This window comes from Stenotrophomonas sp. 21LCFQ19 (genome assembly GCF_056861425.1).
In genome coordinates, this window is record NZ_JBSPUF010000009.1 from 1 (window position 1) to 54,709 (window position 54,709).

Sequence of the window (54,709 nt, forward strand, 5' to 3'; positions counted from 1 at the left end):
ACCCTCCCCTGCACTGCGTGCAAGGGAGGGGGCAGAAACGGTAGTGCCGAGCCATGCTCGGCAGGGGCTCTACCGGTACTGCCTCAGCCGAGCAGGGCTCGGCTCTACATCTGAAGCAGAGCTCGGCTCTACCGATGCACGCTGCCGATGCTCGCCGCTGGGTAACGCAGCCCCGCCGCGGCATCCACCGGGAACACGGCGTCAATCCGCGCCAGGTCCTCGGCACTCAACACCACATCCAGCGCACCCAGGTTCTCTTCCAGATACGGCAAGCGCTTGGTGCCCGGAATCGGCACCAGATCATCGCCCTGCGCCAGCACCCATGCCAAGGCCAACTGCCCTGGCGTCACGCCCTTGTCGGCGGCAATCGCATTGACCTGCTCCACCAGCGCCAGATTGCGGTCGAAGTTCTCGCCCTGGAAGCGCGGTGAATTGCGCCGGTAATCACCGTCCTCGAAATCGGCCGGGCTGCGGATCGCACCAGTCAGGAAGCCACGGCCCAACGGCGAGTACGGCACGAAGCCAATGCCCAGCTCACGTACCGTCGCCAGCACATCGTTCTGCTCCGGCTCGCGCGACCACAACGAATATTCGGTCTGCAGCGCGGTGATCGGATACACCGCATGCGCGCGGCGGATCGTCTCCGGTGCTGCCTCGGACAAGCCCAGGTAGCGCACCTTGCCCTGCTCGACCAGCCGCGCCATCGCACCCACCGTGTCCTCGATCGGCACCTGCGGATCAACACGGTGCTGGTAGTACAGGTCGATGTGATCCACGCCAAGCCGCTGCAGGCTGGCCTCGCAGGCCGCCTGCACGTATTCCGGGCGACCGTCGACACCGCGCGCCTGCGGATCATTGGCATCCAGCCGCACACCGAACTTGGTGGCCAGGAACACCTGCGCGCGACGGTCGGCAATCGCCTTGCCAACCAGCACTTCATTGGTATGCGGGCCGTACATGTCGGCGGTATCCAGCAGCGTCACGCCACGCTCCAGCGCGCGGTGGATCACCGCAATCGAGGCGGCATCATCACCACGGCCGCCGTAGAACGCACTCATGCCCATGCAGCCCAGGCCAAGTGCGGAAACAACAGGACCATTGCGGCCCAGAACTCGGGTTTTCATCGGCGACTCCAACGGGGGAAAGGACGGAGGCAACTGTAGGCCCTCGCCACTATGTCGATAAAGGCGGATACTCCGCATTGACCATGAAGCCTGACTTCACAGTAGATCCAGCCCTGTTGCCGGCCCTGGCGGCCTTCGCCTGCGTGGCCAGGCATGCCAGCTTCCGCCAGGCGGCCATCGAACTGGCGGTTTCGCCGTCGGCCTTGTCGCAGACCATCCGCAACCTTGAACGCAGGCTCGGTACCCGCCTGCTGCAGCGGACCACCCGCCGGGTTGGCCTGACCGAGGCCGGCCAGCGCCTGCTGCTGGACACCGCCCCGGCGCTGGCCCGGATCGGCGAGGCGCTGCATGCGGTGGAGGCCAGCCGCGATGTCGCCACCGGCCAGCTGCGCATCACCGCGCCACGCTTCGCCATCGAATATCTGCTGCTGCCACACCTGCCCGCCTTCCACGCCGCCTACCCGCAGGTTGAAGTGGAACTTTCGATGCAGGCGGCACTGGTCGATGTGGTCGGCGAAGGCTTCGATGCCGGCATCCGCCTGGGCGAGGCGCTGGCCGACGGCATGATCGCAGTGCCGCTGGGGCCGCCAATGCGCTGGACGGTGGTCGCCGCGCCGGAATACCTGCAGCGGCATGGCACGCCGCAAACGCCTGAAGCGTTGATCGGCCATGCCTGCATCCGTCACCGCAACAGCAATGGCCGGGTGATGCCCTGGGAGTTCAGCCGTGATCACCGCGACTTCACCCTCGATGTCAGCGGGCCACTGCTGCTCAACGACAGCACCTTGGCCTTGCAGGCAGCGCGCGACGGGCTTGGCCTGCTGCAGATATTCGAAGCCATCGCCCGTGCAGACATCGACGCGGGTCGCGTACATGGACTGCTCGATGACTGGCAACCGCCCTATCCCGGCTTCCATCTCTATTACCCATCGCGCGAACAGCTGGCACCCAAGCTGCGCGTCTTCCTCGATTTCATGCGTGCGGCCAATGCCGCAGGCTGATCACCGCACACTTGCAGACGGATCGCGCTTGCCTGCATCGCCACGGCGACGCAAGCTGGCAACCTGATCCCCCCGAGTCCACGCTTCCGGCATGCGCCGCATCGACCGTCACCTCGGCCAACTCTGGGCCCACGAAAAAGCCAGCTACGGGTTGCGCGTGTTCATCGCGCTCACTGCCGCCATCGCCTATGGCTGGTACGACGGCCACCTTGAAGCCATCCCCGGCCTGTTCCTGGGCATCATCGCCAGCGCCATCGCCGAGACCGACGACAACTGGTGGGGCCGCACAAAATCCGTGCTGTTGTCGCTGCTGTGTTTCGTCGCTGCCGCGGCGGCGGTCATCGCGCTGTTCCCCTACCCCGTCCCCTTCATCAGCGCGTTGGCGTTGACCGCCTTCGGCCTGACCCTGCTCGGTGCGCTGGGCGAGCGTTACGCCTCCATCGGCCAGGCCACGGTGACGCTGGCGATCTACGCGATGATCGCGATGGACCAGCACCACAACGTCAGCCAGCAGCAGGCACTGCGCGAGGTGATCCCGCTGCTGGTCGGCGCCAGCTGGTATGGGCTGCTGTCGATCCTGTGGACGGCGATGTTCGCCAACCGCCCCGTGCGCGAACGGCTGGCACGGCTGTTCTTCGAACTTGGCCACTACCTGCAGCTCAAGGCCGACCTGTTCGAACCGGTGCGGCAAGGCAACCTGGAGGCACGGCGGTTGGCCCTGGCCGAGCAGAACGTGCGTGTGGTGCAGGCGCTGAACATCGCCAAGACCGCCATCCTCAGCCGCTTCGGCCGCTCCGGCCGGCCCGGCGTGCAGTCGGGCCTGTACTTCCGCCTGTACTACATGGCGCAGGATTTCCACGAGCGCGCCAGTTCCTCGCACTACCCGTATGAAGCACTGGCCGATGCCTTCTTCCACAGCGACGTGCTGTACCGCTGCCGGCGCCTGTTGTCGCTGCAGGGCAAGGCCTGCCAGTCGCTGGGAGAGGCCATCCGCCTGCGCCAGCCGTTCGACTATGGCGAACGCACCCGCGTCGCCGGCCAGGACCTGCAGTCCTCGTTGCAGTACCTGCGCGAGCAACGCAATCCGCAGTGGACGCGCCTGCTTGGCTCGCTGCAACTGCTGGCCGCCAACCTGACCAGCATCGAGCGGCAGCTGTCCGAAGCCGCATTGGCCGATACCCCGCTGGAAGGCATCGATACCCGCCTGCGTGATTCCTCGCCGCACACCCTGCGCGAGATGGGCACCCGCCTGCGCCAGGCGCTGACGCCGGGCTCGCTGCTGTTCCGCCATGGCGTGCGCATCGCACTGGCCCTTATCGCCGGTTACGCGCTGCTGAAGGTGGTGCACCCGGAGAACGGCTACTGGATCCTGCTGACCATTGTCTTCGTGTGCCGGCCGAACTTCGGCGCCACCCGCCTGCGGCTGGTGCAGCGTATCGCCGGCACCCTGCTCGGCCTTGGCGCGACCTGGGCGCTGATGCAGTTGTTCCCCGGCACCGGCCTGCAACTGTTGCTGGCGCTGGCAGCGGCCCTGCTGTTCTTCATCACCCGCACCGACCGTTACCTGCTGGCCACGGCCGCAATCACGGTGATGGCGCTGCTGTGCTTCAACCTGATCGGCAACGGTTTCGTGCTGATCTGGCCGCGCTTCCTCGACACCTTGATCGGCTGCGTCATCGCCGCCATCGCCTCGCTGCTGATCCTGCCCGACTGGGAAGGCCGACGCCTGCACAAGGTGATGGCGCAGGTGATCGCCACCAGCACCGCCTATCTGGATGAAGTGCTTGGCCAGTACCGCAGTGGCATGCGCGACGACCTGCCCTACCGCATCGCCCGCCGCGACATGCACAACGCCGACGTCGCGCTGTCGGTGGCCCTGGCCAACATGCTGCGCGAGCCTGGCTATGCCCGCGGCAACCTGGATGCGGGCTTCCGTTTCCTCGCCCTGTCCAACACCTTGCTGGGCTATCTGTCGGCACTGGGCGCGCATCGCGCGCAGGCGGATGCGGTCAATGAAGATGTGTTGGTTGCGGGCGGGCACCAGCAACTGCAGCAGTCGCTGGCAGCATTGGCTGCAGCCTTGGGCAGGCGCCAGCCGGCGGAACCGCAGGAAGACGAGGTCGCACTGGCCGATGTGCTGGAGCAGATGCCTGACGAGATCGATGAGAAGTCGCGGCTGGTGCGCACCCAGCTGGCCTTGATGCTGAGGCTGTTGCCGAAGCTGAGGGCAGCGGCGGAAGAGGCGATGCTGCCAACGTAGCGGCTGTGGCTGTGGCAGTTGGCGTTGCTTCTACCCCCTCTCTTGCGCGGAGCGCAGGGGAGGGTTGGGGAGGGGTGCCGTTGATTTTGCGCTTTGCCTTTGCCACAAGGCATAAAACTCAGCCGCTCAGATCGCAGGCGACCCAATAACGTCACCATCGCCAGCTTCGCGGCTTACGCCGCTCCTACAAAGGCCTGGCATGCACGCCCTTCGGCGACGGGGGCTCTATCAGCTTCGCGGCTTACGCCGCTCCCACATTCTTTGCGGCTTGCTTGCGGGCTGGCATGAAGTACACCAGCAGACCGATAACCGCGAACACGCCGCCCAGCGCGCAGACGCCGTTCCAGCCATAGCGCGTCCAGGCCATCGTGCTCAGCACCGAACCACTGGCGCCGCCGATGAAATAGCAGGTCATGTAAGCCGAGGTGATGCGGCTGCGAGCGCTCTCATCCAGCTGATAGATCACGCTCTGGTTGTTGATGTGCACCGCCTGCACGGCGATATCCAGCAACAGCACGCCCACGATCAGCGCCGACAGCGACACCGGTGCGAAGGCCAGCAGGAACCACGACAACAGCATCATCAGCAGGCCACCTACCGCCACCGCGCGACCATGCCCACGGTCACTGAGCTTGCCTGCGCTGCTGGCGGCCAATGCACCGGCCGCACCAATCAAGCCAAACAAGCCGATGGTGGCAATCGAGTAACCGTACGCCGGGCCTGACAACAGGAAGGCCAGCGGTGTCCAGAACACGCTGAAGCCGGCAAACAACAGGCCACCCAGCACGGAGCGCTGGCGCAGCAAGGGCTCATCACGCAGCAAGGCCAGCACTGAACCGATCAGGCGCGGGTAGGACAGGCTGGCACTGGGCTGATGCGCCGGCAGCAGGCGCGCCAGCACCACCGCCAGTACCAGCAGGGCAACGCAGGCCACCCAGTAGATGCTGTGCCAGGAACCCAATCCGGCCAGCACGCCGGAAGCGGTGCGCGCCAACAGGATGCCGAGCAGCAGGCCGGCCATGATGGTGCCGACCACCCGCCCGCGATGTTCGGGCTCGGCCAGCCCTGCCGCATGCGCCACGATCACCTGCGCCGCCACCGCACTGAGGCCGGACAGCGCCGTGCCCGCCAGCAGCTGCACGAAGTGGGTGGCGGTGGCGCTGATCGCCAGACCTACCGCTGCCAGTACGAACAGGGCGACGATCAGGCGGCGGCGCTCCACGCGGTCGCCCAGCGGCACGATCAGCAGCAGGCCGGCGGCATAAGCCAGCTGCGCCACCGTCACCACCCAGCCCGCCTCATCGGCGCCGATCCGGAACGCTTCGGCCAGGATCTGCAGCAGGGGCTGTGCGTAGTAGTTGCCGGCCACGATCAGGCCGGTGGCGGCGGCCAGCAGCAGGACCTGGGCCTGACTCAAGGGGCGATGGAGGGCGTGGGAAGCGGGGGTATTCATGGGGGAGGCCACGGCGGGAACTGCGGCAAGTCTGGGCCGCAGTCATCAATGACACCAATGTATTGTTTTCATCCCATCCATCTGTTTCAGTGATGGCATGTTCACCCTGCGCCAGCTCGAATTCGCCGTCGCCGTCGCCGAGGAAGGCGGCTTCACCGCTGCGGCCACCCGCTGCCACACCGTGCAGTCGGCGCTGAGCCACCAGATCGCGCGGCTGGAGGATGCCTTCGGCACCCGTCTGTTCGAGCGCAGCCACCGGCGGGTACGGCCCACCGCTGCCGGCGAGGTGTTCCTGCACAACGCCCGGCTGACCCTGCAGACGGCCGCCCGCCTGCAGGAGGAAATGGCACTGACCCTGGGCACGGTGCGCGGCCGCATCAACATCGGCCAGATCACCTCGCTCAATGTGGTGGATGTGCCCGCCCTGCTGGCTGCATTCCGGGCCGCACACCCGGCCGTCGAGGTCCACCTGAAGGCCGGGATGAGCGATGTGCTGCTGGCCGAGCTGGAACAGGGCAGCCTGGACGTGGCCCTGGTCGGGGTTGGCCCGCAGATAACCCTGCCGCCGCAGCACCGCCTGTTGCATGAGGAAGGCCTGTCGCTGGTGATGCCCATCGACCATCCCTTGGCCGGTCTCGCGGCAATCCCGCTGCAGGCACTGCAAGGTCTGCCCTTGGCAGCACTGGTTCCCGGTGCCGGGGTGCGGCGCATGCTGGATGACGCCCTGCGCGAACGCGGCATCCAGGCCCAGCTGCAATACGAGGTCACCCACAGCGAACTGCAGCAGCAGCTGGTCGCCGCCGGTCTGGCGGTGGCGGTGGTGCCGGACAGCATGGCCGCACGCATGCAGCGCACCGTCGTGCGGCCACTGGCAGAGCTGTTCCGTTTCCGCACCTGCGCGGTGTGGCGCGCCGATCCAACCCCGGCGGCCCGCGCACTGCTCGGGCTGTTACCCGCAAACGCCGCCTGAGAAACATCTGCACTGCACGCCCGGCTTGACCAATCCGATCATGCCGTTCTGCTAATGTGCCGCGCAGCACCGAGGAGTCACGATGTCCGGCCACAACCAGTTCGCCCTGCTCAAGCAGCGCCGCTTCCTCCCGTTCTTCATCGTCCAGGCGCTGGGTGCGTTCAACGACAACATCTATCGCCAGGCGATCATCGGCCTGCTGTTCTACCTGGGCGTCAGCAGCGAAGAACGCACGCTGTATACCAATCTGGCACCGGCACTGTTCATCCTGCCCTACTTCCTGTTCTCGGCACTTGCCGGGCAGATCGCCGAGAAGCTGGAGAAGCAGAAGCTCATCGTCATCACCACGACGATCGAGATCGTGGTGATGTCGCTGGCCGCGATCGGCTTCCTCACCCAGAACATGCCGGTGCTGCTGGTGGCGCTGTTCTGCACCGGCCTGCAATCCACCTTGTTCGGCCCGGTCAAATACTCGGTACTGCCCTCCATCCTCAAGCCTGAGGAACTGACTGGCGGCAACGGGCTGGTGGAAATGGGCACCTCCATCTCCATCCTCACCGGCATGATTGCCGGCGGCATGATCTTCGCACTGGCCGGCGCGTACGGCCCCATCGTCGCCGCAGTCGCGATCATTGCGCTTGCGCTGATCGGCAACATCACTGCTCGCATGATTCCACGCGTGGACGCCGGTGCGCCCGAGCTGAAAATCAACTGGAACCCGATCAGCGAATCGCTGGTGGTGCTGCGCCTGGCCAAGAAACAGAAGGCGGTACGCAACGCCATCCTCGGCGTGTCCTGGTTCTGGTTCTTCGGCACCGTGCTCACCTCGCAGCTGCCGACCTACGCGGTGGTGAACCTGGGCGGCGACGAGGTGCTGTACATCTTCGCGCTGGCGCTGTTCTCGCTAGGCACCGGCGTCGGCTCGCTGCTGTGCGAGAAGCTGTCCGGGCGCATCGTCGAAATCGGCCTGGTGCCGTTGGGCGCCTTCGGCATGAGCGCGTTCCTGCTGGATCTGTATTTCGCGCGTACCGGCGCAGTGACGGCGGCAGGCCTGGATGTTGCTGGCTTCATCCAGCAGCCGGGCAGCTGGCGCATCATCATCGACCTGCTCGGCATCGGCCTGTTCACCGGCTTCTTCGTGGTGCCGCTGTTCGCGCTGATCCAGAGCCGCACACCGAAGTCCGAAATGTCGCGCGTGTTCGCCGCGCTCAACATCCAGAATTCCGGCTTCATCGTGCTGGCGGCGGTGCTGGGCCTGATCACCCAGAGCCTGCTCAAGTGGAGCATCCCGCAGCTGTTCCTGGCGCTGGCCATTGCCAATATCGTGGTCGCGGTCTACATCTTCAGTATCGTCCCCGAGTTCCTGATGCGCTTCCTCAGCTGGGTGATGGTGCGCACCCTGTACCGGCTGCGGGTCAAGGGCGTTGAGGACAATGTGCCGGACGAAGGTGCCGCGCTGATCGTCTGCAACCACGTCAGCTACATGGATGCGCTGATCCTGTCGGCGGTGATTCCGCGGCCGGCACGCTTCGTCATGTATTACCGGATCTTCAACGTGCCGGTGATGCGCTGGATCTTCAAGACCGCCAAGGCCATCCCGATCGCCAGCCCCAAGGAAGATGCCGCGCTGATGCAGCGCGCGTTCGACGAGGTGGATGCGGCGCTTGCCGAAGGCGAGCTGGTCTGCATCTTCCCCGAGGGCGCCTTGACCAAGGACGGCGAGATTGCCGCCTTCAAGTCCGGGGTGGAGAAGATCCTGGCCCGGCGCCCCGTACCTGTCGTGCCGATGGCGCTGAAGGGCATGTGGTCCAGCATGTGGAGCCGCCGCGATTCCCGGCTGGGGCAGATGCGGGTGCCGCGCCGCTTCCGTGCACATATCGAGGTAGTCGCCGGGCCGCCGGTGGATGGCGCCCAGACCAATGCCCCGCAGCTCGAGATCCTGGTCCGCAAGTTGCGTGGCGATGAGGCCTGAGTAGGGGAAACCACTTTCCAGAAATAGGACAAGTGGCTAGGCTACCCCCCTATGTGCCTGCCGGAGATCGCAGCACAGCCAAGGAGCAAGGGGATACATGGACAACACCACGCCATCACTGCCAGCCGTACCACCTGCGCCGCCAACCGCGCCGCAGCAGGTACACCACTACTACCACCCGCAGAAATCCGGCGGGATAGCAGCATTGCTGGAAGTACTGCCGGGGTTTTTCCAGGTTTTCGGCATTGGCCACCTGTACGCCGGCAATGTCGCCACCGGACTGATCATCATGTTCGGCTATTGGGCAATTGCCTTCGTCAACTTCCTGCTGTGCTTTGTCTTCATTGGCTTCATCACGTGGCCCCTGTGCTGGATCGCCACAATGATCATCTCGCCGCTGACTGCGGCGAATTCCTGCAAGTCAAAGTAACCCCCTGTTGTCCTATCGGAGAAATGGATGAACGCCGTCAACACCAACACCAGCATCCCCAACCACCTGGCGTGGTCGATCATCGCCACCGTTCTGGCTACCTGCCTGTGCTGCCCACTGGGCCTGGTAGGCATCGTTGCGATCGTGTTCTCCAGCAAGGTCAACACGCTGCTGAACCAGGGTGACCTGGAAGGCGCCCGTCGTGCGTCCAACAACGCCAAGACCTGGTGCTGGGTTGCTACCGGCATGGCCATCCTCGGCCTGCTGATCAACATCGGCTACTTCGCCATGGTCGGCAGTGCCGGTTACATGGAAATGCTGCAGCAATACCAGTAATACCTTGGCGCTGACGCTTAAAACCAGCCACAAGCTTGCACTGGCCGGGATGGCTGTCGCCGTCCCGGCGGGTGCGTGGTTGTTATGGAAGTTCGATCCAAACGCTGCAGGCAATCCGTTCCCGCCCTGCATGTTCTACGCTTTCACCGGTCACTATTGCATCGGCTGTGGCTTGACCCGCGCACTGCATGCATTGGCCCACGGCGATGTAGCCCGGGCCTTCTCGATGAACCCGCTCGGCCTCATCACGCTGGCATTGATTCCGCTGATGACCCTGTGGTCGGCCGGCTGGCAGCCGCGGTGGTTGAATCCGCTGATGCGGGTAGTCATGGAGCCCAAGCTCTGGTTGTTCCTGCTGCCTTCGTATTGGCTCGCACGCAACCTGCCGTGGTTCCCCTTTACCCTGCTCGCGCCAACCTGAAAGCCCAGGCAGCCGGCGGGTATTGCTACACGCAGCGGCACACCACAGTCGTGTAGCGCAGCCAAGTGCAGCGCAGCCAGGGCACCTGGCGCACAGCCGGAGTTACCGCCGACCAACCAATCCTTGCCTCCCCGATGCGCTGTGCTTGCCCAGGCCCGGGTGCCCCCAGTCGCCCGCTTCAACCTACCCAGCCGGCAATCACCAGCAGCGCCAGCAAGGTCATCCACAGCAGCAACATGCGCCAGACCAGGCTCATCGCATCGCGCAGCTCCGGGTAGCGTTCGTCTGCCGGCACCTGCCCGGCCAGCCGCGCTTCTTCCGCCTCTTCGACCAGCTCGGCGCCAACGCTGGCGCGTGCGGCCTCGGCCAGAAAGCCAAGCTGCAGCGCCCAGCGGTTGCCCGCGGCGCGACGCCAGGCCGAGAACACCGTATCGAAATTGCCCACCAAGGCCATCGACAGCGTCATCAGCTGCGCCACCGGCCACTCCAGCACCGCCAGCAACACATCACCGGAGCGTCGCTCTTCAGTGGACAGCTGCTGTGATTGCAGGCCTTGCGAAGACTGCGCCAACAGCCGGTACAACACCGCCCCCAGCGGCCCCAGCAACAGGAACCAGAACAGCGGTGCAAACCAGCGCCGCAGCGCATTGATCGCGGTCGCCTCGACCAGACCCGGCGCGTCCTCGCGCATGCTGCCGCCCGCTGCCTGCAGCCGGGATGCCGCCAGCGCAGCCGCGGCCTCGTCTTCGGCGTCGATCACCGCCTCGACATCGCGATCCAGATCGCGCGGGCCCCAGCACAGCGCCAACACCGCAACGCCAAACAACAGGGCAGGCAGACCGAACAGGCGCTCGGCCAGCGCCCATTGCAGCAGGCCGACCAGCAACACACAGGGCGCGACCAGCAGCAACACACTGTAATGCGCAGCCGATTCGCCCAGCTGTGCACGCAGCCAGCCCAGGCAACGCCCGAACCAGCGCCAATCCCGCAACGTCGCCAGCAGCGAGGGGGCCAGATGGCCAAGCACCAGCGCTGCGACTACCGCTACCAAGGTTGTGAACATGCGATCCCTCCGGCCCCTGATTGTAGGCCCTGCCAGCGCCGCAACGGCTGGCAAGCCGCGCGGCCATCAGCCCTCACGGCACTGACTCTGATACCACTGCTCGATCAGGGTGCGTGCGATCGACAGCCGCGGCGGCAGCAGGATGCCCTGCCCGTCGTCGTTGCTGTCACGTTGCAGCGCGGCGCCAACCTCCTCGACGCTGAACCAGCGCGCGTCCTCCAGTTCACCGTCCACGGTTGGCACGTCGTCGTGCGCGCTGGCACGGAAACCCACCATCAGCGCACCCGGGAACGGCCACGGCTGGGTGCCCTGGTATTGCGCCTGGATTACCCGCACCCGCGCTTCCTCGAAGACTTCCCGGGCCACGGTCTGCTCGAAGGTTTCTCCGGGCTCCACAAACCCGGCCAGCACCGAATAGCGGCGCGCGACCCAGCTGCTTTGCCTGCCCAGCAACAGGCGGCCATCGTTTTCGACCGCGACGATCACCGCCGGGTCCACGCGTGGATAGTGCTCGGTACGGCATTGGTCGCAATGGCCAATGAAACCGAAGCGACCAAAGCGCACCGGGGAGCCACAGACACCGCAGAATCGATTGCGCGAATGCCAGTACGACATCCCGCGTGCATAGCAGAACACATCGGCCACCTCGGCCGGCCAGGTCACCGCGGCCTGGCGCAGGTCCATCCGCTGCGGTGCCTTGACCGTCAGCGTCGCCGCCTCCGCGACAAACCAGGCGCGCCCTTCGCGCAGGCCAAGGAAGATCGCCGTGCCCGGGCCTCCGCCCAGATCGTTGCCACTGAACAGCGCCGGCTGCCGGTCATCATCGGCAAACGCGGTGCCATCGGTGTCCAACACCAGGATCTGCGCTGCTGGCCACAAGGCAGCCAAGGCATCGGCGTCGCCACGCAGGGCATCGGCACGGTCCAAGGGCGCGCCGACAAAGGCGTGCCCGGCGAAACGGGATTCAGAATTCAGCATCCGCCAGAGCCTGACGACAAAGCAGCACAAGCGCAACCAGCCGCAGCACGGCTGTGACCGCTTAGACCGAGAAGCTGCTACCGCAGCCGCAGGTGGTGCGGGCGTTGGGGTTGCGGATCACGAACTGGGCGCCGGTCAGGCTTTCGCTGTAATCGACCTCTGCCCCCATCAGGTACTGCAGGCTCAGCGGATCAACCAGCAGGGTCACACCTTCGGTGACCACGGTCAGATCGTCCTCGGCACGGTTTTCATCGAACTCGAAACCGTACTGGAAGCCGGAGCAGCCACCGCCCTGGATATAGACACGCAGGGCGAGCGCAGCGTTGCCCTCGTCCTGGATCAGCTCACGCACCTTGGAGGCAGCCGCCGGCGTGAAGTTCAGCGGACGGTCCAAGGACTGGTAATCAGGCGCCGGCTGCACGCCGGGCAAGGAAACTAAGGTGCTCATGGCGCTCAGGATGGGGGCGGCAAGCCCCTGTTTCAAGCCGCGGTTGCTTCAGCTTTCTTGGACTTCTCGGCGGTTTTGGCTTCAGGCGCCGGCAGCGCAGCCATCGCCGCGGTGTGCAGCAGGCGGCCGTTGAGCTGGGCACCGGCGCTCATTTCCACCACCGTGTAATGCACATTGCCGGTGACACGGGCGCTGGGGGTCAATTCGATGCGCTCGCTGGCATGCACATCGCCTTCCATGCTGCCGCTGAGCACCACCACGGCGGCGCGCACTTCACCCTCGATGCGGCCGTGCTCGGCCAGGGTCAGCATCGCCTTGGCGCCTTCCTCGGCAACCACCTTGCCGATGATGCGCCCTTCAACGTACAGGCTGCCGCTGAATACCACGTCACCGCGGATTTCCACCTGGGAGCCGATCAGGGCGTCTACGGCCAGATCGGCGTCGTGCTTGGACTTGCTTTTGAACATGTTTATTCCCCTCTGCCGTTGCCGGCGAGTTTCCAATCGAATGTCTGGTTGGAGCTCCCCCCGGATCCGGACAGGGAGACTCGCACACGTTGCGGTGTGAAATCCCGGGGCAGCATCACGCTACCGTCCAGTTGCTGGAAATAGCGGAAGGAATAATCCTGCCCCGGCGTGCCTTTGCGCTGGTGTAGGTCATCCCAGCTGACGGTTGTCAGCTTTCCGTCCTTCACACCCTCAACCGAGAACCGCATCTGGCCCTGGCTGATCGCACCGCGATTGAGATTCTGGGTCAGCACCACGCTGTAATGCCAGGTGCCGGCCGCTTCCGGGGTGAACTCCACCGAATGGGTATTCAGCCCCTTGCGCTGGCTGGTGGAACCGACCAGGCGTTCATAGAAGGCAACGTCGGCGCGCAGGCCGGCAATCTCTTCGTCGCGTTCACCCAGCGACGTCTGCACTTCGCTGTTGGCAGCGCGACTGATCTTGTCAGAGGCCTCCAGCGTGGCCTGGCGCTGGCGCAGCTCGTCCAGCTGGCTGCGCTGCTGGCCTACCAGGGCCTCGCTCTGGCGCAGCTTTTCGCGCATGCCGCCGGCATCAGGCGAGGCGTAACGTGCCGCCAACCAGCCAACCAGCAGCAGCGACAGCAGCCAAGCGGCCGCCAGGACAGCGATCGGCACCCAGCCTGGACGCGGGGCCGCGCCACCACGGGGGGTGATCTGGAAACGTGAGGAAGGTCGGTTGGTCATGGCAGGTTCCAGTGCTCCCGGAAGGGCGACACCCGTGCTCGGTCTGAAACGACGGACCAGTGTAAACGACACGTATGTACATGCGCTTATGCGCTGGCGGCTGGCAATCACCGCAGGCATGCTCGATAGTTGCGATCCTGCTCACAGTATCCGGCCGAACCACTTCCCATGACAGAAGCCCACGTATTCGTCATCGGCATCCTGCTGGCCTGGCTGGCGGGCATACGCGTCTACCTGACCGTGTTCGGCGTCGGTATGGCCGGGCTGATGGGCTGGGTCGACCTGCCGCCGGCATTGCAGGCCACCGAATCCTGGTGGGTGCTGGGCACTTCCGGTGCATTGGCCGTGGCCGAGTTCTTTGCCGACAAGATCCCCGGCGTGGATTCGATCTGGGATCTGCTGCAGACCCTGGCACGGGTCCCAGCCGGCGCGTTCCTTGCCGCTGCCACGCTGTCACCCAATGGCGAACTGAGTACCGGCGTATTGGCTGCCGGTGCCGGCATCGCGCTGACCAGCCACGGCCTGAAAGCCGGCACCCGCGCCCTGCTCAACACCTCTCCGGAACCTGCCAGCAACTGGATGGCTTCGTTTGCCGAGGACAGCGTGGTGATCGGCGCCTTGGCGCTGGCCCTTGCACACCCGTGGCTGGCACTGATCTTCGTGCTCAGCGCCAGCATCATCGGTGCGCTGACGGTATGGCTGGTCTGGCGCATGCTATGGCGTGGGCTCAAGCGGATCTTCGCCAGCGCCGACACGCCAACTTCGGCACCATCCAAACCAGGTAAGCACTCGCTGCCCCCCGCCCCGTGACCGCATAATCCCCACTGATGGCCAGCAACGACACTCCTACCACCGCCAACCGCCCGCTACGCGCGGAGACCCCACCAGCCGATTACTGGCAGCGCTGGAGCGTGCGCAATGCGCCACCCACCGAGGCAGTACAGGCACAGCTCAAACCCGGCGCCGACGCAGCTGCAGCTGCCATGGCCAGCGATGCCGGCGATGACACGCCCTACCGCGTACTGATCGTCGAGGACAACCGCTCGCAGGCACTGTTCGCGCAAAGCGTGCTGCATGGCGCCGGCATGCAGGCCTTCGTGCAGATGGATGTTGAAGGCGTGCAACAGGCCATCGGTGAACACCACCCTGACCTGATCCTGATGGATCTGCACATGCCCGGCCTCGATGGCATGCGGCTGACCGCGATGATCCGCCAGCAGCCTCACCAGCAGCTGCTGCCGATCGTGTTCCTGACCGGCGAGGCCGACCCCGACCGCCAGTTCGAAGTGCTCGACTGTGGCGCCGACGACGTACTGGTCAAGCCGATCCGGCCACGCCACCTGGTCGCCGCCGTCGCCAACCGCATCCGCCGTAACCGCATGCCGGCGCCAGGCAAGGCCGACGCCGGTCCGTTGATGAACAACCCAGAGACCGGCCTGCCAACCCGCCACAACGTGATGCAGCAGCTGCAGAGCGCCATCACCGAGCAGCAACCAGCCGGCCTGATGTTCATCGAGATCGCCAGCGCGCTGGGCCTGCGCGAGCGTTATGGCTATGCCAGCTATGAGCGACTGATGGTGCAGGCCGGGCAACGCCTGGCCGAAAACCTGCGTCCGCACCTGCTGGCCAGGCTCAACGACAACAGTTTCCTGTTGCTGACCCGCGGCATCGAAGAAGCCGCAGTACCGGCATTGGCGCAACAGGTCCGCGATGGCCTGTCGGCGCAGCCTTTTGCACCACGCGAGGATGAATCGGTGTTCCTGCGTTGCGTGGTCGGCCACGCCAACCTGTCGCAGGACCTGGCCGACGCAGATGCCGCGCTGGAAGCGGTGGAACGCACCGCCCTGCAGGCGCGCCTGAACAGCACCGGTGTTGCTGCCTACGAGAGCAACGACGTCGCCATCAACAACGAACACCTGGCCCTGCTCGATGGCCAGATCGAACTGGCCTACCAACCCATTGTCGCCGTCGCTGGCGGCGATACCGCGCAGTACCAGCTGCTGCTGCGCCTGCGCCAGAGCAACGGCACCCTGCTGTCCGCCGGCCAGGTGATTCCCGCCGCCGAAGCGGCCGGGCGTATCGCCGACCTTGACCAACAGGTCGTCGAGCATGCGCTGGGCCTGCTGCACCTGTACCAGTTCGCGCAGCCACCGATGCGTCTGTTCGTCTCGCAGTCGCTGCGCTCGCTGTCGCGCAGCGCCTACGCCGAATGGCTGCTGGGCGCACTGCAGGAACGGCAAGTAGCTGGCAACGGGCTGGTCATCGATGTGCGCCTGTCCGATGCACTGGTGCATGCGGTAAGCCTGCAGCAGTTCTGCGCGCAGCTGATGCCGGCCGGCGTGCAGTTCTGCCTGAGCCAGTTCGAACCCGGCGCAGAGGCGAATGCCCTGCTGACCCAGCTGCCGCTGAGTTATGTGCGCATGGCCGCACGCTACGCCGAAAGCCACACCAACCAGAAGCTGCGTGACGAACTGCGCAGCACCATCGACCTTGCCCACCGCGCCAACCTGCAGATCATCGGCCAGCAGATCGAAGATCCCCAGGCCGCTGCCGCGATGTGGATGGGCGGCATCGACTTCATCCAGGGCAACGTGGTGCAGCGCGCTGGCAGCGAGCTCAACTTCGACTTCCAGAACGCGGTGCTGTGAGCGCGACTGCATCGGGTGCAGCGCGCGGCTGGGCACTGCTGGCAGCAGGCTGCGCCGCTGCTGCGTGCGCGGCCGGCTTCATTCCCGCCATTCCTGCCTTCGCCACCACCGCCAGCGCTGGCGTTGCGGTGGTCGCCGCGCTGCTGGCGGCCGTTGCCGCCAACAGGCAGCAGCGACAGGCACATGCCCTGCAACTGCAGATCGAAGAGCGGGTGCTGGAAAACAACCGCCTGCAGGTTGCCGCTCGGGACCACAGCACGCTGCAGGACGCGCTGCTGCAAGCCAAACAGGCCGCCGAAGCCGCCACCCTGGCCAAGGGCGAATTCCTGGCCACGATGAGCCATGAGATCCGCACGCCCTTGAACGGCATCTTGCCGATGCTGGAACTGGTGGCACAGGGCCCGCTGAGCCTGGACCAGCGCAATATGCTCGATACCGCCACCGACAGCTCACGTCAGCTGTTCCGCATCGTCGACGACATCCTCGACTACTCCAAGCTGGAAGCAAACCGGCTGGAGCTGGAAATCACCACCTTCAACCTGCGCGAAACCCTGGACGGCATGCTGCGGCTGATGCAGCGCGCAGCCGAGCACAAAGGCCTGCGCCTGTCGCTGCATATCGACCCTGCCGTGCGCCTGTCGGTGCGCGGCGACCCGGTGCGCCTGCGGCAGGTATTGGGCAACCTGCTGGTCAACGCGATCAAGTTCACCGAACTTGGCGAAATCAGCATCCATGTAAAACGCCTGGGCGAAACCGCGGCACAGCACCGCCTGCGTTTTGAAGTGCGCGACACCGGCATCGGCCTGGACACAAACCAACAACAGCGACTGTTCAACGCCTTTACCCAGGCCGATGCGTCCACCACCCGCCTGTACGGCGGCACCGGGCTCGGCTTGGCCATCTGCAAGCGCATCGTCGACCTGATGCACGGCAGCATCGGCGTGCACTCCGAGCCCCTGCGCGGCTCCACGTTCTGGTTCGAAATCCCGCTGTTGAAAGTCATCGGCGACCTGCACCAGCCCGATCACCTGCGCAAAGTGCGCCAGGTACTGCTGGTCACGCCCGAACAGCGGCTGCGCCAGCGGCTGCAGCTGATACTGCCGAACTGGGGCTACCAGCCGGTTGCCGCGAACAACCTGCAGGAAGCACTGGAACGCCTGCGCATGCCCACCGTGTCCGGCATCTTCCATGCCGTGATCGGCGACCTGGAGCCCCTGCGCAACAGTGCCCCGGCCCTGCAACGCGCGATCGAACGCATGGACGACAACCGTCCACGCCTGCTGTGGCTGTACGGCGATGCTCCGATCGCCGAAGGACTGCGCGATGGTGCCACCCTGCTGCCACGGCAACTGCCCGACACCCAGCTGCGCAATGCATTGAGCGAACCGTTGCAGTTTGCACCCAGCCCTGCGCCGACATTGCTGCCGGGCGACGCCGGCGCAGCTGCAATGGCGCCCGTTGCGACAGCGTCGAATTCGACAGCGGCAACGATCGCACCTGCAGGCTTCCCGGCAGGCGCGCAAACCAAGCCGATGCCAGTGCCAGCCGCAGCCACCAACAACGCCAACGCAGGTGCCGACCTGGCCGGCATGCTGGTGCTGTTGGTCGAGGACAACTCGGTCAACCTGATGGTTGCGCAGAAGCTGCTGAAGGTCCTCGGCGCCAGCACCGAAGCCGCCGAGAACGGCGCCATCGCCCTCGACAAAATGCACGCCAAGCGCTACGACGCGGTATTGATGGACTGCCAGATGCCGGTACTGGACGGCTTTGCCGCCACCGGACGTTGGCGCGAGCACGAGGCCAGCAGCGGCGCCAGCAACCGCCTGCCGATCATCGCCATGACCGCCAACGCCATGGCTGGCGACCGCCAGCGCTGCCTGGACGCCGGCATGGACGAATACCTGTCCAAACCCATTTCCCGCACGCAACTCCTGAACTGCCTGCTGGCCTTCAAGCCCGCATCCAGCGCAACTGCCGAACCGGTTACCAGCATGCCCAGCACCGACCTCTCCGCCAATGCATTGGCCGCCGCCTCCACCGCGCACACCGATGGCATCACCGCCTCGATACTGGAGCGCAGCGTGCTGGATGAACTGCTGGAGATCGCCGGTGACGAGATCAACGCCATCATCGACGTGTTCCTGGACGAGACACCGCAACTGGTGCGGCATCTGCAGGAAGCCGCGGTGATGCCAGACCTGAAGCGGCTGGGCGAGCTCGCGCACAGCCTGAAATCTTCCAGCGCCAATGTCGGCGTACTGGCGCTCTCCGAAGCGGCGCGCCGGCTCGAGCACGGCGCGCGCAGCGGAACGCTGGAACGACCCACCGTGATGGTGGCGCTGATCGTGGCCGAGTTTTCGCGCGCGCGCATGGCACTGGCCGGTTACCAGGCCGAGCAGCGCACGCAAGCGCAGGAGTGATCCCGCTGCAGCGGGATCAGTCTTCCAGCTTGGTGAGCAGGTAGTTCGGCTCGCCGATGCGGTCGATCAGGTCCAACTGGGTTTCCAGCCAATCGATGTGCTCTTCCTCGGAATCGAGGATCTTCACGAACAGCTCGCGGCTGACGTAATCGCTGATCGATTCGGCATAGGCAACCGCATCGCGCAGCACCGCCGCCGCTTCACTCTCCAGTGCCAGATCGCACTTGAGGATTTCGGTGGGGTTTTCGCCGATGCGCAGCTTGCCCAGCGCCTGGAAGTTGGGCAGACCTTCGAGGAACAGGATGCGATCGGAGAGCACGTCGGCGTGCTTCATCTCGTCGATCGATTCCTTGTATTCGTGTTCGGCCAGCTCGTTCAAGCCCCAGTTCTTCAGCATCTTGGCGTGCAGGAAGTACTGGTTGATGGCGGTCAGCTCGTTGTAGAGGACCTTGTTGAGAAATTCGATGACCTTGGCGTCGCCTTTCATGGCGCTGACTCCGACTAGGGGAACGAGCGCACTTTACCGGTTGCCGGCAGACAATGAAGGAACGCGAATCGTGATCATTAGCCACCGCCGTTGGCGGTAGCCGCAAGGCCTGCTCAGGCCGCCCGCAGCAGTGGCAGGGGCAGCTCGCGGGTAGCGCGTGCTTGCTCCAGCAAGCCGGCAGCCATGTCCAGGCAGGAACCGCAGTTGGAGCCGCAACCGGTACGCATGGTCAGCTCAGACACCGTGTCGCAGCCGGCAAGCGCGGCTTCACGGATCTGGTGATCGGTAACTCCATTGCAGATGCAAACGTACACGGCTTGACGCCCCTGAACCCGGCACGTAGCGGCCGTGTCAGCATTCAATCGCAAATGCGAATGGTTGTCAATTTCGGGCGTTAATCATTATTAATCTTCTTGCCGCGCCAGACTCCGGGCCGCCGCGGACGCTTGCGCGGACGCTCATGGCCAGCGCTGCTACCCGGCATCCAGGCCTCCTGTGCGGACGCAGGCATCGCCTGCACGCCCTGCCCTGCGATACCACGCGCCAGTGGCGCCAGATGACGCAGCGCGCGCGCGTAGACGCCACGCTTGAACATGACCACGTGTTCCACCGGATACCAGAAGTCGACCCAACGCCAGTGATCGAACTCCGGCGTATCGGTCTCATCCAGCCGCACATGCGCCTCGTCGCCCGTCAGCCGCAGCAGGAACCAGACCTGCTTCTGGCCGATGCAGACCTGTTTCTCGGTGTGGCGGATGGCCCGCGGGGGCAGCCGGTAACGAAGCCAACCGGGAGTCGCCCCCAGGACTTCGACGTGTTCAGGCAGCAGGCCGGTTTCTTCCTGCAATTCGCGATACATGGCCTCGACCGGGGTTTCATCGGTATTCATGCCACCTTGCGGGAACTGCCAGCCATCCCGGCGCACGCGTCGTGCCCAGAACACCTGCCCGTCTTCCCGCATCAGCACTATGCCGACGTTCGGTCGATAGCCGTCCGGATCGATCACGATGCGGACTCCTAAAATTTCTACTGTCGAGGACTCTGCCATGGCTGCTGTCATGCCACAAGCACAGAAAAACCTGTTGACAAAACCTCACGACACCACCAGAATTACCGGCTCCCAAGGCTATGTAGCTCAGCCGGTTAGAGCACAGCACTCATAATGCTGGGGTCGGTGGTTCGAGTCCACCTATAGCCACCATGGGAAGCAGGTTGAACCTGCACTACAGCCCCGTCGCCAAGCGGTAAGGCATCTGACTCTGACTCAGACATTCGGAGGTTCGAATCCTTCCGGGGCTGCCAAATATGAAAAGGCCTGATCGCAAGATCAGGCCTTTTTTCTATTCAGGACCTTCACACCAGGACCAACCAGCAGGCCGGGTGTGCGATAATCGCCACGCACCATAGCCCCGTCGCCAAGCGGTAAGGCATCTGACTCTGACTCAGACATTCGGAGGTTCGAATCCTTCCGGGGCTGCCAGATATCAAAAGGCCAGATCGAAAGATCTGGCCTTTTTTGTGGCTGAAACCTCGGGATTGGGGGATCAGGGATTGGCAGGAGCAAAAGCTCGAAAGCCAAAGCCCCCCTCCCCAGCCCTCCCCTGCGCCCCGCGCAAGGGAGGGGGCAAGTGCGGCACTTCCCACGCCGGATATGCATCGAATGCGACCATCCACCCCCTCCCTTGCGCGCAGCGCAGGGGAGGGCCGAGGAGGGGTGCTTTGGCTTTGGCTTTGGCTTTGGCTTTGGCTTTGGCTTTGGCTTTGGCTTTGGCTTTGGCCTTGCCCCCAGCTTTGGCAAATCACCAATTCCCAACTCCAATCCCAGAAACGACAAAAGCCCGGCCGAAGCCGGGCTTTTGCCTTCCCAGTGGGATTCCGGAGAATCCCACCCCGAAGCGATTAACGCTTGGAGAACTGGGTGGCGCGACGTGCCTTGTGCAGGCCGACCTTCTTACGCTCGACTTCACGGGCGTCACGGGTCATGAAGCCAGCCTTGCGCAGCTCGGACTTCAGGGTTTCGTCGTACTCGACCAGCGCACGGGCGATGCCCAGACGGATCGCACCGGCCTGGCCGGTGGTGCCGCCGCCGGCAGCAGTGACAAGAATGTCAAAGCTTTCGGTGTTCTGGGTCAGTTCCAGCGGCTGACGCACGATCATGCGTGCAGTCTCACGGCCAAAGAACTCGTCCAGCGGACGGCCATTGACGGTGATGTTGCCAGTGCCCTTGCGCAGGAACACGCGGGCGGTGGAGGACTTGCGGCGGCCAGTGCCGTAGTTTTGAGTGATAGCCATGATTAGATATCCAGAACCTGCGGCTGCTGTGCTGCGTGCGGATGCTCAGTGCCTGCATAGACCTTGAGCTTGCGGTACATCTGACGACCCAGCGGGCCCTTCGGCAGCATGCCCTTGACGGCGGTCTCGATGACGCGCTCCGGGTGACGCTCCAGCGCCTGCTCCAGGGTTTCGGTCTTCAGGTTACCGATGTAGCCGGTGAAGCGATGGTACTTCTTGTCCTTCAGCTTCTTGCCGGTAACAGCAATCTTGTCGGCATTGATGACGACCAGGTAATCACCGGTGTCAACATGCGGGGTGTAAACCGGCTTGTGCTTGCCACGCAGGCGGCGAGCCAGCTCGGTGGAGAGACGGCCCAGCGTCTTGCCGGCGGCGTCAACGAGGTACCAGTCGCGCTGGACGGTCTCGTTCTTTGCAGTGAAAGTGCTCATAAAGAACTCAGGTAGGTCGGGCTGATTGCGGCGAAATGAACCACCGGAACTTTGCCACGCGTTGTGAAGGTGAAACAGAAGAGGCGGGATTGTACTGGCCGCACACCTCCGGCGCAAGCCGACGCCTGAACGGGCACCCCGCCCCGGCCTTGGCAGCTTCACAGCCAGCGGCGAGAATCGGGCAGACCCCACTGCACTGCCCCGTCATGATCACCGCCCGCGTACAAACGCCACTGGACCACCTGCTGACCGAAGCCCAACGTGCCCTGGACACGGTGTTCGGCAACCCGCCAGCCGCCCGTCCCAACCCGGCCGGCGACACCCCGGAGGTTGTACTGGAGCCAGCTGAAGTCCGCCACGCGGCCGGACTGATGCGCATCAACCATGTCGGCGAGGTCTGCGCGCAAGGCCTGTATTTCGGCCAGGCAGCAGTAGCCCGCGACCCGGCCACGCGCGCGCACCTGCTCGACGCCGCACAGGAAGAGACCGATCACCTGAGCTGGTGCGCGGACCGCCTGCGCGAGCTGGACAGCCGCCCGAGCCTGTTCAACCCGCTCTGGTATGCGGGCAGCTACACCATCGGCACCCTGGCCGGCCTGCGCGGCGACGGCTGGAACCTGGGCTTCGTGGTGGAGACCGAGCGCCAGGTGGAGGCGCATCTGGACGAGCACCTGCACACCCTGCCACCGGCCGACCAGCGCAGCCGCGAGATCCTCAAGGTGATGAAGCTCGATGAAGCGCGCCACGCCGAGCACGCCGAACATGCCGGCGCGCGCAAGCTGCCATTCCCGATCCCGTCGGTGATGGCACTGGCCTCCAAGGCAATGAAGGCCGTGGCCTACCGGATTTAGGGCCCCACCTGTAGCGCCGAGCCATGCTCGGCTGGAGCCTTACCGGGACCGCTTCACCTGTAGTGCCGAGCCATGCTCGGCTGGAGCTTTGCCGGGAAAGCCTCTGCCGAGCATGGCTCGGCACTACATGGCTGGGCCTTTGCATAAAGCTCCTGCCGAGCATGGCTCGGCACTACCCTGGCTACCTCAGCTGACCAGCTTCAGGCCGATCACGCCGGTGACGATCAGGCCGATGCACAGCAGGCGCGGCCAGCTGGCGCTGTCGCCGAACAGGATCACGCCGGCAATCGCCACGCCAACCGCACCGATACCGGTCCAGATCGCATAACCGGTACCCACCGGAATGGTGCGTAGTGCCTGGGTCAGCAGCCATAGGCTGATGCCGGCAAACACCACGGTAAACAGGCTCGGCCAGAGCCGGGTAAAGCCTTCGCTGGACTTCAGGCCCAGCGCAAATCCAATCTCGAACAGGCCCGCAAGCAGCAGGTAGATCCAGGGCATCGCCAACTTCCTTTACAAAAAAAGACGGCGCCCCAGTGAGTTCACACCGAGCCGCCGTCGACAAACGTCTGCATCACTGCAGGGCGGGCCGTCCCGCCTGTTTTTTGCGCAGAACCGGCATGCCGGCGCTGCGCTGGTAGTGCTTATTCGGCCAGGTTGCGACCGTGGAACAGCTCTTCGATCTCGCGGCGCAGCAGCGCCTCGATCTTCATGCGTTCCTTGAACGACAGGTTCTTGGCCTTCTCTTCGAACAGGTACTGGTCCAGGTCGAAGTCCTTCAGGTGCATCTTGGTGTGGAAGATGTTTTCCTGATAGACGTTGACATCGAACATCTCATAACGCGACTTGATGTTCTTGGCCAGGAAGTTCTGGATCGAATTGATCTTGTGGTCGATGTAGTGCTTCTTGCCCTTGATGTCACGGGTGAAGCCACGCACGCGGTAGTCCATGATCACGATGTCTGATTCCAGACTCTCGATCAGGTAGTTCAGCGCCTTCAACGGCGAGATCACACCGCAGGTTGCCACGTCGATATCGGCGCGGAAGGTAGCAATGCCTTCCTGCGGATGCGTTTCCGGATAGGTGTGCACGGTGATGTGCGACTTATCCATATGCGCAACCACGGCATCGGAGATCAACTCCTTGCCGGCCTGCTTCTTGTCGATCACCGGCTCCTCGGAAATGAGAATTGTGACCGAGGCACCCTGGGGGTCGTAATCCTGACGCGCAATGTTCAAGATGTTCGCACCGATGATCTCTGCGACATCGGTGAGGATCTGCGTGAGTCGATCGGCGTTGTATTCCTCGTCGATGTACTCGATATAACGCTGGCGCTCCTCTTCGGTACGCGCATAGCAGACGTCATAAATGTTGAAGCTCAAGGCCTTGGTGAGGTTGTTGAATCCTTGCAACCTCAGGCGAGGCAACGGCTTGACCACGGCGGTCGATCCTGTAGATGGTGGGAAAGGCGGAAGTATGGGGCAAAGTGGCCCGCTGTGATACTTGCACCGTTATGCCCGTTTGCCCCTTATGCTCAGCGTCGTTAAGCTTGCCCATTAAGCAAGTTCATCCAAACTGTGAACGCCATCATGAGCCCAGGTAACGCCACCACCGCGTCAAACGTGCGTCTTGCCTCCAGCCCGCTGGCGCTGGACATTGCCACCATCGACCGCTTTCTGGCCCACAGCCACCGCCGCCGCTACCCGGCGCGGACCGATGTGTTCCGCCCGGGTGACCCAGCCGGGACCATGTATTACGTGATCAGCGGCTCGGTCAGTATCATTGCCGAGGAAGACGATGACCGGGAACTGGTGCTGGGCTACTTCGGTGCCGGCGAGTTTGTCGGGGAAATGGGCCTGTTCATCGAGTCGGACAAGCGCGAGGTCATCCTGCGCACCCGCACCCCCTGCGAGCTGGCCGAGATCAGCTACGAGCGCCTGCACCAGCTGTTCCTGGGCCCACTGTCGGTGGACGCGCCCAAGCTGCTGTACGCCATTGGCTCGCAGATCTCCCGGCGCCTGCTGCATACCAGCCGCAAGGCCAGCCGCCTGGCCTTCCTGGACGTGACCGATCGCATCATCCGCACCTTGCACGACCTGTCCAAGGAGCCGGAATCGATGAGCCACCCGCAGGGCACCCAGCTGCGCGTCTCCCGCCAGGAAATCGCCCGGCTGGTGGGTTGCTCGCGGGAAATGGCCGGCCGCGTGCTGAAGAAGCTGCAGGCCGATGGCCTGCTGCATGCCCGCGGCAAGACCGTGGTTCTGTACGGGACGCGGTAACGTCCGCTTCGCGGGCGACACCCCCATGGTTTGCGGAGCAAACCATGGGCCCCGGCTCCCCGCCTTCCAAATCCCCGCACCTGTCGGCGCGCCCCCTTTACTAAAGGGGGCTGTCTGATCTGATTGACCTCGGGAAAACCCTTTGCCTGCGATCTGGTAGCCCGGGTAAGCGGCGCGCACCCGGGGCTTTTCGCGCGTTGGTGGCCACGCCCTCAGGCGCCCCCAGCAGAGTGATGTTTACCGACGTCCCGGGTGCGCTGCGCTTACCCGGGCTACGGTGTTGAAGTGTGATCTCTGTCGGAGCCAAAAATCTCATTCGCCATTGCGAACCTCCGGACTAGGTAGTGCTCAATGCCACGCCAGCTAACAATTCCGAATGCTGCGGGGGGACCTACCACTTCGCCGACATAGCTGCGAATTAGCGGCCGTTCGGCGCTGATATTGGTCAGGATTCAACCCAAACCATTACTTTCCAATGTAGCTTTCCTTGACCTGCCCTGCTGTGGCCCGCAGGCTTGGGGCATGGAATTTGGCAACGAATTTTACTGGTTCATCCTGATCGGCCTCGGCGCGCAGCTGGTGGACGGTGCGCTGGGCATGGCATTCGGGCTGATTTCGTCCTCGGTGCTGTTGAGCATGGGGCTGCCACCCGCAGCGGTCAGCGCCAGCATCCACACCGCCGAAGTGTTCACCACCGGCGCCTCCGGGGTCTCGCACCTGGTGGCCGGCAATGTGGACAAGCGCCTGTTCTTTCGGCTGGCGATACCCGGCGCCATCGGCGGTGCCATCGGCGCCTACGTGCTGACCCAGCTGCCTGGCGATGTCGTGCGGCCCTTCATCTACCTCTACCTGCTGGTATTGGCGATCTTCATCCTGGCCCGCGCTGCCGGCAAGTTCATGGCCACGCAGGAAGTGAAGCGGGTGCCGGTGCTGGGCTTCTTCGCCGGCCTGCTGGACGCCACCGGCGGTGGCGGCTGGGGACCGGTGGCCACGTCCACCCTGCTGGCCCGTGGCGGCCAGGCGCGCACCACGATTGGCTCGGTCAACGCGGCGGAGTTCGTGGTCACCCTGTCGATCTCGGCCACCTTCCTGCTGTCGATGGGCCTGCAGCACCTGTCCATCGTCGCCGGCCTGCTGGTCGGCGGGATGATGGCCGCGCCGGTGGCGGCGCTGCTGGTGAAGCGGGTCAAGGAGCGCTGGGTGCTGATCGCCGTTGGCGTGCTGGTACTGTCGATCAGCCTGTTCCAGATTGGCATGGCCGTGGTGAAGCTGCGCGGGGCTTGAGGCACGCGAGGCGATGCTGCTCTGATAGCCCCTCTCCCGTTTACGGGAGAGGGGTTGGGGTGAGGGGAGCTTTTGACTTTGCTTAGAACCTAAAAGCCCGCCTCATCGGCCCTGCCTTCGCGTGCACCAGCTATTGAAGGCGCAGATCGAGAGCCCCTCATCCGCCCTCCGGGCACCTTCTCCCGCAAGCGGGAGAAGGGAAACCGGGTCTTTCCTTGTCTGTCAGGTCAGCGGCTTGCCGCCGCGCCCCGGGCAGCCCCAGTTGAGGATCGGGGTGCCGGCCGGCAATACCTTGCCGAAGTACTCCACCCGCGAATGCTTGGGGTTCACCACTACCGGGGCCTTGGCGGCTTTCAGCAGCGGCAGGTCGGCGGTGCTGTCCGAGTAGGCAATGGCGATGTCGCCGTAGCCGCGCTCGCGCAGCATGCGCATCTTTTCTTCGTTGTGGCAGTGGCGGGTAGCGCCCATCGCGCCCATGCGCGGGCCGACTTCGCTGCCGATCACCGGCACGCCCTGCTCGGCCACGAAGGCGAGGATGGCGCGGGCCAGCTCCGGCGGTGCGCCGGTGGCCACGATCACCCGGTCGCCGGCACGACGGTGCGCGGCGAATACCTGCAGGGCATGTGGCAGCAGGTGCTGGCGGATCTCGTCCTCGTGCTTGAGCACGTACTGGTCGATCACCTTGTTGAACTCACGTGCCTGGTGCAGGCCGAAGGTGGCGATCCAGACATAGCCGGAGATGCCGAAGCGGCGGGTCGGCAGCATCGCCACCAGAGGTCCCAGCAGCGGCGTGGCGAGGATGGCCACCAGCAGCCGCAACGGGTTGCGCTTGATCAACCAGGCGAACAGGTGGCTGCCGGAATCGCCGTCATACAGCGTGTGATCGAAGTCGAAGACGACCAGTTGCGCGTCGTCACGCGGGTTCGGGTAGGGATCAGTCATGCCGGGAAGAATAGCTGACGCAGGCCCTCGCCCGGCTCTTCGACGCGCATGAAGGTCTCGCCGACCAGGAAGGCATTGACCCCGGCACTGCGCATCAGGGCCACGTCAGCCGGACCCATGATGCCGCTTTCGGTGACCAGCAGGCGGTCGCGCGGCACCGCATCCTTCATCGACAGCGTGTTTTCCAGCGACACCTCGAAAGTGCGCAGGTTGCGGTTGTTGATGCCGACCAGCGGCACCGGCACCTGGATGGCGCGCTCCAGCTCGTCGATGTCGTGCACTTCGACCAGCACGTCCATGCCCAACTGCATCGCCAGGTCGGACAGCTCGGCCAGCTGGCGGTCGTCCAGCGCCGACACGATCAGCAGGATGCAGTCGGCACCCAACACGCGCGCCTCGACCACCTGGTAGGGGTCGATGACGAAATCCTTGCGCAACACCGGCAGCGTGCAGGCTTCGCGGGCCTGCTGCAGGTAGGCGTCTGCGCCCTGGAAGAAATCCACGTCGGTGAGCACCGACAGGCAGCTGGCGCCGCCGAATTCGTAGCTCACCGCGATATCGGCCGGGTGGAAGTCCGGGCGGATCACGCCCTTGGACGGGCTAGCCTTCTTGACCTCGGCAATCACCGCCGGGTCACCGTTGGCGATCGCCGCGTTCAGCGCATTGGCAAAGCCGCGCACCGGCGAGGCATCGGCCAGGCGCGCCTTCAACTCGGCCAGCGGCACGCGGGCGCTGCGCTCGGCCACCTCCTGCACTTTGCGGGCGAGGATGGTGTTGAGGATGTCGCTCATGGATCTGCTTCCTGGAAGACGGGCGCTGCTGACGCGGTTAATTAGGGGATTATCAGGGATTGCCGGCCAAGGCGCGGCTGGCATCGACGTACTCCTGCATGCGCGCACGGGCGCTGCCATCGGCGATCACCGCGCGGGCGCGGGCCAGGCCATCGGCGATGCTGTCGGCGACACCAGCCACATACAGTGCGGCACCGGCGTTGAGGGCGACGATATCGTTGGCCGGGCCCGGCTGGTTGTCCAGCACGGCGCGCAGCATGGCGATGGACTCTTCCGGGTTCTCGACCTTGAGGTTGCGGCTGGCCGACATGGCGATGCCGAAGTCCTCCGGATGAATCTCGTACTCGCGCACCTTGCCGTCGCGCAGCTCGCCCACCAGAGTGCCGGCACCCAGCGAGATCTCGTCCATATTGTCGCGGCCCCACACCACCAATGCGCGCTCGGCACCGAGTTCACGCAGCACGCGCGCCTGGATGCCGACCAGGTCGGGGTGGAACACGCCCATCAGGATATTGGTGGCGCCAACCGGATTGGTCAGCGGACCGAGGATGTTGAAGATGGTGCGCACGCCCATCTCGCGGCGGACCGGCGCGACCACCTTCATTGCTGGGTGGTGCATGGGCGCGAACATGAAGCCGATGCCGGTCTGCTCGATGGCTTGTGCCACCTGCTCGGGCTGCAGTTCGATCACTGCGCCCAGCGCTTCCACCGCATCGGCGCTGCCGGACTTGGAGGACACGCTGCGGTTGCCGTGTTTGGCGACCTTGGCACCGGCAGCGGCCACCACGAACATCGAACAGGTGGAGATGTTGAAGGTATGCGAGCCATCGCCGCCGGTGCCGACGATGTCGACCAGATGGGTCTTGTCGGCAACCTGCACAGGGCGCGCGAACTCGCGCATCACCGTGGCGGCACCGGCGATCTCGCCGACGGTTTCCTTCTTGACCCGCAAGCCGGTGAGGATGGCGGCGGTCATGGTCGGCGAGATCTCGCCACGCATGATCTGCCGCATCAGGTCGACCATCTCGTCGAAGAAGATCTCGCGGTGTTCGATGGTGCGTTGCAGGGCTTCCTGCGCGGTGATGGTCATGACAACTCCAGAATCAGGAAATAACGATGTAGTCGCTTTGGCTGTGGATGCCGGTGTGTGCGCCTCGGCGCAGCTGCACGTGCAGGCCACCGATCGGCCCGACCGGCAGGCAGCTGTCCACTTCCAGCAGCGCATCGCGGTGCGGTTTGATCCACTGCGCTTCGGCCTGCGCCAGCGCCTTGCGCTTGGCCTCGACTGCATCGGCAGCGACCACCAGCAGGTAGCGGTGGTCCTCGCCGAACTCGCCTTCGACGTAGCCGCCGAGGTTGACGAAGAACAGGGTCGGCGCATCGGCCGCAGGCGCGTCATCGCAGATGCGTACCTGCCAGTCGTCGACGCCATCCACCGTCATCCACGAATCCAGATGCAGGCCCGCGGCTTCGCCGAACCATTGCTGGCGCAGTTGCGGGTAGGTCTGCTCGATGCCGGGGCCAACCGCGAACACCACGTCATGCACCTCGGTATTGGCGCGCGCATGGCGACCGCCGAGCATCACCACGAACAGACGGAAATCTTCCAGGCTCACGGCGTCGGCCTCGCGGTAAGCGCCAGCCGCAGGCCGAAGCCGATGAACAGTACGCCGGCCAGCTTGTCCAGCCACTGCATGCCGCGCGCGGCCCAACGGCTGCTGCGCACACGATCGGCCGCCAACACGTAAGCCGCGTTGATCGGCAGCGCGTTGACCATGAAGACCAGGCCCAGCAGCGCGAACGCCAAAGGCTTGTTCTGCACCGACGGGGCGATGAACTGCGGCAGGAAGGCCAGGAAGAACAGCACCACCTTCGGGTTCAGCACATTGGTCAGGAAGCCACCGGCGAACACCTGCCACCACGAGCCAGCACTGCCACTGCTGGCGGCGATATCGGCCTGCAAGGTCGACTCACCCGTGTTGCGCAGCAGGCGCACACCCACCCACAGCAGATAGGCCGCGCCGATCCACTTGATCACGGTGAACAGCGTTGCCGAGGTCGCCAGCAGCACGCCCAGGCCCAGCGACGCCAGCACGACATGCACCAGACAACCGGCACTGATGCCAGCGATCGCAGCGAAACCGGCGCGACGACCACCGCGCAGCGAGCGGCTGATGATGTACAGCACATCCGGGCCCGGCGTGAGGTTCAACAACCAGCCCGCGAGCATGAACAGGAGCAACTGGCTCGGTTCGATCAACATGTGCGATCCAGGAAGTTCTTCATCAGCGCGTGGCCGTGCTGGGTGAGGATGGATTCGGGATGGAACTGCACGCCTTCAACCGGATATTCGCGGTGGCGCAGACCCATGATCTCTTCCATCGAGCCGTCCGGATTCTCGGTCCAGGCGGTGATTTCCAGCGCCGCCGGCAGCGTGTTCTTGTCCACCACCAGCGAGTGGTAGCGGGTGGCCTCGTAACGGTCCGGCAGACCGGCGAACACGCCCTTGCCTTCATGGCGGATCGGCGAGACCTTGCCATGCATGATGTTGCTGGCACGGATCACGTCACCGCCATAGATCTGGCCGATGGCCTGATGGCCCAGGCACACACCGAACAGTGGAATGCTCGGGCCGAGCTGGCGGATCACCTCCAGCGACACACCGGCCTCGTTCGGCGTTTTCGGGCCCGGCGATACCACGATGTGCGAAGGCTTGAGCGCGGCGATCTCGGCGACGCTCATCGCGTCATTGCGCACCACCTTCACTTCGGCACCCAGCATCTGCAGGTATTGCACGAGGTTGAAGGTGAAGCTGTCGTAGTTGTCGATCATCAACAGCATGGTTCAGTTTCCATCGCTAATCAGGAATATGGCGTAGACGTTTTCGGTGTAGGTGATTGGCCTGGCAATCAGCTGCTCGCCAGGCGATGGCGCGGCATAGCCCACATTGCGACTACCGCTGACCTGCACCCGGTCCAGCGAATCGCTTTCCCTATGGAAGGTGTCCGCTCTGTTTACATTCGGCCAGCTACCGGCCTGCACACCGTAAGCAAAACTGGGGGCGACATCGGAGATCGTATAGAGGCCGATGATCTTCGCCCCATAGGCATCAGCGAGCCCCTTTGCCGACGCGCGCGTCTGCGCAGCCGCTTCGGCCTTGAGTTCAGCCCGCAGCCGCGCTTCACCCGAATACATGGGCTTTGCGGTGCTCACCTGTACTTCGCTGCTGGCATTCAACTCACCAAGAAACGCCTGCAACTGCTCTGGCTTTTCGAAGGAACCTTCCAGATCACGGCTGACGGCGGTGCCCACAAACACTTCTTCATCGTCCTTGTAACGCGTGGATGGCTCGATGCTCAGGTTGTCCATGCGCACCGCCTCGGCAATGGCGCCGTGCTTGGCGAATAACGCCATGGTCCGCTCCGCATTTGCCTGGACCTTGCGCCGGGCGATGTCGGTCTGCATATCCACCGACTCCAACGCGATCTTCACCACGAAGCGGTCCGGCATCACCTTGCGGCTGGCATCGCCCTTCACCAACAGATGCGGTTGCGACGGAATGGAGTTGGCCTGCGCCCACGCCTGCGGAACGGCGGCAACCAGCAACGATGACCACAGCAACATGCGGGGCAATTTCATGCGGCACTCCTTGTCATGGTGAGAGAAACAGTCGCTTTCGATGAAAGCAGCGTGCGCGACACGGCTTACAGCCCCTTCGCCGCCTGCGCCACCGCACGGAACAGCGCGCGGCCCTTGTTCATGGTTTCCTGCCATTCGGCATCCGGATCGGAGTCATAGACCACGCCGCCGCCGGCCTGCACGTAGAGGTAACCGTCCTGGATCACCGCAGTGCGGATGGCGATGGCGGTATCGGCATCGCCGTTCCAGCCGATGTAGCCGACCGCGCCGGAGTAGACATTGCGTTTGACCGGCTCCAGTTCGCGAATGATCTCCAGCGCACGGATCTTCGGCGCACCGCTGACGGTGCCGGCCGGGAAGGTCGCGCGCATCACATCGCTATAGCTCAGGCCAGCCTTCAAGGTGCCGGTGACTTCGCTGACGATATGCATGACGTGGCTGTAACGCTCGATCACGAACTGCTCGCCCACCTTGACCGTGCCCGGTTCAGCGACGCGGCCGACATCGTTGCGGCCAAGGTCGATCAGCATCACGTGCTCGGCACGCTCCTTGGGATCGGCCAACAGCTCGACTTCCAGTGCCTTGTCCAGCTCAGGTGTGGCACCGCGCGGACGGGTGCCGGCGATAGGACGCACGGTGACGATGCCATCGCGCAGGCGCGCCAGGATTTCCGGCGAGGAACCGACCACCTGGGTGCCGCCCACATCGATGAAATACATGTACGGCGACGGGTTCAACGCACGCAGCGCGCGGTACACGTCGATCGGCCGCGCACGGAACGGCACGCGCAGGCGCTGGCTCGGCACCACCTGGAAGATATCGCCGGCACGCACGTATTCCTGCGCCTTGCGCACCACCGCGTGGTATTCCTCGCGGGTGAACGAGGACTGGAAATCCTGCTCGTCGATGGCATCGGACACCTGCGACTGCGGGTAACCGGCGCCACCCTGACGCAGGCGGTGTGCCAGCTCATCAAGGCGACGGTTCGCGCGCGCCCAGGCCTGCGGCTGCGCCGGGTCGGCATGCACGATCAGGTACAGGCGGCCCTTGAGGTTGTCGAACACCGCCAGCTCTTCGGACAGCATCAGCAGGATGTCGGGCGTACCGAGTTCATCAGGCTTTTCGCCCGCGCCCAGGTGCGGCTCGATGTACTGGATGCACTCGAAGCCGAACCAGCCGACCAGGCCGCCGGTGAAGCCCGGCAAGCCGTCCAGCTGCGGCACCGAGTACTGCTTGCGCAGCACTTCGACCTCGGCCAAGGGATCGGCTACTTCGCGACGTTCGACCACTTCGCCCAGTTCACTGACTTCCAAGGTATGGCCACGGAAGCTGTAAATGCGGCGCGCGGGCATGCCGATGATGGAATAGCGCCCGAAACGCTCACCACCTTCGACGGATTCAAACAGATAGGTATACGGGCCGTCGGCGAGCTTCAGGTAAACCGAGAGCGGCGTGTCCAGGTCGGACAGCACTTCGCGGACGACGGGTACGAAATTATGCGGGTGTGCGCTGTGGCCTTCAGCGGCCAGCTGCTGGAACTGCTCTTGCGTGATCAAGACGGCTTTCCTTCCGGGAATCGACGGTGGCGGTACGGACGACGGCAACGGGCCACCATCGCCACCAGCGGCGAGCGGAAGAAAGGGAACGCTTGGTCGTCAGAATGGGCACCGCGCAACTCTACCGCAAGAACGGCGCCCGGTGTGCATCTGCAACATGATCAGATGCTTGCAGTGGCAACGATTCAGCTGCCCAGCAGGGCTGTTGCGGCCGGTAGATGCATGTGTACCCGCCCGGCCACGCACTGGATATGGAAGCGCCGGGCCTGCAGCGGTTCACCGTCCAGGTTCAGGGTCAGCGGTTGCTCGGCCTCGATCCACAGCTCGCGCAGCCGTGCGCGCTCAGCCACCTGCTCCAGCGCCGCATGCTTGCCTTCGCTGAACAAGGTGCCGAGGGTGGTCATCAGCTCACCGGACAGCTCCGGAATGATGGTCAGGTCCAACAAGCCGTCATCGAGCAGGGCATCGGGGCATAGCTGCTGGCCGCCACCGGCCTGGCGCCCATTGCCAACGCCAAGTGCGATGAAACCACCCTGCCACTCGAAATCCTTGCCGTGGATGCGCGCCTGGATCGGCTCGATCCGGCCCAGCTTGCCGATCCCGGTGATCACGTAGGCCAGGCCACCGAGCATTTTCTTCAGGCCTTCATGGGTTTCCACCGTCACTTCGGTGCCAAAACCACCGCTGGCCAGGTTGGCGCACCAATGGACCTTGCCATCGCCTTCCACGCGCAGCAGATCGATGGCGCGCGCCCGCGTATGTGCGGGCAGCTGCAATGCCGGCAATGGTTCGAGCGGAACGCCCGCAGCGGTGGCGAAGTCGTTGGCGGTGCCCAATGGCAGCAAGGCCAATGCCGGCAATCGCGATGCATCCTGACCAGTGTGCGCCATCGCCTCGGCAACTTCGCTCAGGGTGCCATCGCCGCCACCGGCAATCAGCAGCCGTGCCTGTGCGGCGATGGCTTCGCGCACATAGCGCTCGGCGTCGCCGGCTTCCCAGGTCACCCGCACCTTGAGGTCCTGCCCCTGCCCGCGCAGCTGGGTTACCGCTGCACGCACGGCATCGTCGCCAGCGGACTTGCCATTGAGGATCAGGTAACAGGGTGCAGGGTGGTGCATGGGGTTCTCCGTTGAAGGCGCGCAGCCTAGCAAGTGGATTGCTGCGCCCGGGTGAATGTCACCGTGGTGTCACAGCGCATCCGGAGAATGAAAGGCCATAGCAAGGACGATGGATGGAGGCAGGATCAGCCTCCGATGATTCCCCGGCCGCAACGGCAACGTTGCGGCTTTTTTTTGCGCTTCGGCTGTAGAGCCGAGCCATGCTCGGCTGGGGCATTACCGGGGAATTCCAAAGATCACAGGTGAAGCCTCTGCCGAGCATGGCTCGGCACTACATTGGCATTGCTGGGAAAGCCTCTGCCGAGCATGGCTCGGCACTACCTTGGCATTGTCGGGAAAGCCTCTGCCGAGCATGGCTCGGCACTACAGATCAGCCGCCTTTGGCGAATTTCTGCAGTGCGTCGCCTTGTAGTCGATACACCGTCCATTCGTCCTGCGCTACTGCGCCGGCGGCCTTGTAGAAGTCGATGGCCGGCGTGTTCCAGTCCAGCACCGACCATTCGAAACGACCGCAGCCCTGCTCCACCGCCAGCCTGGCAATGTGCTGCAGCAAGGCCTTGCCGGCACCGCTGCCACGCGCTTCCGGGCTGACGTACAGGTCTTCCAGGTAGATGCCGTTGCGGCCCAGCCAGGTCGAGTAGTTGTAGAAAAACACGGCATAACCAATCGCCTTGCCGTCGCGTTCGCAGATCAACGCCTGCGCCTTCGCATCAGCAGCAAACAGGCTGGCACGAATGCCAGCCTCGTCGGTCTGCACCGAGGATTCGGCTTTCTCGTAGATGGCCAACTCGCGGATGAAGTGCAGGATCAGGCCTGCGTCATCAGCGATGGCCGGACGGATCTGCACTTCAGCCGCGCGCATCACTCAGCCTCGCGCCGCAGCAACATTGCCGCGCATTTTGCTGATCATCTCGGCGTAGTCGGGCGCATTGAAAATGGCCGAACCGGCAACGAAGGCGTCGGCACCGGCAGCAGCGATCTCACCGATGTTGTCGGCCTTTACGCCGCCGTCCACTTCCAGCAGCACCGGCTTGCCGAGCTTGTCGATCATCGCCCGCACCGCGCGCAGCTTGTCCAGGGTCGACGGGATGAAGGCCTGGCCACCGAAGCCCGGATTGACCGACATCAGCAGCACCAGGTCCAGGTCTTCCAGCACCCAGTCCAGCACTTCGACCGGCGTTGCCGGGTTCAGCACCAGGCCGGCCTTGCAGCCGTGCGACTTGATCAGCTGGATGGTGCGGTGGACGTGGCGGCTGGCTTCCGGGTGGAAGCTGATGATGCTGGCGCCAGCCTCGGCAAAGTCCGGCACGATGCGGTCGACCGGCTCAACCATCAGGTGCACGTCGATCGGCGCGGTGACACCGTGCTTGCGCAGCGCCTGGCAGACCATCGGGCCGATGGTCAGGTTGGGCACGTAGTGGTTGTCCATCACGTCGAAATGGACCCAATCGGCGCCAGCGGCCAACACGTTGTCGACCTCCTCGCCGAGCTTGGCGAAATTGGCCGAGAGAATGGACGGGGCGATGATGCAATTGGACATGACGGAGCCTTTCAGCGCTTGCGCAGGGTTTTGATGCGGTCGTAGGCGGCGTTGATCTGCCGGGCCTTCTTCTCGGCCTGGGCGCGCAGCTCGGGGGCGGCGCCGGCCACTTTGTCGGGGTGGTACTGGGACATCAGGCGGCGGTAGGCCAGGTCGATCTCGGCGTCGGTGGCCTCGCGGGTGACCCCCAGTTCACGGTACGGCAGGTCCTTGCCCAGCTTGAACCAGTCGCTGTCGAAGGCGTGCCCCAGCAACAGGCCGATTATCCCGCCAAACAAGGGGTTGGGCCTGAAAAGCAGGGCCCCGGCGATGAAGCCGAACAGTTTTCCGTACCAGCGCATGGGTGGGTGAATGGCCTGTGGACAATCAAGACGTGCATTTTATGCCACAGCGGCCCGATCCGGCCGTACACTAGGCCGCCCGCCGACCAGCCGCGGGCCCTGCGGGTCCTCCAGACCCGGGTCCTCCAAGCCGGCGGCATTCATTGCCAAGTCCCAGGAGTGCCCGTGCCGACCACGCTGTTGCAATCCGATCTTCCCGGCCTGCCCTTGCGCCATCGCGGCAAGGTGCGTGATGTGTTTGATATCCCGCGCGAACGTCTGCCGGCCGGAACCCCTCCGGGCGAGTACCTGTTGATGGTCGCCACCGATCGCCTGTCGGCGTTCGATGTGGTGCTGCCCGACCCGATCCCCGGCAAGGGCGAGATGCTCTGCCAGGTGTCCAACTTCTGGTTTGCCAAGACCGCGCACCTGATGCCCAACCACCTGACCGGCATCGACGTGGCCAGCGTGCTGCCTGAGGGCGTGGACCCGGCGCTGTACGCCAAGCGTGCGGTGGTGACCAAGAAGCTCAAGCCGGTACCGGTGGAAGCCATTGCCCGCGGCTACGTGATCGGCAGCGGCTGGAAGGACTACCAGCGCACCGGCAAGATCAGCGGCATCGCCCTGCCCGACGGCCTGCAGCAGGCCGAGAAGCTGCCGGAAGCCATCTTCACCCCGTCCACCAAGGCGGCGGTAGGCGACCACGACGAGAACATCGACTTCGACGCGATGGTCAAGGCCGTTGGCGCCGACATGGCCGAGAAGGTGCGCGATGCAACCCTGCGCATCTACCAGTTCGCCGCCGAATACGCGGCCGAGCGTGGCATCCTGCTGGCCGATACCAAGTTCGAGTTCGGTACCGATGCCGATGGTCGTCTGTACATCATGGACGAGATGCTGACCCCGGATTCCTCCCGTTACTGGCCGGCCGACGAGTACCAGGTGGGCATCAGCCCGCCCAGCTACGACAAGCAGTTCGTGCGCGACTACCTGGAAACGCTGGATTGGGGCAAGACCGCGCCGGGCCCTGCCCTGCCGGCCGAGGTGATCGAGCGTACCCGCGCCAAGTACGCCGAAGCACTGGACAAGCTGGCCGGCATCAGCGTCGACTGATCCTGCTGTGCCCGTCACGGATGCGCACGCTCACCGTGCGCATCCGTAGGGAAGCCGCGCTATGCTCTGCCAGTCAACCCGGGAGGGAGTTGGAATGAGTATTGCGCGTCCTGTGGATCGTTACTTCGCCAGCTACTCTGGCGATCACGTCAACCACACCAATCAGGCCATCCACGTGTTCGCCGTGCCGGCAATCCTGTGGTCGGTGATTGCCATGCTGTGGTGCATCCCGCCACTGCTGCCGTGGTTCCAGCACGGCATCTGGGCGGCGTTCGCCATGTTCGGCACCTGGGCCTACTACAACCGCCTGTCGCGCCCGCTGGGCATCGGCATGCTGATCATCTTCTTCGTGTTCGGCTGCATCTGCCGGCTGCTGGAAGACCGGCTCGGCATCCAGACGTTGCTCTACCTCGCCATCGGCGTGTTCGTGGTGGCGTGGATCGCGCAGTTCATCGGCCACAAGATCGAGGGACGCCGGCCAAGCTTCCTCACCGACCTGACCTACCTGCTGATCGGCCCGATCTGGGTGCTGTCCAAGCTGTTCCGGCAGTTCGGCTGGCGCTACTGAGTCCCTGCGGGCCACCTCCGGACAGGACAGGCCCGCGACCACCCAGCTCGGCTCAGCTTTCCGCCAGACCGCTCCCGTTGTCATCGCGGGCGCCCAAAAACATATCGCTCCGCACCGCGAAGGCACGCGGCGCATAGCCAAAATCACGCCGTGCCGGGGTGATATCGAACGCAAGCGGGTCGCGCATGCGCTCCAGCACTGCCTCGTTCATGCCCAGCAAGCGCCCTTTTCCGTGTGCCTTGCGCAACGCCCATAGAAACAATGGCGTGGGCACCCGCAACAACAGTGGGCGCGGGCGCAAGGTGGCCAACACCCGTCGCACCATCAGGTTGTAGGGCAGCACTTCACCGCCTCCCAGAGCATAGGCCTGTGCATGGCTGCTGGCTGCTGGCAACACCTGCAATACGGCCTTGGCCAGATCCTCGACATGCACTGGCTGACGCAGGCCCTTGGCACAGGTCGGCAGCACCAGGACACGGGTGCGCAGCGCGATGCGTGCGATCGAGGTGAGGGTCTTGTCGCGGGCGGCTCCGTAAATCAGGGTCGGTCGCAGCACCGTGGCTGCAACCCCGCGCTCGCTGGCAGTCATGAACAACAGTTGCTCGGCCTCCTGCAGGCGCCGCGCGACATCACGCTCCGCGGGTTCGGCCGAATCCTGCTTGACCTCCGCACTGGTTGAACTGAAGGCCACCACCCGAGGGCTGCGGACGTTGGAGCCGGCATACCAGCGTGCGAAGTTGTCCAGGGGCCCACAGCTGAGCACCGCGTCGAATGCCTGCCCATCACTCCAGAACCCGTAGAGATCGGCCTGCACCCAACGAACCCCAGGGGTATCGCTGCGCGCCTGGCGGGACACCGCTGTCACTTCCCAACCTGCCGCCAACAATTGCGCCAACAAGGGTTCGCCAATCTGGCCACTGCCACCAAACAGCAGTGCCCTGCGCTGGCCCGCCTTGTTACGAATCTCGTTCTCCATCCGCACAAGCATAGGCCAAGCACGCCTGATTCCGCAGCCGCCACCGGAATTGAGGGCTGCTTGTGGGAGCGCCGTCAGCCGTGAAGCTGACATTGCTGAAGCCCTTGGCATCCTTGCGATCCGATGATCTGCCAGCTTCGCGGTTGACGCGGCTCCCGCAAACTGACGCACCTGGCATCCGTGCCATCTAAGAACCTGTCGGCTTCGCGGCCTACGCCGCTCCCGCCAACGGCCGGCCGGTTGCAGCACATCGGACAAAGCCTCGGAAGCGTCGCTGCGATGCGATGCATTGACGTTTTCCGGCCGCAGCCATTGGCAGCATTGGCCCTGGTGCCCCAACCCGAACGGATCATTCAGAAAAAGTCGCGGATCGAAAAAATCGCCTGTTAGACTGCAAAACCCCTTTCTGAACCGCGCCTCTACATGACGCCAGTCCTGTTGCTACTGCTTGCGCTGCCTTTTCTGCTGGCAGCGGCCATCGCACTCAATGGCCGTTTGTCGCGCAGTGCAGCCGCATGGACAGCAGCAGCGGCACCGGTTCTAGGCCTGGCCCTGCTCGGCAGCGCCACCCCGGCCGTGCTCGATGGCGAGATCGTCCGCAACAGCTGGCAATGGCTGCCGCAGATCGGCCTGGACTTCAGCCTGCGCCTGGATGGCCTGGCCTGGATGTTCACCGGGCTGGTACTGGGTATCGGCGCGCTGGTGGTGCTGTATGCGCACTACTACCTGTCGGCGCAGGACAGCGCGCGGCGTTTCTACAGCTACCTGCTGCTGTTCATGGGCGCGATGCTGGGCATGGTGCTGGCCGGCAACCTGCTGCTGTTGATGGTGTTCTGGGAGCTGACCAGCATCAGTTCATTCCTGTTGATCGGCTTCTGGTCACATCGCAAGGACGCCCGCGAGGGCGCGCGCATGGCCTTGATCGTCACCGGCGGTGGCGGTCTGGCGCTGCTGGCCGGCGTGCTGTTGATCGGCCGCATCGTGGGCAGTTTCGACCTGGATGTGGTGCTGGCCTCGGGCGACCTGATCCGTAGCAGCGCCTTGTATCCGTGGGCACTGCTGCTGGTGCTGGCCGGCATCTTCACCAAGAGCGCGCAGTTCCCGTTCCAGTTCTGGCTGCCGCATGCGATGGCAGCACCGACGCCGGTCTCGGCCTACCTGCACTCGGCGACCATGGTGAAGGCCGGTGTATTCCTGCTGGCGCGCCTGCACCCTGCATTGGCTGGCACCGAGCTGTTCTTCTACGTGGTCAGCGGCATCGGTGCGCTCACCCTGCTGATCGGCGCCTGGAATGCGATCTTCCAGCACGACCTCAAGGGCCTGCTGGCCTATTCGACGATCTCGCACCTGGGCCTGATCACCCTGCTGTTCGGCCTGTCCACACCGATGGCAGTGGTGGCCGGCGTGTTCCACATCCTCAACCACGCCACCTTCAAGGCCTCGCTGTTCATGGCCGCCGGCATCATCGACCACGAGACAGGTACCCGCGACATGCGCCGCCTCGGCGGCCTGCGCAGGCTGATGCCGATCACCAGCGCGCTGGCCATCGTCGCCTCGCTGGCGATGGCTGGCATCCCGCTGCTCAACGGCTTCCTGTCCAAGGAAATGCTGTTCGCCGAGGCACTGGCAACGCAGGGCCCGGACTGGATGCGCTCGGCGATGAGCGCCGCCGCCTTGCTGGCCGGCATCCTTGGCGTGGCCTACAGCCTGCGCTTCGTCCACGACACCTTCTTCGGCAAGGGCCCGGTCGACATCGAGGTGGTACCGCATGAACCGCCGCGCTGGATGAAGGTGCCGGTGGAAGTGCTGGTGGTGATCTGCCTGGCCGTCGGCATCGCCCCGGCGCTGACCATCGCGCCGGTGCTGCAGACCGCAGCAGCGTCGATCCTCGGCACCGCGATGCCGGCGTACAGCCTGTCGGTCTGGCACGGCTTCAACCTGCCGTTGGCGATGAGCGCGATTGGTGTGGTCGGCGGTGTTTTGCTGTACTTCGGCCTGCGCCGCTTCACCGACCTGTATGCAGCGCGCAACCGCCCCACCGGCAAGCACCTGTTCCATCGCGGGCTGGACGCGTTGTTCGGCTTCGCCCACCGCGTCACCACCGTGCTGGCCAATGGCAGCCTGCAGCGCATGCTGTTCGCGCTGGTGCTGGTGGCGGTGATCGTCGCTGCTGCGCCCTACATCGCCAATCCGGTGATGCCGGTGTGGCCGGCCCCGCAGTCCATGCCCTTGCTGGGCTGGACACTGTGGCTGGTGATGCTGGCCTGCGCGTTCGCCGGGCTGTTCCTGTACCAGCAGCGTCTGCTGGCGGTGATCGTGATGGGCGGCACCGGCCTGATGGTGGCGCTGACCTTCGTGTTCCTGTCGGCACCCGACCTGGCCCTGACCCAGCTGATGGTGGAGATGGTGACGCTGGTGCTGATGCTGCTTGGCATGAACTACCTGCCCGCACAGTCGCCGCCGGAGCACTCGCGCTGGCGCAAGCGCCGCGATGCGGTGCTCGCCATCCTTGCCGGCGGCGGCATCGCCGCGCTGGCCTATTCGCTGATGACGCTGCCGCCCAACACCATGTCCGGCGAGATGCTGCTGCGTTCGCTGCCCGAGGCCTATGGCCACAACGTGGTCAACGTGATCCTGGTCGACTTCCGCGGCTTCGATACCTTCGGCGAGATCACCGTATTCGGCATCGCCGCGCTGGTGGTGCACGCGATGCTGCGGCGCACGCGGATGGCGCCGGAGCAGATCATGCCGGGCCCACCGATCAAGCTGCCGGTGCCTGCCGATCTGGCCCAGATCATGTTCCCGCTGACGCTCACGGTGTCGATCTTCCTCTTCCTGCGCGGCCACAACGCGCCTGGTGGCGGCTTCGTCGCCGGCCTGGTGCTGGCGGTGCCGTTGCTGATCCAGTACGTGATCCAGGGTACCGAGTCGGTGGAGTCGCGCTTCGGCTTCGACTACATCCGCTGCATCGGCCTGGGCCTGTTGATCGCCCTGCTCAGCGGCGTGGCCTCGATGCTGTTCGGCGTACCGTTCCTGACCAGTGGCCACCTCGACCTGGAGCTGCCGCTGATCGGCACCGTGCCGCTGGCCAGTGCGATTGGTTTTGACACCGGCGTCTACCTGGTGGTGTTTGGCGGGGTGATGCTGATCCTGTCGATGATGGGCACCATCAAGCCCTCGCGCACCCGCAATGCCCGCAACGGCGAAATCGATATCCACCGCCGTTCGGCACGCACCGGGGAGATGCACTGATGGAACTGGCACTGGCAAGCGCCATCGGCGTACTGGCCGGCATCGGCGTCTACCTGTTGCTGCGTGCGCGCAGCTTCGATGTGATCCTGGGCATGACCTTCCTGTCCTATGCCACCAACCTGCTGATCTTCAGCGCGGGGCGGCCGGTCACCGGCAAGGCGCCGGTGCTCAAGGACGGCGTGGCCACCAGCCTGGTGCACTACACCGACCCGCTGCCGCAGGCGCTGGTGCTGACCGCCATCGTGATTGCGTTTGCGATGACTGCGGTGAGCATCGTGCTGGCGATGCGCAGCCGCAGCGACAACCACAGCGACCACGTCGACGCGCATGAGCCCGAATTGCCGGCGGCCGATGTGGCCAAGGCGGAGGGCGGCGCATGAACCATCTGGTGATCCTGCCGATCCTGATCCCACTGCTGGGCGCTGCGCTGTCGCTGTTCATCGAACACCGCCGCTACGGCCCCAAGGTGCAGCGCACGGTAGCCTGGGCCAGCATGGCTGCGCTGGCCGCGGCGGTGGCGTTGCTGTTCGCACAGACCAGCCAGGGCCAGATCTCGGCCTACCTGCTCGGTGACTGGCCGGCACGCCTGGGCATCGCGCTGGTGGCTGATGGCCTGGCCGGCTGGATGCTGCTCACCACCCTGCTGCTGGCCATCGCCTGCCTGCTGTACGCCTGCACCGGCTGGGACCGGCGCGCGCCGCATTTCCACGCGCTGTTCCAGTTCCAGCTGGTCGGCCTCAACGGCGCCTTCCTGACTGGCGATATCTTCAATCTGTTCGTGTTCTTCGAGGTGATGCTGATCGCCTCCTACGGGCTGCTGCTGTCCGGCGGGCGTGGCCTGCGCATGCGCATCGGCCTGCATTACGTGGTGTTCAACGTCACCGCCTCGACCCTGTTCCTGATCGCGCTGGGCATGCTCTACGCCACCCTGGGCTCCTTGAACCTGGCCGAGATCAGCCAGCGCATCGTCGAGTTGCCACCCTCGCACCTGAAGCTGGCCAAGGCCGCCCTGGGCTTGCTGCTGCTGGTGTTCTGCTCCAAGGCCGCGCTGCTGCCTATGTACCTGTGGCTGCCCGAGTCGTATGCACGTGCGCCGGCCGCGGTCGCCGCGCTGTTCGTGATCATGACCAAGGTCGGCCTGTACTCGGTGCTGCGCGTGACCTCGCTGTGGTTCGATGCCGACGCCGGCACGCTGAGTGGTTACGGCAGCGATTGGCTGTTGTGGGCCGGCATCGCGACCCTGGTGGTTGGCGCGCTGGGTGCGCTGGCAGCCACCCGCATGAGCGTGCTGGTGGCTTACCTGGTGGTGGTGTCTGCGGCGACCTTGTTCATCGCCTTCGCGCTGGGCAGCACCGGTACGATCTCCGCTGGCCTGTACTACCTGCCGCACAGCACCTTCGCCGCCGCTGCGCTGTTCCTGATCGCCGACCTGATGAGGCGCCGTCGCCAGCAGGCCGACCGCCGCCGCGAGCATGAGCTCACCGTACTGCCGGGCAAGACCGTGCCGGGCCTGTTGTTCCTGGTCGGTGCGGTGGCCGTTGCCGGCCTGCCGCCGTTGGCCGGTTTCCTGGCGAAGGCGGCGCTGCTCTCGGCCGTGCCGGAAGCGCATACCGCCGTGGTCTGGAGCGCCGTGCTGGGCAGCAGCCTGCTGGTGATCATGGGCCTGGCCCGCACCGGCATCCGCCTGTTCTGGCATGTCCCCGGTGACGATGACAGTGCTCCCCCGCCAGAACCGGATGAAGCCCCGGCACGTCCGTTCGAAACCGCCGCCACCTGCCTGCTGCTCGGCTACGTGGTGCTGATGACGGTGTTCGCCGGGCCGCTGATGCGGCAGACCGATGCCATCGCCACGCAGCTGCTGGCGCCGGATCAGTACCTGCAAGACGTACGCGGCACCACGCCGCAGGTGAGGCAGCCATGAGCGAACGTCGCCCCCTGCTGCGCCGGGTATTCCCGTCGCCCGCCCTGTCGATCACCGTGGTCGCCTTCTGGCTGTTGATGTCCGACAGCTTCGACCTTGGCCAGTTGCTGCTGGGCATGCTGCTTGGAACCGTGATCCCGCTGTTCGCCGCGCGCCTGGACCGCGAGTTCGCCCGCCTCGGCAGCTTGCGGCCGGTACCCAAACTGTTGGCCGTGGTGTTGTGGGACATCCTGGTCTCCAACCTGCGCGTGGCCGCGCAGGTGCTGGGGCCCGAGCACAAGCTCAAGCCCGGCTTCATCTGGGTGCCACTGGATATCGCCAACATCCACGGCATCGCCGCGTTGACCAGTTTCATCACCCTGACCCCGGGCACGGTGTCGGCGGCGTTGTCCGAGGACCGTCGCCACCTGCTGGTGCATGTGCTGCACCTTCAGGATGCCAACGCCCTGATCAACGAGATCAAGAGCCGCTACGAAGCGCCGCTGATGGAGATCTTCCCGTGAACGGTTACCAGATATTCGAAACCACCCTGATCGTGTGCATGCACGTGGTCGGCATCGCCATGCTGTTGGGCTTGTGGCGGCTGCTGCGCGGACCGACCGTGCCAGACCGCATCCTGGCGCTGGACACCTTGTCGGTCACCGCCATCGCCGAGCTGATGCTGTTCGGCATGTACCTGGACTCGGCCATCTACTTCGAGGCCGCACTGATCATCGCCATGCTCGGCTTCTGCAGCACCGTGGTGCTGAGCAAGTTCGTGCTGCGCAGGGATATCGTCGAATGATCACCTTCCTGCAGATCGCGCTGTCGGCGGTGCTGGCCTTCGGCTGCTTCTTCATCCTGGTCGGCGCACTCGGCCTGGTGCGCTTCTCCGACTTCTTCAAACGCCTGCACGCACCGACCAAGGCCAGCACGCTGGGCGTGGGCTGCGTCTTGGTGTGCTCGGTGGCGTACCACATCTTCCTCGGCCAGGACCCGCAGCCACGTGAGCTGCTGATCACCGTCTTCCTGTTCATCACCGCACCGATCAGCGCCCACCTGATGGCCAAGGCCGCACTGTCGCTGATGATGGAAAGCCGGCCGGAACCGCCAAAAGAGTAATCCCGAGCACAAGCTCCACCGGTAGTGGGGGGGGCGGGGGGGGGGGGGGGGGGGCGGGGGCCGGCCGGACCCTGGCGGGGAGCGGGGGCGCGGGGGCCGGGGGCCGAGCCATGCTCGGCATGAGGCCTTCCCGGTAACGCCTCTGCCGAGCATGGCTCGGCACTACAGGCTGGTCTTCCCGGTACCCCCCTGCCGAGCATGGCTCGGTACTACAGGCTGGTCTTCCCGGTAACGCCCCTGCCGAGCATGGCTCGGCACTACAGCTGATGCCTCAATGCAACAGCGCCAGCTCCAGGCCTACCCACGCCAGGAACGCGATGAACAGCACCGCGCCTTCGCCGCGGCTGACCTTCAGGTCGCCGCGCAGCATCGGGTACAGCATCAGCACGAACACGATTGCCGCCGGCAACTCCAGCCGCACGAACGAGGCCGGCAGCGGCATCGGCCGCAGTGCCGCCATGCCGCCGATCACCACCAGCACATTGAACAGGCTGGAGCCGATCACGTGGCCTACGACCATGTCGCCCTGCCCGCGACGTGCAGCGGCAATGGCCGCGGCGACTTCCGGCAAGGCAGTGCCGATGGCCACCGGCAACAAACCGGCCAGCAACGGCGACATGCCCCAGCCCGCACCAATCACCGGCGCCGCCTGCACCACGAAACGCGCACCGTAGTACAGCACCACCGCCGCGATGACGACACGGATGATGTTGAGCCCGAGCACGGTACGGGTGGTGGCGTAGTCAGCGATGCTTTCCTGCAATGCCGCCGGCTCATGCCGTGCACGCTTCAACAGGAACGCCAGCACGCCGACAAAGCCAAGCAGCAATACGATGCCTTCGATACGGCTGATCGCGCCATCCAGCCCGAACACGATCAAGCCCAGCGTCGCCACCGCCAGCAGCACCAGCAGCGGCGACAACAGCCGGGTGCGTACCACCAGCGGGAAAGCCAGCGCCGCCAGGCCCAGGGTCAGGCCGACATTGACGATATTGCTGCCGACCGCATTGCCCAGCGCCAGCTCCTGCGCACCAACGGCGAAGGCGCGGACATTGACCACCAGTTCCGGCAGTGAGGTACCGAAGGCCACCAGCAACAAGCCGGCCACGAAGGGCGAGGCACCGAAGCGCTGGGCCAGGCCGGAGGCGGCCTTGACGATGGAATCACCGCCCAGGGCGAGCAGCACCAGTCCCAGGACAAACCATGCGATAGCTTCGAACATTGCGCCTCCCTCCCCTGCAGTGATGACGGCGGTGCCGGGAGCGTACCCGCGCTATCGCCTGTGGCCGCAGCAGGGTATCAGCCGCAGCCTTCCACGTAATCCACCTGCGGCGGCAGGCCAACGCGCCACATCGTGGCCTTGCCATCAGCGCCCAGCTCGAACACCAGCGCGCCCTGGCTGCCATCCGCTGCCGGCACCCGCAGTACCTTGCCGCCTTCCACGTACTTGTGCGGCTGCACCGGTTGGGCCCGCGGGTAAAGCGCCTGCAGCTGGGCCAGGTCCATGCCGATCCTGCCGCCGCCCGGCGCGGCGGTATCGCCACCGCGTACGTCATAGCGCACGAACTTGCCCGCTTCCAGCATGAAGAACGGCCCGCCCTCACTGTGCGCGGCCGGCGACAGGTAATAGCAGCCACCGTCGGCCGCGGTATCGCCCTGCAGCTCGCCCGTCCACGCCGTGCGCAGCTGCTCGGCATCGATGCCGAGTTGTGCGGCGCCATAGCCCTGCCAATCGGCATCGCTGGCAGCAACCGTGGCAGCGCCAGCCGGACCGGGAGCCGGAGCGGAAACAGGAGCAGGGGTAGGAGCAGGAGCGGCAGGTTCGGCAGCTGCCGGCTCAGCCGGTGGCGTGCGCTGGCAGGCCACCAACAGCACGGCAAACAGTGACAAAGGCAGGGCAATGCGGTTCATGCGACAGCTCCAGGCGGGTCCGCGGCCGAGTCTAGCGGCAACGGTGTCCGGCCAACGCGAAGACAAGCCTGTCATCGTGGTTTCACTTGCCGGCGACAGGCTGGGCGCCTACGTCGCCCGTGCCCAACGCCCATGCAACCGCACAAGACCGAACTTGGCCACACCGTGCTGCAGACGCACCGCGCCGCGCTGGACCTGCGCCAGCGGCGGGCATTGATCCTGTGCGACGGCAAGCGCAGCCTGGCCGAACTCAGCGGCATGCTGGGCAACGACGTGCCCGAACTGATCGCGCAACTGCAGCGTGATGGCTATCTGCAGGTGGAATCCCCACCAGCACCGCCGGCGACAAGTCCGACTGCGAAGCCGCTTGCCGAGGCGGCCGCATCGCCCGCCGCCATGCCACGCGCAGCGGTGGAGCGGCGTCGTTCGATGGTCGCAGCGCGCATCTACGTGCTGGATATCCTCGCCCTGCAGCGCAACCCTACTGCAGCGCAGCTGCACAAGCTGCTGCAGGCAGCGCGCGAGGAAGGCGATACCGTGCAGGCGCTGAAGCTGGCCCTGAGCCACCTGCCGGCAATGACCTCGGACGGCTACACCCAGCGTGTGCGTGGGCGCCTGCAGGAAGTGCTGCCGGAAACCCATCTGGCAGCGGTGCTGGAGCCAGCACCGCTGCCGGCATGAATCAGGCCTTGGGCGGGGTGAAGTTGTTGCGCAGCCCGCTCCAGCAAGCCTGATAGCCGCGCTGGCGGTGCGCGGCCTCCATTGCCTGTTCGGTCGGGCAGATCACGCCACGGGTCTCGAACATGAAGGCCATGGTGTCGGTGATCACGTCCGGCTTGGACAGGTCCGCGTGCGAGGCCTTGTCGAAGGTGGTCGCATCCGGACCGTGGCCGGTCATGCAGTTGTGCATGGACGCACCGCCCGGCACGAAGCCCTCGGCCTTGGCATCGTAGGCACCGTGGATCAGGCCCATGAACTCGCTGGCGATGTTGCGGTGGAACCACGGCGGGCGGAAGGTGTTCTGCGCCACCAGCCAACGCGGCGGGAAGATCACGAAATCCAGGTTGCTGGTGCCCGGGGTATCGCTGGCCGAATGCAGCACCAGGAAGATCGAGGGATCCGGATGGTCATGGCTGATCGAGCCGATGGTGTTGAAGTGGCGCAGATCGTAGCGGTACGGCGCGTAGTTGCCGTGCCAGCCAACCACGTCCAGCGGAGAGTGGCCGATATCGGCGCGCCACAGCCGGCCCTGGAACTTGGCGACCAGCTCGAACTGGCCGTCGAGGTTTTCATAGGCGGCCACCGGCGTTTCGAAGTCGCGCGGATTGGCCAGGCCGTTGCTGCCGATCGGGCCGAGGTCGGGCAGCTTCAACAGCGCGCCGAAGTTCTCGCAGACATAGCCGCGTGCCTGCCCGTCCGGCAACTCGACCGCGAAGCGCACGCCGCGCGGAATCACCGCGATCTGCTGCGGCTCGATCTCGATCACACCCAGCTCGGTGCGCAGGCGCAGCCGACCCAGCTGCGGCACGATCAGCAGTTCGCCGTCGGCGTTGTAGAAATAGCGGCCGCGCATGTCGGCGTTGGCGGCGTACAGATGGATGCCGGCACCGGTATGCGCTTCGGCCGAGCCGTTGCCGCCCATCGTGTACAGGCCATCGATGAAATCGGTGGGTTCGGTGGGCAGCGGCAGCGGGTCCCAGCGCAGCTGGTTCGGCGAGGCGGCAGCCTTGCTGAAATCGCTGTGCAGGCGCGGCTGCTCGAACGGGGTGAACTCACCGTGCATCGCCGCCGGGCGGATGCGGTACAGCCAGCTGCGGCGGTTGCTGCCGCGCGGCGCGGTGAAGGCGGTGCCGGTCAGCTGCTCGGCATACAGCCCGTGCGCCACCTGCTGCGGCGAATTGCGACCCACCGGCAAGGTGCCGGGCACAGCCTCGGTGGCGAACTCATTGCCGAAGCCGGATTGATAAGCGTTGCTGACCATCACGAACCTGCCTGTGTTGTTGCACTTAAAGCCCCTCTCCCTCCGGGAGAGGGGTTGGGGTGAGGGTAAGGCTTTCAGCCATCATCAAAATGGCTTCCAGCACCGCATCCACCTGCAGCAGCAGATCGTTGTCCCAGAAGCGCAATACGGTCAAACCTTGCTGCTCCAGGAAGCGAGTGCGCACGCGATCAACGTCTTCATTGTGCTGTGAGCCATCCAGCTCTACTACCAGCCGTTTGGCCTCACAGTAAAAATCAACGATATACGGCGGAATCGGATGTTGCCTGCGAAACTTCAGCCCACCTAGCTGGCCGCTCCTCAACCTGTTCCAGAGCTTGCGCTCGGCGTCGGTCAGATTACGGCGAAGCCTGCGGGCACGACCAAGGGTAACGGTGGGTAGCGGTGGTTTTATGCTGTAGCTCATGAAGCGGCCTCCTTGCGCCTTTCATGCTCTTTAGCAGCTTCACCCTCACCCCAACCCCTCTCCCGAGGGGAGAGGGGCTTTGTCTTACAGTGCTTCAGCGCTTACAGCACGCCACGATCCATCTGGTCGCGTTCGATGCTTTCAAACAAGGCCTGGAAGTTGCCTTCGCCAAACCCTTCATTGCCCTTGCGCTGGATGATCTCGAAGAAGATCGGGCCGATGCAGTTCTTGGTGAAGATCTGCAGCAGCTTGCGCTGCTTGGTTTCCGGGTCGGCGTCGATCAGGATCTTGTTGCGACGCAGGCGCTCAACGTCTTCGCCGTTGTTCGGGATGCGCAGGTCGACCACGTCGAAGTAGGTGTCCGGCGTGTCCAGGAACTCAATGCCCTGCGCACGCATCGCTTCGACGGTGTCGTAGATGTTGTCGGTGAAGCAGGCGATGTGCTGGATGCCCTCGCCCTTGTAGGCGTCGAGGTATTCGTTGATCTGGCTCTTCGGGTCGGACGACTCGTTGAGCGGGATGCGCACGACGCCGTCCGGTGCGGTCATCGCCTTGGACACCAGGCCGGTCTTTGCCCCCTTGATGTCGAAGTAGCGGATCTCGCGGAAGTTGAACAGGCGCTCGTAGTAATCCGACCACTGCTGCATGTTGCCCAGGTACAGGTTGTGGGTCAGGTGATCGATGAAGGTCAGGCCGAAGCCGGCCGGGTTCTGGTCGGCGCCTTCGATCGGCTCGTAGTCGGTGTCGTAGATGCTTCCGGCACCGCCGTAACGATCCACCAGGTACAGCATGCAATCACCGATACCCTTGATCACCGGCGCAGATACCGCGCGGGTATCCGCCAGCAGATCCACTTCCTCGGCGCCGTTGCCCAGGGCCGCTGACAGCACCTCGGCGGCCGGCTTCTGGAAGCGGATGGCGAAGCCGCAGGCGCTAGGACCATGCTTGGCGGCGAAGTCGGCGGCGAACGAGTTGGGCTCCTCGTTCACAAGAAAGTTGACGCCGCCTTGACGGTAGACGGTAATAGCACGCTGCCGGTGGCGGAGGACGGCCGTGAACCCCATGTTCTTGAAGTACGCGTGCAGCTGGGCAGCCTGCCCCGTCGGTGCGCCGAATTCGACGAACTCAAAACCATCGATGCCCATCGGGTTTTCAAAGGTGGTGACCTGCATGCCCAGGTTGGGCGCGTTGGATGCAGTAGGGGTGTTCATGGGTTGCCTCCGGGAGCATGGCGGTCGCCGGGGTACCGGCGATGAAAACAGGAAGATCCGCCCCAAAAAAGCGGGTCTGGACCGAGGGTTATAGTTTCACATGAAACCACCATCAAGGTGCACTGCAGCATGAGCTCTTCCGATTACAGCAAGTCCACCAGCATCCGCGCCTCGCACGTGTTGCTGGATCTTGAGCAGTTCCTGCCTTACCGCATCAGCGTCCTGTCCAACCGGGTCAGCGGCAACATCGCCCGGCTGTACGGCGAGCGCTACGGCCTGGCCATTCCCGAATGGCGGGTGATCACCATCCTGGCGCTGTATCCGGGCTCCTCGGCCAGTGAAGTGTCCGAGCGCACGGCAATGGACAAGGTGGCGGTCAGCCGCGCCGTGGCGCGCCTGCTGGAGCGCGGTTTCATCAAACGCGAGACCCATGGCGATGACCGTCGTCGTTCGGTGCTGGCGCTTTCGGCCGCAGGCTTCGAGGTCTACGAGACCATCGCGCCGATGGTGATCGAGATGGAACGGCGCCTGATGTCAGCGCTCACCGAAGACGAGGAACAGGTACTCGAACGCCTGATCACGCGTTTGGCCGATGCCGGCCTGCAGCGCATGAACGAGGGTTGATCGTCAGCGACGATCAACTCAGGTGCTTGCGCCGCGCATAGATCCACGGCGCGGCAAGGGCCGCGATCGCACCACCTGCAAAACCCAATGCCGCTGCCACCGCCGCCGCTTCCACGCGGCCGGGCAACGCCAATGCTGCAAGCAGCAACAGGCCGGCCGGCAGACCGATGAACGAGGTCAGGAAGAACCGCCAGCGCGGCACCCAGGTGTGCAGCTGCATCAGGCTGGCGCCGGTCCAGGCATCGTTGGCCTGGTCACGTATGATTTTGTCCACCAGCTTGACCAGATCGACTTCGGCAGTGCCTTTACCCATCCGCGCCAACGCCAACTCCGCGCCAACGTCGGCCGGTGCCGGCCAGTTGGACGGCCATGCTTCTGGCGCAGCGACGCCATAAGCGGTCAGCAACGGTAGCGACAGGGCCGGCACCGGCAGCGCGCGCAGCCGACGCTTGTCCATCACGCACCAGAACTGGGTCAGGCCGTCATTGTTGACCTGGTAGAGCGCGAGCTGTTCCGGCGCCGGGTAAGGCAACGCCGTCACCCGTGCCGCCATGGATTCCAGCCCCATCGCGCGCAGGAAACCGACACGGCTGCGGCCGGAGTGCGCCCAGCCCAGGCCCAACGGCGACAGCAGCATGACCTCGGCGTGGTCACTGACGCCGCTGTTGGCCCGCTCATCACTGGCCAGGAAGGCCGACAGGGAATTGGGTTCGGCCACATCGGGCTTGCCCCAGCGCTGCGAGTGGCCGAGCAGGAACTTCAGCGGCACGCGCGCGGCGATGGTTTCGCCACGCACGTTATCGGAGGCAAACGGCACCACGCTGGCGACGAAGGCGCGCAGTTCGTTGCCGGGCGATGCACTCCATTCCAGCGGCAGCAGGCCGGCCAGCAAGCCGTTGCGGGCAATCTGGTCGATCTGTTCCTTCTGCTCCACCAGCCGGATGACGGCCGACTGCAACATGATGTTGGGCGGTACTGCGGCCTGCGGCAGCCGATAGCGCGGCGGCGGTGTGGACTCCGGCGCGGCGCTTTCGTCCAGCAGTTCGTCCACCGTCGGCAGACTGGTGCTGGCGAGCTCCTGCTCAACCGTTGCGGTGCTGGAATCGGGGCTGGCAGCTGGCTGCATGATGAGGGAGGGCAAGGCGCCGGATGCAGAGGGATTGATTCGTTAGCGGCCGCGGGCGGACAAAATGAAGATGACGGCTGTGGCCTAACCCCCTCCCTTGCGCATGGCGCAGGGGAGGGTTGGGGAGGGGTGCTTTGGCTTTGGCTTTGGCTTTGGCTTTGCTTGCAACCGACAGCAAAGATCAAAATCAAAGGCACCCCTCCCCAGCCCTCCCCTGCGCCATGCGCAAGGGAGGGGGCACAAAAAAACGGCGCCTTTCGGCGCCGTTTTCTTTCAACCACATCGCAGGCTTACTTCGCCGGCGGTGCCCATGCTTTCAGGAAGGCATCGAACTTGGCGCGGTCGTAACCCTTGCCCTTCTCCAGATCGCCGGTGAACTGCGAGTGCAGCAGCTGGCCTTCTGCATCCAGCACGAACAGATGCGGATAGGCCTTGATCTCCGGGAAGCGCGCAAGGAACTCGGCGTTCTCGTTCTCTTCGCTGTAATTGACCTTCATCCACACGTAGTTGCCATCGCGGAAGCGACGCAGTTCCGAGTCCCCTTCCATGAAGGCGTCCAGCAGGTGGCACCAGGAGCACCATTCGCCGCCTACATCCAGGATGATCCGCTTGCCACCACGCTGGGCCTCGACCTTGGCCGTTTCCAGGTCCGCGACCGGGTCGCGGGCCGGGTCGAACTGCGCGTTGAGGCCGGCCACCGCAGCGATATCCGCTGCGGTGGGGGTGTTGCCCGATGCCACCGGCTGGCTGGTATCAGCCACCGGCGCCTTCTGTTCGGACGTATCCAGCGGCTGCACCGTTTCAGGCTTGGCGGGCGGCGGTTGATTGCAGCCGGCCAGCGCCACGGTGAGCAACAGGGGAAGCATTCCGAACAGCAGTTTCATCGCCTGACTCCTTACTTCACGCCGTGCATGAGCTTGTTGATCAGCGGAGCGACCAGGAACAGCACCACGCCCGAACCCACCAAGGCCCAGAAGCCGAAGGTGTAACCGGACTGCGCCGATGCCACGGTCATGCCGCCTTCGCCGCTGACCTTGCCGGCAAAGATACCGGCCAGATTGTTACCAATGGCGATCGACAGGAACCAGCAACCCATTGCCATGCCGGCCAGACGGGTCGGTGCCAGCTTGGTGGTCATCGACAGGCCGATCGGCGACAGGCACAGCTCACCGATGGACTGGATCACGTACACCGCGAACAGGGTCCAGAACGGGATCTTGCCGGCGTCGTTGACCATGCTCGACAGCGCCACCATCAGCAGCAGGAAGGCCAGGCCGTTGAAGATCAGGCCCAGGCCGAACTTGCGCGGAATCGACGGATTGGCCTTGCCCATCTTGACCCACATCCAGGCCATGATCGGCGCACAGACGATGATGGCCACCGAGTTGACCGACTGGAACCACTCCAGCGGGAAGGTCCAGCTGCCGAACTCGCGGTTGACGATCTTGTCGGCAAGGAAGGTGAACGAGCTGCCGGCCTGTTCGAAGAACATCCAGAACAGCACGTTGAACACGAAGATCACCAGCATGGCGATCACCTTGTCACGCGCGACCGAGCCACTGCGGATGCCTTCCACCAGCAGCATCAGCGCCGGCACGATGAACAGCGTCATCAGGATGGCCTGCAGCGCATTGGCATCGATGGTCAGCAGGAAATAGAACACCGGGATGCCGATCAGCAGGCCCAGCGCGGCCACCAGTCCGACGCGGCCCAGGCTCTTCTGGCCTTCTTCCGGCAGGCCGATGCCCTTGAGCTGCGCGCGGCCGAACCAAAACCAGATCAGGCTGGCCACCATGCCGATGCCCGAGGCGATGAACACCCACTGGTAATGCGGGTCCTGCTCGGTGCCGAAGACCATCTTGGCCAGCGCACCGGTGATGACCGGGGCCAGCAGCGCACCGATGTTGATGCCCATGTAGAAGATGGTGAAACCGGCATCGCGGCGTGCATCACCCTGCACGTACAGCTTGCCCACCATGGTCGAGATGATCGGCTTGAACAGGCCGTTGCCAACGATGATCGTGGCCAGGCCGAGCTTGAAGATCACTTCGCTGGGCGAAACCAGCATGAACAGGCCGATGGCCATGAACAGTGCGCCCAGCAGGATGGAACGCTGGAAGCCAACCAGCTTGTCGGCGACGTAGCCACCGAAGATGGCACCGGCATAGACCAGCGCCAGGTAGGCACCGTACAGCTCGGCTGCAGGCTTCTCGCCCGAGGCCAGGCCGCCCTGGAAC

The 54,709-nt window shown here is 64.7% G+C and carries 58 protein-coding genes and 3 tRNA genes (1 of these 61 cut by a window edge); 26 read left to right on the forward strand and 35 right to left on the reverse strand.

The window, feature by feature from the left end; all coding sequences use genetic code 11:
- Positions 1-128: 128 nt before the first annotated feature.
- Entirely contained in the window at positions 129-1,124 is a 996-nt protein-coding gene (locus tag AC13FW_RS11215; protein WP_482989103.1) for an aldo/keto reductase, read from the reverse strand.
- Positions 1,125-1,207: 83 nt separating this feature from the next.
- Here AC13FW_RS11215 and AC13FW_RS11220 point away from each other — a divergent pair, with 83 nt between their 5' ends.
- Both AC13FW_RS11220 and yccS read left to right on the forward strand, forming a co-directional pair.
- Positions 1,208-2,125, forward strand: coding sequence for a LysR family transcriptional regulator (locus AC13FW_RS11220; RefSeq protein WP_482989104.1), 918 nt, complete (start codon positions 1,208-1,210; stop codon positions 2,123-2,125).
- 91 nt (positions 2,126-2,216) lie between these two features.
- On the forward strand, positions 2,217-4,385 hold the full coding sequence (yccS, locus tag AC13FW_RS11225; RefSeq protein ID WP_482989105.1) for a YccS family putative transporter: 2,169 nt from the start codon (positions 2,217-2,219) through the stop codon (positions 4,383-4,385).
- Between the two features lie 241 nt (positions 4,386-4,626).
- Here yccS and AC13FW_RS11230 read toward each other — a convergent pair whose 3' ends face one another.
- Entirely contained in the window at positions 4,627-5,838 is a 1,212-nt protein-coding gene (locus tag AC13FW_RS11230) for an MFS transporter (RefSeq protein ID WP_482989106.1), read from the reverse strand.
- Positions 5,839-5,935: 97 nt separating this feature from the next.
- Here AC13FW_RS11230 and AC13FW_RS11235 point away from each other — a divergent pair, with 97 nt between their 5' ends.
- The 5 genes from AC13FW_RS11235 to AC13FW_RS11255 all read left to right on the forward strand — a co-directional run bounded on the left by AC13FW_RS11235 (position 5,936) and on the right by AC13FW_RS11255 (position 9,967).
- Positions 5,936-6,808, forward strand: a complete 873-nt coding sequence (locus AC13FW_RS11235) for a LysR family transcriptional regulator (RefSeq protein ID WP_482989107.1) — start codon at positions 5,936-5,938, stop codon at positions 6,806-6,808.
- Between the two features lie 82 nt (positions 6,809-6,890).
- A complete protein-coding gene (locus tag AC13FW_RS11240) occupies positions 6,891-8,780 on the forward strand; it encodes an MFS transporter (RefSeq protein ID WP_482989108.1) in 1,890 nt (629 codons plus the stop codon).
- Between the two features lie 97 nt (positions 8,781-8,877).
- The gene (locus tag AC13FW_RS11245; protein ID WP_482989109.1) at positions 8,878-9,210 is read left to right on the forward strand and encodes a hypothetical protein; all 333 of its coding nucleotides are present in this window, start codon (positions 8,878-8,880) and stop codon (positions 9,208-9,210) included.
- A gap of 27 nt (positions 9,211-9,237) precedes the next feature.
- Positions 9,238-9,546, forward strand: a complete 309-nt coding sequence (locus AC13FW_RS11250; RefSeq protein ID WP_481512352.1) for a CD225/dispanin family protein — start codon at positions 9,238-9,240, stop codon at positions 9,544-9,546.
- Between the two features lie 10 nt (positions 9,547-9,556).
- The gene (locus AC13FW_RS11255) at positions 9,557-9,967 is read left to right on the forward strand and encodes a DUF2752 domain-containing protein (RefSeq protein ID WP_482989212.1); all 411 of its coding nucleotides are present in this window, start codon (positions 9,557-9,559) and stop codon (positions 9,965-9,967) included.
- A 178-nt stretch (positions 9,968-10,145) separates the two neighbouring features.
- On the opposite strand, the gene ampE is transcribed toward AC13FW_RS11255, so the two are convergent.
- The 5 genes from ampE to AC13FW_RS11280 form a co-directional block, all read right to left on the reverse strand.
- The gene (ampE, locus tag AC13FW_RS11260) at positions 10,146-11,030 is read right to left on the reverse strand and encodes a regulatory signaling modulator protein AmpE (RefSeq protein ID WP_482989110.1); all 885 of its coding nucleotides are present in this window, start codon (positions 11,028-11,030) and stop codon (positions 10,146-10,148) included.
- A gap of 66 nt (positions 11,031-11,096) precedes the next feature.
- Positions 11,097-12,008 carry an NAD(+) diphosphatase gene (nudC, locus tag AC13FW_RS11265; protein ID WP_482989111.1) on the reverse strand — a complete coding sequence of 304 codons (912 nt, stop codon included), beginning with the start codon at positions 12,006-12,008 and terminating at the stop codon, positions 11,097-11,099.
- A 61-nt stretch (positions 12,009-12,069) separates the two neighbouring features.
- Complete coding sequence (gene erpA / locus AC13FW_RS11270) at positions 12,070-12,456, reverse strand: iron-sulfur cluster insertion protein ErpA (RefSeq protein ID WP_482989112.1); 387 nt, start codon at positions 12,454-12,456, stop codon at positions 12,070-12,072.
- A 32-nt stretch (positions 12,457-12,488) separates the two neighbouring features.
- Complete coding sequence (locus AC13FW_RS11275; RefSeq protein WP_296249821.1) at positions 12,489-12,923, reverse strand: bactofilin family protein; 435 nt, start codon at positions 12,921-12,923, stop codon at positions 12,489-12,491.
- 2 nt (positions 12,924-12,925) lie between these two features.
- Complete coding sequence (locus AC13FW_RS11280; RefSeq protein WP_482989113.1) at positions 12,926-13,666, reverse strand: DUF6776 family protein; 741 nt, start codon at positions 13,664-13,666, stop codon at positions 12,926-12,928.
- 168 nt (positions 13,667-13,834) lie between these two features.
- On the opposite strand from AC13FW_RS11280, the gene AC13FW_RS11285 reads away from it, so the two are divergent.
- Genes AC13FW_RS11285 through AC13FW_RS11295 form a run of 3 tightly spaced genes read left to right on the forward strand, consistent with a single transcriptional unit; the run spans position 13,835 to position 18,734 of the window.
- A complete protein-coding gene (locus AC13FW_RS11285; RefSeq protein ID WP_296249817.1) occupies positions 13,835-14,476 on the forward strand; it encodes a DUF4126 domain-containing protein in 642 nt (213 codons plus the stop codon).
- Between the two features lie 17 nt (positions 14,477-14,493).
- Positions 14,494-16,314 carry an EAL domain-containing protein gene (locus tag AC13FW_RS11290; protein ID WP_482989114.1) on the forward strand — a complete coding sequence of 607 codons (1,821 nt, stop codon included), beginning with the start codon at positions 14,494-14,496 and terminating at the stop codon, positions 16,312-16,314.
- Positions 16,311-18,734, forward strand: a complete 2,424-nt coding sequence (locus tag AC13FW_RS11295) for an ATP-binding protein (RefSeq protein ID WP_482989115.1) — start codon at positions 16,311-16,313, stop codon at positions 18,732-18,734. Before AC13FW_RS11290 ends, AC13FW_RS11295 begins: the two co-directional genes overlap by 4 nt.
- Before the next feature lie 16 nt (positions 18,735-18,750).
- Here AC13FW_RS11295 and bfr read toward each other — a convergent pair whose 3' ends face one another.
- The 3 genes from bfr to AC13FW_RS11310 form a co-directional block, all read right to left on the reverse strand.
- Positions 18,751-19,221, reverse strand: coding sequence for a bacterioferritin (bfr, locus tag AC13FW_RS11300; RefSeq protein ID WP_282270663.1), 471 nt, complete (start codon positions 19,219-19,221; stop codon positions 18,751-18,753).
- Positions 19,222-19,334: 113 nt separating this feature from the next.
- Complete coding sequence (locus AC13FW_RS11305) at positions 19,335-19,535, reverse strand: (2Fe-2S)-binding protein (RefSeq protein WP_296249808.1); 201 nt, start codon at positions 19,533-19,535, stop codon at positions 19,335-19,337.
- Between the two features lie 80 nt (positions 19,536-19,615).
- Positions 19,616-20,227, reverse strand: coding sequence for an RNA pyrophosphohydrolase (locus AC13FW_RS11310; protein WP_282270667.1), 612 nt, complete (start codon positions 20,225-20,227; stop codon positions 19,616-19,618).
- A gap of 118 nt (positions 20,228-20,345) precedes the next feature.
- Between AC13FW_RS11310 and AC13FW_RS11315 the strand changes: the two genes are divergently transcribed.
- From AC13FW_RS11315 to AC13FW_RS11325, 3 genes are all read left to right on the forward strand, one after another.
- Positions 20,346-20,422 (forward strand) — tRNA-Met (locus tag AC13FW_RS11315).
- A gap of 26 nt (positions 20,423-20,448) precedes the next feature.
- Positions 20,449-20,523, forward strand: a tRNA-Gln gene (locus tag AC13FW_RS11320).
- A gap of 103 nt (positions 20,524-20,626) precedes the next feature.
- Positions 20,627-20,701 (forward strand) — tRNA-Gln (locus AC13FW_RS11325).
- Between the two features lie 419 nt (positions 20,702-21,120).
- On the opposite strand, the gene rpsI is transcribed toward AC13FW_RS11325, so the two are convergent.
- Positions 21,121-21,513, reverse strand: a complete 393-nt coding sequence (gene rpsI / locus AC13FW_RS11330) for a 30S ribosomal protein S9 (protein ID WP_057626426.1) — start codon at positions 21,511-21,513, stop codon at positions 21,121-21,123.
- Between the two features lie 2 nt (positions 21,514-21,515).
- Entirely contained in the window at positions 21,516-21,944 is a 429-nt protein-coding gene (rplM, locus tag AC13FW_RS11335) for a 50S ribosomal protein L13 (RefSeq protein WP_282273385.1), read from the reverse strand.
- Positions 21,945-22,150: 206 nt separating this feature from the next.
- On the opposite strand from rplM, the gene coq7 reads away from it, so the two are divergent.
- Entirely contained in the window at positions 22,151-22,795 is a 645-nt protein-coding gene (gene coq7, locus AC13FW_RS11340; protein WP_282273387.1) for a 2-polyprenyl-3-methyl-6-methoxy-1,4-benzoquinone monooxygenase, read from the forward strand.
- Positions 22,796-22,981: 186 nt separating this feature from the next.
- On the opposite strand, the gene AC13FW_RS11345 is transcribed toward coq7, so the two are convergent.
- The gene (locus AC13FW_RS11345; RefSeq protein ID WP_282271637.1) at positions 22,982-23,296 is read right to left on the reverse strand and encodes a DMT family transporter; all 315 of its coding nucleotides are present in this window, start codon (positions 23,294-23,296) and stop codon (positions 22,982-22,984) included.
- Positions 23,297-23,439: 143 nt separating this feature from the next.
- Positions 23,440-24,234, reverse strand: coding sequence for an adenosylmethionine decarboxylase (speD, locus tag AC13FW_RS11350; protein ID WP_282271635.1), 795 nt, complete (start codon positions 24,232-24,234; stop codon positions 23,440-23,442).
- Between the two features lie 150 nt (positions 24,235-24,384).
- Here speD and crp point away from each other — a divergent pair, with 150 nt between their 5' ends.
- Entirely contained in the window at positions 24,385-25,074 is a 690-nt protein-coding gene (gene crp, locus AC13FW_RS11355) for a cAMP-activated global transcriptional regulator CRP (protein WP_282271632.1), read from the forward strand.
- Between the two features lie 522 nt (positions 25,075-25,596).
- The gene (locus tag AC13FW_RS11360) at positions 25,597-26,358 is read left to right on the forward strand and encodes a sulfite exporter TauE/SafE family protein (protein ID WP_482989116.1); all 762 of its coding nucleotides are present in this window, start codon (positions 25,597-25,599) and stop codon (positions 26,356-26,358) included.
- 222 nt (positions 26,359-26,580) lie between these two features.
- Here the strand turns inward: AC13FW_RS11360 and AC13FW_RS11365 are convergent, their stop codons facing one another.
- From AC13FW_RS11365 to AC13FW_RS11420, 12 genes are all read right to left on the reverse strand, one after another.
- Positions 26,581-27,300: a haloacid dehalogenase-like hydrolase gene (locus tag AC13FW_RS11365; protein WP_482989117.1), complete on the reverse strand. Its 720-nt coding sequence runs from the start codon at positions 27,298-27,300 to the stop codon at positions 26,581-26,583.
- Entirely contained in the window at positions 27,297-28,091 is a 795-nt protein-coding gene (gene trpC / locus AC13FW_RS11370) for an indole-3-glycerol phosphate synthase TrpC (RefSeq protein WP_303748652.1), read from the reverse strand. The genes AC13FW_RS11365 and trpC overlap by 4 nt, the downstream gene beginning before the upstream one ends.
- Positions 28,092-28,143: 52 nt before the next feature.
- Positions 28,144-29,181, reverse strand: coding sequence for an anthranilate phosphoribosyltransferase (gene trpD, locus AC13FW_RS11375; RefSeq protein WP_482987352.1), 1,038 nt, complete (start codon positions 29,179-29,181; stop codon positions 28,144-28,146).
- A gap of 13 nt (positions 29,182-29,194) precedes the next feature.
- A complete protein-coding gene (locus AC13FW_RS11380) occupies positions 29,195-29,707 on the reverse strand; it encodes a DUF1543 domain-containing protein (RefSeq protein WP_482989118.1) in 513 nt (170 codons plus the stop codon).
- Positions 29,704-30,354, reverse strand: a complete 651-nt coding sequence (locus AC13FW_RS11385; protein ID WP_482989119.1) for a LysE family translocator — start codon at positions 30,352-30,354, stop codon at positions 29,704-29,706. The genes AC13FW_RS11380 and AC13FW_RS11385 overlap by 4 nt, the downstream gene beginning before the upstream one ends.
- Positions 30,348-30,932, reverse strand: coding sequence for an anthranilate synthase component II (locus AC13FW_RS11390; RefSeq protein WP_293705836.1), 585 nt, complete (start codon positions 30,930-30,932; stop codon positions 30,348-30,350). The genes AC13FW_RS11385 and AC13FW_RS11390 overlap by 7 nt, the downstream gene beginning before the upstream one ends.
- A gap of 3 nt (positions 30,933-30,935) precedes the next feature.
- Complete coding sequence (locus AC13FW_RS11395) at positions 30,936-31,730, reverse strand: SIMPL domain-containing protein (RefSeq protein WP_482989120.1); 795 nt, start codon at positions 31,728-31,730, stop codon at positions 30,936-30,938.
- A gap of 65 nt (positions 31,731-31,795) precedes the next feature.
- Positions 31,796-33,286 carry an anthranilate synthase component I gene (gene trpE / locus AC13FW_RS11400; RefSeq protein ID WP_313643453.1) on the reverse strand — a complete coding sequence of 497 codons (1,491 nt, stop codon included), beginning with the start codon at positions 33,284-33,286 and terminating at the stop codon, positions 31,796-31,798.
- A 185-nt stretch (positions 33,287-33,471) separates the two neighbouring features.
- Positions 33,472-34,404 carry a lipid kinase YegS gene (gene yegS / locus AC13FW_RS11405; RefSeq protein ID WP_482989121.1) on the reverse strand — a complete coding sequence of 311 codons (933 nt, stop codon included), beginning with the start codon at positions 34,402-34,404 and terminating at the stop codon, positions 33,472-33,474.
- 370 nt (positions 34,405-34,774) lie between these two features.
- Complete coding sequence (locus AC13FW_RS11410; RefSeq protein ID WP_482989122.1) at positions 34,775-35,266, reverse strand: GNAT family N-acetyltransferase; 492 nt, start codon at positions 35,264-35,266, stop codon at positions 34,775-34,777.
- 3 nt (positions 35,267-35,269) lie between these two features.
- Entirely contained in the window at positions 35,270-35,944 is a 675-nt protein-coding gene (gene rpe / locus AC13FW_RS11415) for a ribulose-phosphate 3-epimerase (protein WP_312370835.1), read from the reverse strand.
- An 11-nt stretch (positions 35,945-35,955) separates the two neighbouring features.
- Positions 35,956-36,285 carry a J domain-containing protein gene (locus AC13FW_RS11420; protein ID WP_062170167.1) on the reverse strand — a complete coding sequence of 110 codons (330 nt, stop codon included), beginning with the start codon at positions 36,283-36,285 and terminating at the stop codon, positions 35,956-35,958.
- Between the two features lie 165 nt (positions 36,286-36,450).
- Between AC13FW_RS11420 and AC13FW_RS11425 the strand changes: the two genes are divergently transcribed.
- Positions 36,451-37,377 (forward strand): phosphoribosylaminoimidazolesuccinocarboxamide synthase, encoded by a 927-nt coding sequence (locus AC13FW_RS11425; protein WP_282271832.1) that lies wholly within the window; start codon positions 36,451-36,453, stop codon positions 37,375-37,377.
- Positions 37,378-37,471: 94 nt separating this feature from the next.
- Entirely contained in the window at positions 37,472-37,945 is a 474-nt protein-coding gene (locus AC13FW_RS11430; RefSeq protein WP_481614765.1) for an Mpo1 family 2-hydroxy fatty acid dioxygenase, read from the forward strand.
- A gap of 52 nt (positions 37,946-37,997) precedes the next feature.
- On the opposite strand, the gene AC13FW_RS11435 is transcribed toward AC13FW_RS11430, so the two are convergent.
- Positions 37,998-38,921, reverse strand: a complete 924-nt coding sequence (locus AC13FW_RS11435) for an NAD-dependent epimerase/dehydratase family protein (RefSeq protein WP_296249773.1) — start codon at positions 38,919-38,921, stop codon at positions 37,998-38,000.
- Positions 38,922-39,344: 423 nt separating this feature from the next.
- Between AC13FW_RS11435 and AC13FW_RS11440 the strand changes: the two genes are divergently transcribed.
- From AC13FW_RS11440 to AC13FW_RS11465, 6 genes are read left to right on the forward strand one after another with little or no spacing between them, the layout of a single operon-like run.
- Entirely contained in the window at positions 39,345-42,173 is a 2,829-nt protein-coding gene (locus tag AC13FW_RS11440; RefSeq protein WP_482989123.1) for a monovalent cation/H+ antiporter subunit A, read from the forward strand.
- On the forward strand, positions 42,173-42,553 hold the full coding sequence (locus tag AC13FW_RS11445; protein WP_482989124.1) for a Na+/H+ antiporter subunit C: 381 nt from the start codon (positions 42,173-42,175) through the stop codon (positions 42,551-42,553). Before AC13FW_RS11440 ends, AC13FW_RS11445 begins: the two co-directional genes overlap by 1 nt.
- On the forward strand, positions 42,550-44,094 hold the full coding sequence (locus AC13FW_RS11450; protein ID WP_482989125.1) for a monovalent cation/H+ antiporter subunit D: 1,545 nt from the start codon (positions 42,550-42,552) through the stop codon (positions 44,092-44,094). Before AC13FW_RS11445 ends, AC13FW_RS11450 begins: the two co-directional genes overlap by 4 nt.
- Entirely contained in the window at positions 44,091-44,597 is a 507-nt protein-coding gene (locus AC13FW_RS11455; protein WP_482989126.1) for a Na+/H+ antiporter subunit E, read from the forward strand. Before AC13FW_RS11450 ends, AC13FW_RS11455 begins: the two co-directional genes overlap by 4 nt.
- A 38-nt stretch (positions 44,598-44,635) precedes the next feature.
- Positions 44,636-44,878, forward strand: coding sequence for a K+/H+ antiporter subunit F (locus AC13FW_RS11460; RefSeq protein ID WP_231732514.1), 243 nt, complete (start codon positions 44,636-44,638; stop codon positions 44,876-44,878).
- Entirely contained in the window at positions 44,875-45,195 is a 321-nt protein-coding gene (locus AC13FW_RS11465; RefSeq protein WP_482989127.1) for a Na+/H+ antiporter subunit G, read from the forward strand. Before AC13FW_RS11460 ends, AC13FW_RS11465 begins: the two co-directional genes overlap by 4 nt.
- 271 nt (positions 45,196-45,466) lie before the next feature.
- Here the strand turns inward: AC13FW_RS11465 and AC13FW_RS11470 are convergent, their stop codons facing one another.
- Together AC13FW_RS11470 and AC13FW_RS11475 are read right to left on the reverse strand one after the other, a co-directional pair.
- A complete protein-coding gene (locus AC13FW_RS11470; RefSeq protein WP_482989128.1) occupies positions 45,467-46,417 on the reverse strand; it encodes a calcium/sodium antiporter in 951 nt (316 codons plus the stop codon).
- A 77-nt stretch (positions 46,418-46,494) separates the two neighbouring features.
- Entirely contained in the window at positions 46,495-47,106 is a 612-nt protein-coding gene (locus AC13FW_RS11475) for a lectin (protein WP_482989129.1), read from the reverse strand.
- A 132-nt stretch (positions 47,107-47,238) separates the two neighbouring features.
- Between AC13FW_RS11475 and AC13FW_RS11480 the strand changes: the two genes are divergently transcribed.
- Entirely contained in the window at positions 47,239-47,787 is a 549-nt protein-coding gene (locus tag AC13FW_RS11480; RefSeq protein WP_482989130.1) for a hypothetical protein, read from the forward strand.
- 1 nt (position 47,788) lies between these two features.
- Here AC13FW_RS11480 and hmgA read toward each other — a convergent pair whose 3' ends face one another.
- The 3 genes from hmgA to hppD form a co-directional block, all read right to left on the reverse strand.
- Positions 47,789-49,087 carry a homogentisate 1,2-dioxygenase gene (hmgA, locus tag AC13FW_RS11485; protein WP_482989131.1) on the reverse strand — a complete coding sequence of 433 codons (1,299 nt, stop codon included), beginning with the start codon at positions 49,085-49,087 and terminating at the stop codon, positions 47,789-47,791.
- A gap of 25 nt (positions 49,088-49,112) precedes the next feature.
- Positions 49,113-49,511: an endonuclease domain-containing protein gene (locus AC13FW_RS11490; RefSeq protein ID WP_296253020.1), complete on the reverse strand. Its 399-nt coding sequence runs from the start codon at positions 49,509-49,511 to the stop codon at positions 49,113-49,115.
- Between the two features lie 101 nt (positions 49,512-49,612).
- Positions 49,613-50,722 carry a 4-hydroxyphenylpyruvate dioxygenase gene (gene hppD / locus AC13FW_RS11495; protein WP_482989132.1) on the reverse strand — a complete coding sequence of 370 codons (1,110 nt, stop codon included), beginning with the start codon at positions 50,720-50,722 and terminating at the stop codon, positions 49,613-49,615.
- A gap of 129 nt (positions 50,723-50,851) precedes the next feature.
- Between hppD and AC13FW_RS11500 the strand changes: the two genes are divergently transcribed.
- Positions 50,852-51,346, forward strand: a complete 495-nt coding sequence (locus AC13FW_RS11500) for a MarR family winged helix-turn-helix transcriptional regulator (RefSeq protein WP_282271784.1) — start codon at positions 50,852-50,854, stop codon at positions 51,344-51,346.
- Between the two features lie 13 nt (positions 51,347-51,359).
- Here AC13FW_RS11500 and AC13FW_RS11505 read toward each other — a convergent pair whose 3' ends face one another.
- From AC13FW_RS11505 to AC13FW_RS11515, 3 genes are all read right to left on the reverse strand, one after another.
- Positions 51,360-52,487, reverse strand: a complete 1,128-nt coding sequence (locus tag AC13FW_RS11505) for a hypothetical protein (protein WP_482989133.1) — start codon at positions 52,485-52,487, stop codon at positions 51,360-51,362.
- A 275-nt stretch (positions 52,488-52,762) separates the two neighbouring features.
- Positions 52,763-53,356, reverse strand: a complete 594-nt coding sequence (locus tag AC13FW_RS11510) for a thioredoxin family protein (RefSeq protein WP_481615081.1) — start codon at positions 53,354-53,356, stop codon at positions 52,763-52,765.
- 11 nt (positions 53,357-53,367) lie between these two features.
- Positions 53,368-54,709, reverse strand: partial view of a peptide MFS transporter gene (locus AC13FW_RS11515; RefSeq protein ID WP_282271793.1) — the 3' portion only. Its footprint extends 167 nt past the window's final position; the window shows 1,342 of its 1,509 coding nt (coding positions 168-1,509); the start codon falls outside the window, past its right edge; the stop codon is at positions 53,368-53,370.

What these genes read in the sequence shown, in the direction of transcription:
- AC13FW_RS11215 (WP_482989103.1), bottom strand. Translation starts at nt 1,124, where the DNA reads ATGAAAACCCGAGTTCTGGGCCGCAATGGTCCTGTTGTTTCCGCACTT.
- AC13FW_RS11220 (WP_482989104.1), top strand. Translation starts at nt 1,208, where the DNA reads ATGAAGCCTGACTTCACAGTAGATCCAGCCCTGTTGCCGGCCCTGGCG.
- yccS (WP_482989105.1), top strand. Translation starts at nt 2,217, where the DNA reads ATGCGCCGCATCGACCGTCACCTCGGCCAACTCTGGGCCCACGAAAAA.
- AC13FW_RS11230 (WP_482989106.1), bottom strand. Translation starts at nt 5,838, where the DNA reads ATGAATACCCCCGCTTCCCACGCCCTCCATCGCCCCTTGAGTCAGGCC.
- AC13FW_RS11235 (WP_482989107.1), top strand. Translation starts at nt 5,936, where the DNA reads ATGTTCACCCTGCGCCAGCTCGAATTCGCCGTCGCCGTCGCCGAGGAA.
- AC13FW_RS11240 (WP_482989108.1), top strand. Translation starts at nt 6,891, where the DNA reads ATGTCCGGCCACAACCAGTTCGCCCTGCTCAAGCAGCGCCGCTTCCTC.
- AC13FW_RS11245 (WP_482989109.1), top strand. Translation starts at nt 8,878, where the DNA reads ATGGACAACACCACGCCATCACTGCCAGCCGTACCACCTGCGCCGCCA.
- AC13FW_RS11250 (WP_481512352.1), top strand. Translation starts at nt 9,238, where the DNA reads ATGAACGCCGTCAACACCAACACCAGCATCCCCAACCACCTGGCGTGG.
- ampE (WP_482989110.1), bottom strand. Translation starts at nt 11,030, where the DNA reads ATGTTCACAACCTTGGTAGCGGTAGTCGCAGCGCTGGTGCTTGGCCAT.
- nudC (WP_482989111.1), bottom strand. Translation starts at nt 12,008, where the DNA reads ATGCTGAATTCTGAATCCCGTTTCGCCGGGCACGCCTTTGTCGGCGCG.
- erpA (WP_482989112.1), bottom strand. Translation starts at nt 12,456, where the DNA reads ATGAGCACCTTAGTTTCCTTGCCCGGCGTGCAGCCGGCGCCTGATTAC.
- AC13FW_RS11275 (WP_296249821.1), bottom strand. Translation starts at nt 12,923, where the DNA reads ATGTTCAAAAGCAAGTCCAAGCACGACGCCGATCTGGCCGTAGACGCC.
- AC13FW_RS11280 (WP_482989113.1), bottom strand. Translation starts at nt 13,666, where the DNA reads ATGACCAACCGACCTTCCTCACGTTTCCAGATCACCCCCCGTGGTGGC.
- AC13FW_RS11285 (WP_296249817.1), top strand. Translation starts at nt 13,835, where the DNA reads ATGACAGAAGCCCACGTATTCGTCATCGGCATCCTGCTGGCCTGGCTG.
- AC13FW_RS11290 (WP_482989114.1), top strand. Translation starts at nt 14,494, where the DNA reads ATGGCCAGCAACGACACTCCTACCACCGCCAACCGCCCGCTACGCGCG.
- bfr (WP_282270663.1), bottom strand. Translation starts at nt 19,221, where the DNA reads ATGAAAGGCGACGCCAAGGTCATCGAATTTCTCAACAAGGTCCTCTAC.
- rpsI (WP_057626426.1), bottom strand. Translation starts at nt 21,513, where the DNA reads ATGGCTATCACTCAAAACTACGGCACTGGCCGCCGCAAGTCCTCCACC.
- rplM (WP_282273385.1), bottom strand. Translation starts at nt 21,944, where the DNA reads ATGAGCACTTTCACTGCAAAGAACGAGACCGTCCAGCGCGACTGGTAC.
- coq7 (WP_282273387.1), top strand. Translation starts at nt 22,151, where the DNA reads ATGATCACCGCCCGCGTACAAACGCCACTGGACCACCTGCTGACCGAA.
- AC13FW_RS11345 (WP_282271637.1), bottom strand. Translation starts at nt 23,296, where the DNA reads ATGCCCTGGATCTACCTGCTGCTTGCGGGCCTGTTCGAGATTGGATTT.
- crp (WP_282271632.1), top strand. Translation starts at nt 24,385, where the DNA reads ATGAGCCCAGGTAACGCCACCACCGCGTCAAACGTGCGTCTTGCCTCC.
- AC13FW_RS11360 (WP_482989116.1), top strand. Translation starts at nt 25,597, where the DNA reads ATGGAATTTGGCAACGAATTTTACTGGTTCATCCTGATCGGCCTCGGC.
- AC13FW_RS11365 (WP_482989117.1), bottom strand. Translation starts at nt 27,300, where the DNA reads ATGACTGATCCCTACCCGAACCCGCGTGACGACGCGCAACTGGTCGTC.
- trpC (WP_303748652.1), bottom strand. Translation starts at nt 28,091, where the DNA reads ATGAGCGACATCCTCAACACCATCCTCGCCCGCAAAGTGCAGGAGGTG.
- trpD (WP_482987352.1), bottom strand. Translation starts at nt 29,181, where the DNA reads ATGACCATCACCGCGCAGGAAGCCCTGCAACGCACCATCGAACACCGC.
- AC13FW_RS11385 (WP_482989119.1), bottom strand. Translation starts at nt 30,354, where the DNA reads ATGTTGATCGAACCGAGCCAGTTGCTCCTGTTCATGCTCGCGGGCTGG.
- AC13FW_RS11390 (WP_293705836.1), bottom strand. Translation starts at nt 30,932, where the DNA reads ATGCTGTTGATGATCGACAACTACGACAGCTTCACCTTCAACCTCGTG.
- AC13FW_RS11395 (WP_482989120.1), bottom strand. Translation starts at nt 31,730, where the DNA reads ATGAAATTGCCCCGCATGTTGCTGTGGTCATCGTTGCTGGTTGCCGCC.
- yegS (WP_482989121.1), bottom strand. Translation starts at nt 34,404, where the DNA reads ATGCACCACCCTGCACCCTGTTACCTGATCCTCAATGGCAAGTCCGCT.
- AC13FW_RS11410 (WP_482989122.1), bottom strand. Translation starts at nt 35,266, where the DNA reads ATGCGCGCGGCTGAAGTGCAGATCCGTCCGGCCATCGCTGATGACGCA.
- rpe (WP_312370835.1), bottom strand. Translation starts at nt 35,944, where the DNA reads ATGTCCAATTGCATCATCGCCCCGTCCATTCTCTCGGCCAATTTCGCC.
- AC13FW_RS11420 (WP_062170167.1), bottom strand. Translation starts at nt 36,285, where the DNA reads ATGCGCTGGTACGGAAAACTGTTCGGCTTCATCGCCGGGGCCCTGCTT.
- AC13FW_RS11430 (WP_481614765.1), top strand. Translation starts at nt 37,472, where the DNA reads ATGAGTATTGCGCGTCCTGTGGATCGTTACTTCGCCAGCTACTCTGGC.
- AC13FW_RS11435 (WP_296249773.1), bottom strand. Translation starts at nt 38,921, where the DNA reads ATGGAGAACGAGATTCGTAACAAGGCGGGCCAGCGCAGGGCACTGCTG.
- AC13FW_RS11440 (WP_482989123.1), top strand. Translation starts at nt 39,345, where the DNA reads ATGACGCCAGTCCTGTTGCTACTGCTTGCGCTGCCTTTTCTGCTGGCA.
- AC13FW_RS11445 (WP_482989124.1), top strand. Translation starts at nt 42,173, where the DNA reads ATGGAACTGGCACTGGCAAGCGCCATCGGCGTACTGGCCGGCATCGGC.
- AC13FW_RS11450 (WP_482989125.1), top strand. Translation starts at nt 42,550, where the DNA reads ATGAACCATCTGGTGATCCTGCCGATCCTGATCCCACTGCTGGGCGCT.
- AC13FW_RS11455 (WP_482989126.1), top strand. Translation starts at nt 44,091, where the DNA reads ATGAGCGAACGTCGCCCCCTGCTGCGCCGGGTATTCCCGTCGCCCGCC.
- AC13FW_RS11460 (WP_231732514.1), top strand. Translation starts at nt 44,636, where the DNA reads ATGCACGTGGTCGGCATCGCCATGCTGTTGGGCTTGTGGCGGCTGCTG.
- AC13FW_RS11465 (WP_482989127.1), top strand. Translation starts at nt 44,875, where the DNA reads ATGATCACCTTCCTGCAGATCGCGCTGTCGGCGGTGCTGGCCTTCGGC.
- AC13FW_RS11470 (WP_482989128.1), bottom strand. Translation starts at nt 46,417, where the DNA reads ATGTTCGAAGCTATCGCATGGTTTGTCCTGGGACTGGTGCTGCTCGCC.
- AC13FW_RS11475 (WP_482989129.1), bottom strand. Translation starts at nt 47,106, where the DNA reads ATGAACCGCATTGCCCTGCCTTTGTCACTGTTTGCCGTGCTGTTGGTG.
- AC13FW_RS11480 (WP_482989130.1), top strand. Translation starts at nt 47,239, where the DNA reads ATGCAACCGCACAAGACCGAACTTGGCCACACCGTGCTGCAGACGCAC.
- hmgA (WP_482989131.1), bottom strand. Translation starts at nt 49,087, where the DNA reads ATGGTCAGCAACGCTTATCAATCCGGCTTCGGCAATGAGTTCGCCACC.
- AC13FW_RS11490 (WP_296253020.1), bottom strand. Translation starts at nt 49,511, where the DNA reads ATGAGCTACAGCATAAAACCACCGCTACCCACCGTTACCCTTGGTCGT.
- hppD (WP_482989132.1), bottom strand. Translation starts at nt 50,722, where the DNA reads ATGAACACCCCTACTGCATCCAACGCGCCCAACCTGGGCATGCAGGTC.
- AC13FW_RS11500 (WP_282271784.1), top strand. Translation starts at nt 50,852, where the DNA reads ATGAGCTCTTCCGATTACAGCAAGTCCACCAGCATCCGCGCCTCGCAC.
- AC13FW_RS11510 (WP_481615081.1), bottom strand. Translation starts at nt 53,356, where the DNA reads ATGAAACTGCTGTTCGGAATGCTTCCCCTGTTGCTCACCGTGGCGCTG.